Annotated in this window: 55 protein-coding genes, 4 pseudogenes and 1 riboswitch (1 of these 60 only partly in view); of the genes and pseudogenes, 29 read left to right on the top strand and 30 right to left on the bottom strand. The window is 62.8% G+C overall.

What is annotated here, in order from left to right; translation table 11 throughout:
- From FQ377_RS13345 to FQ377_RS13335, 3 genes are all read left to right on the top strand, one after another.
- Positions 1-48, top strand: the final stretch of a protein-coding gene (locus tag FQ377_RS13345; protein ID WP_136455754.1) for a thioredoxin family protein. 246 nt of this gene lie to the left of the window's left edge; only the last 48 of its 294 coding nucleotides appear in the window; the start codon falls outside the window, past its left edge; the stop codon is at positions 46-48.
- 53 nt (positions 49-101) lie between these two features.
- On the top strand, positions 102-1,472 hold the full coding sequence (locus FQ377_RS13340; protein WP_148601716.1) for a dihydrolipoyl dehydrogenase family protein: 1,371 nt from the start codon (positions 102-104) through the stop codon (positions 1,470-1,472).
- Between the two features lie 192 nt (positions 1,473-1,664).
- Positions 1,665-2,078 (top strand): YkvA family protein, encoded by a 414-nt coding sequence (locus FQ377_RS13335; RefSeq protein ID WP_148601715.1) that lies wholly within the window; start codon positions 1,665-1,667, stop codon positions 2,076-2,078.
- A gap of 126 nt (positions 2,079-2,204) precedes the next feature.
- Here the strand turns inward: FQ377_RS13335 and FQ377_RS13330 are convergent, their stop codons facing one another.
- Both FQ377_RS13330 and FQ377_RS13325 read right to left on the bottom strand, forming a co-directional pair.
- On the bottom strand, positions 2,205-3,302 hold the full coding sequence (locus FQ377_RS13330; RefSeq protein WP_246021462.1) for a VIT1/CCC1 transporter family protein: 1,098 nt from the start codon (positions 3,300-3,302) through the stop codon (positions 2,205-2,207).
- Positions 3,303-3,754: 452 nt separating this feature from the next.
- Positions 3,755-4,675, bottom strand: a complete 921-nt coding sequence (locus tag FQ377_RS13325) for an EamA family transporter (protein WP_148601714.1) — start codon at positions 4,673-4,675, stop codon at positions 3,755-3,757.
- A gap of 45 nt (positions 4,676-4,720) precedes the next feature.
- On the opposite strand from FQ377_RS13325, the gene FQ377_RS13320 reads away from it, so the two are divergent.
- Both FQ377_RS13320 and FQ377_RS13315 read left to right on the top strand, forming a co-directional pair.
- Complete coding sequence (locus FQ377_RS13320; RefSeq protein ID WP_136455759.1) at positions 4,721-5,212, top strand: MarR family winged helix-turn-helix transcriptional regulator; 492 nt, start codon at positions 4,721-4,723, stop codon at positions 5,210-5,212.
- 173 nt (positions 5,213-5,385) lie between these two features.
- On the top strand, positions 5,386-5,976 hold the full coding sequence (locus FQ377_RS13315) for a recombinase family protein (RefSeq protein WP_316245931.1): 591 nt from the start codon (positions 5,386-5,388) through the stop codon (positions 5,974-5,976).
- Positions 5,977-6,079: 103 nt separating this feature from the next.
- Here FQ377_RS13315 and FQ377_RS13310 read toward each other — a convergent pair whose 3' ends face one another.
- The 12 genes and pseudogenes from FQ377_RS13310 to FQ377_RS13255 form a co-directional block, all read right to left on the bottom strand.
- Positions 6,080-7,381, bottom strand: a complete 1,302-nt coding sequence (locus FQ377_RS13310) for an ISL3 family transposase (RefSeq protein WP_148601713.1) — start codon at positions 7,379-7,381, stop codon at positions 6,080-6,082.
- Positions 7,382-7,543: 162 nt separating this feature from the next.
- Positions 7,544-7,743: pseudogene (locus tag FQ377_RS13305) on the bottom strand (IS256 family transposase); the annotation flags it as partial.
- Between the two features lie 112 nt (positions 7,744-7,855).
- Positions 7,856-9,160: an APC family permease gene (locus FQ377_RS13300; protein ID WP_187393369.1), complete on the bottom strand. Its 1,305-nt coding sequence runs from the start codon at positions 9,158-9,160 to the stop codon at positions 7,856-7,858.
- Positions 9,161-9,498: 338 nt separating this feature from the next.
- Positions 9,499-9,723, bottom strand: a complete 225-nt coding sequence (locus FQ377_RS13295) for a hypothetical protein (RefSeq protein ID WP_136455668.1) — start codon at positions 9,721-9,723, stop codon at positions 9,499-9,501.
- Positions 9,724-9,728: 5 nt separating this feature from the next.
- Complete coding sequence (locus tag FQ377_RS13290; protein WP_246021423.1) at positions 9,729-10,229, bottom strand: DUF3093 domain-containing protein; 501 nt, start codon at positions 10,227-10,229, stop codon at positions 9,729-9,731.
- A gap of 130 nt (positions 10,230-10,359) precedes the next feature.
- A complete protein-coding gene (gene lgt, locus FQ377_RS13285; RefSeq protein WP_136455670.1) occupies positions 10,360-11,289 on the bottom strand; it encodes a prolipoprotein diacylglyceryl transferase in 930 nt (309 codons plus the stop codon).
- A 141-nt stretch (positions 11,290-11,430) separates the two neighbouring features.
- Entirely contained in the window at positions 11,431-11,685 is a 255-nt protein-coding gene (locus tag FQ377_RS13280) for a hypothetical protein (protein WP_136455671.1), read from the bottom strand.
- Positions 11,675-13,330 (bottom strand): cytochrome c biogenesis protein ResB, encoded by a 1,656-nt coding sequence (gene resB, locus FQ377_RS13275; RefSeq protein ID WP_136455672.1) that lies wholly within the window; start codon positions 13,328-13,330, stop codon positions 11,675-11,677. The genes FQ377_RS13280 and resB overlap by 11 nt, the downstream gene beginning before the upstream one ends.
- 151 nt (positions 13,331-13,481) lie before the next feature.
- A pseudogene (locus tag FQ377_RS13270) lies at positions 13,482-14,045 on the bottom strand (TlpA family protein disulfide reductase); the annotation flags it as partial.
- A 199-nt stretch (positions 14,046-14,244) separates the two neighbouring features.
- Positions 14,245-14,994, bottom strand: a complete 750-nt coding sequence (locus FQ377_RS13265; protein WP_136455674.1) for a cytochrome c biogenesis CcdA family protein — start codon at positions 14,992-14,994, stop codon at positions 14,245-14,247.
- A 126-nt stretch (positions 14,995-15,120) separates the two neighbouring features.
- A complete protein-coding gene (locus tag FQ377_RS13260) occupies positions 15,121-16,011 on the bottom strand; it encodes a F510_1955 family glycosylhydrolase (RefSeq protein WP_342773248.1) in 891 nt (296 codons plus the stop codon).
- Positions 16,012-16,321: 310 nt separating this feature from the next.
- Positions 16,322-17,020 carry a DUF305 domain-containing protein gene (locus FQ377_RS13255; RefSeq protein WP_136455676.1) on the bottom strand — a complete coding sequence of 233 codons (699 nt, stop codon included), beginning with the start codon at positions 17,018-17,020 and terminating at the stop codon, positions 16,322-16,324.
- Between the two features lie 1,018 nt (positions 17,021-18,038).
- On the opposite strand from FQ377_RS13255, the gene FQ377_RS13250 reads away from it, so the two are divergent.
- Genes FQ377_RS13250 through FQ377_RS13215 form a run of 8 tightly spaced genes read left to right on the top strand, consistent with a single transcriptional unit; the run spans position 18,039 to position 26,255 of the window.
- Positions 18,039-18,389 (top strand): NADH-quinone oxidoreductase subunit A, encoded by a 351-nt coding sequence (locus FQ377_RS13250; RefSeq protein WP_246021424.1) that lies wholly within the window; start codon positions 18,039-18,041, stop codon positions 18,387-18,389.
- Positions 18,380-19,582, top strand: a complete 1,203-nt coding sequence (locus FQ377_RS13245) for a hypothetical protein (RefSeq protein WP_136455677.1) — start codon at positions 18,380-18,382, stop codon at positions 19,580-19,582. The genes FQ377_RS13250 and FQ377_RS13245 overlap by 10 nt, the downstream gene beginning before the upstream one ends.
- Positions 19,575-20,510 carry a complex I subunit 1 family protein gene (locus tag FQ377_RS13240; protein ID WP_136455678.1) on the top strand — a complete coding sequence of 312 codons (936 nt, stop codon included), beginning with the start codon at positions 19,575-19,577 and terminating at the stop codon, positions 20,508-20,510. The genes FQ377_RS13245 and FQ377_RS13240 overlap by 8 nt, the downstream gene beginning before the upstream one ends.
- The gene (locus FQ377_RS13235; protein WP_246021430.1) at positions 20,507-21,076 is read left to right on the top strand and encodes an NADH-quinone oxidoreductase subunit J; all 570 of its coding nucleotides are present in this window, start codon (positions 20,507-20,509) and stop codon (positions 21,074-21,076) included. Before FQ377_RS13240 ends, FQ377_RS13235 begins: the two co-directional genes overlap by 4 nt.
- The gene (gene nuoK, locus FQ377_RS13230; RefSeq protein WP_136455679.1) at positions 21,073-21,375 is read left to right on the top strand and encodes an NADH-quinone oxidoreductase subunit NuoK; all 303 of its coding nucleotides are present in this window, start codon (positions 21,073-21,075) and stop codon (positions 21,373-21,375) included. Before FQ377_RS13235 ends, nuoK begins: the two co-directional genes overlap by 4 nt.
- A complete protein-coding gene (locus FQ377_RS13225; RefSeq protein ID WP_136455680.1) occupies positions 21,372-23,303 on the top strand; it encodes a proton-conducting transporter transmembrane domain-containing protein in 1,932 nt (643 codons plus the stop codon). The genes nuoK and FQ377_RS13225 overlap by 4 nt, the downstream gene beginning before the upstream one ends.
- Positions 23,300-24,796, top strand: coding sequence for a complex I subunit 4 family protein (locus FQ377_RS13220; RefSeq protein WP_246021432.1), 1,497 nt, complete (start codon positions 23,300-23,302; stop codon positions 24,794-24,796). Before FQ377_RS13225 ends, FQ377_RS13220 begins: the two co-directional genes overlap by 4 nt.
- Before the next feature lie 13 nt (positions 24,797-24,809).
- The gene (locus tag FQ377_RS13215) at positions 24,810-26,255 is read left to right on the top strand and encodes an NADH-quinone oxidoreductase subunit N (protein ID WP_246021434.1); all 1,446 of its coding nucleotides are present in this window, start codon (positions 24,810-24,812) and stop codon (positions 26,253-26,255) included.
- A 368-nt stretch (positions 26,256-26,623) separates the two neighbouring features.
- Here the strand turns inward: FQ377_RS13215 and FQ377_RS13210 are convergent, their stop codons facing one another.
- From FQ377_RS13210 to FQ377_RS13190, 4 genes are all read right to left on the bottom strand, one after another.
- A complete protein-coding gene (locus tag FQ377_RS13210) occupies positions 26,624-27,499 on the bottom strand; it encodes a potassium channel family protein (protein WP_136455681.1) in 876 nt (291 codons plus the stop codon).
- A 1,063-nt stretch (positions 27,500-28,562) separates the two neighbouring features.
- On the bottom strand, positions 28,563-31,061 hold the full coding sequence (locus FQ377_RS13200; RefSeq protein ID WP_136455685.1) for a heavy metal translocating P-type ATPase: 2,499 nt from the start codon (positions 31,059-31,061) through the stop codon (positions 28,563-28,565).
- A 255-nt stretch (positions 31,062-31,316) separates the two neighbouring features.
- Positions 31,317-31,532 carry a heavy-metal-associated domain-containing protein gene (locus FQ377_RS13195; protein ID WP_136455686.1) on the bottom strand — a complete coding sequence of 72 codons (216 nt, stop codon included), beginning with the start codon at positions 31,530-31,532 and terminating at the stop codon, positions 31,317-31,319.
- Positions 31,533-31,622: 90 nt separating this feature from the next.
- Positions 31,623-31,943, bottom strand: coding sequence for a metal-sensitive transcriptional regulator (locus FQ377_RS13190; RefSeq protein WP_281275812.1), 321 nt, complete (start codon positions 31,941-31,943; stop codon positions 31,623-31,625).
- Between the two features lie 336 nt (positions 31,944-32,279).
- Positions 32,280-32,453, top strand: a riboswitch (cyclic di-AMP (ydaO/yuaA leader).
- Between the two features lie 4 nt (positions 32,454-32,457).
- Between FQ377_RS13190 and FQ377_RS13185 the strand changes: the two genes are divergently transcribed.
- From FQ377_RS13185 to istB (FQ377_RS13160), 6 genes are all read left to right on the top strand, one after another.
- The gene (locus FQ377_RS13185; RefSeq protein WP_136455687.1) at positions 32,458-33,339 is read left to right on the top strand and encodes a LysM peptidoglycan-binding domain-containing protein; all 882 of its coding nucleotides are present in this window, start codon (positions 32,458-32,460) and stop codon (positions 33,337-33,339) included.
- Between the two features lie 357 nt (positions 33,340-33,696).
- Entirely contained in the window at positions 33,697-33,864 is a 168-nt protein-coding gene (locus FQ377_RS13180) for a helix-turn-helix domain-containing protein (protein ID WP_246021436.1), read from the top strand.
- 191 nt (positions 33,865-34,055) lie between these two features.
- Positions 34,056-35,615 carry an IS21 family transposase gene (gene istA / locus FQ377_RS13175; protein ID WP_136455831.1) on the top strand — a complete coding sequence of 520 codons (1,560 nt, stop codon included), beginning with the start codon at positions 34,056-34,058 and terminating at the stop codon, positions 35,613-35,615.
- Positions 35,612-36,391 carry an IS21-like element helper ATPase IstB gene (gene istB / locus FQ377_RS13170; RefSeq protein WP_136455830.1) on the top strand — a complete coding sequence of 260 codons (780 nt, stop codon included), beginning with the start codon at positions 35,612-35,614 and terminating at the stop codon, positions 36,389-36,391. Before istA ends, istB (FQ377_RS13170) begins: the two co-directional genes overlap by 4 nt.
- 313 nt (positions 36,392-36,704) lie before the next feature.
- A complete protein-coding gene (locus FQ377_RS13165) occupies positions 36,705-37,700 on the top strand; it encodes a Mu transposase domain-containing protein (RefSeq protein ID WP_262364462.1) in 996 nt (331 codons plus the stop codon).
- The gene (istB, locus tag FQ377_RS13160; protein WP_136455743.1) at positions 37,697-38,524 is read left to right on the top strand and encodes an IS21-like element helper ATPase IstB; all 828 of its coding nucleotides are present in this window, start codon (positions 37,697-37,699) and stop codon (positions 38,522-38,524) included. The genes FQ377_RS13165 and istB (FQ377_RS13160) overlap by 4 nt, the downstream gene beginning before the upstream one ends.
- Positions 38,525-38,589: 65 nt before the next feature.
- Here the strand turns inward: istB (FQ377_RS13160) and FQ377_RS14910 are convergent, their stop codons facing one another.
- Entirely contained in the window at positions 38,590-38,805 is a 216-nt protein-coding gene (locus FQ377_RS14910; RefSeq protein WP_168796584.1) for a heavy-metal-associated domain-containing protein, read from the bottom strand.
- 603 nt (positions 38,806-39,408) lie between these two features.
- Here FQ377_RS14910 and FQ377_RS13150 point away from each other — a divergent pair.
- On the top strand, positions 39,409-39,627 hold the full coding sequence (locus FQ377_RS13150) for a hypothetical protein (RefSeq protein WP_136455741.1): 219 nt from the start codon (positions 39,409-39,411) through the stop codon (positions 39,625-39,627).
- 268 nt (positions 39,628-39,895) lie between these two features.
- Here the strand turns inward: FQ377_RS13150 and FQ377_RS13145 are convergent, their stop codons facing one another.
- From FQ377_RS13145 to FQ377_RS13130, 4 genes are all read right to left on the bottom strand, one after another.
- The gene (locus FQ377_RS13145) at positions 39,896-40,576 is read right to left on the bottom strand and encodes a recombinase family protein (protein ID WP_136455740.1); all 681 of its coding nucleotides are present in this window, start codon (positions 40,574-40,576) and stop codon (positions 39,896-39,898) included.
- A 316-nt stretch (positions 40,577-40,892) separates the two neighbouring features.
- The gene (locus FQ377_RS13140; protein WP_246021457.1) at positions 40,893-41,327 is read right to left on the bottom strand and encodes a peptidase; all 435 of its coding nucleotides are present in this window, start codon (positions 41,325-41,327) and stop codon (positions 40,893-40,895) included.
- A 102-nt stretch (positions 41,328-41,429) separates the two neighbouring features.
- Entirely contained in the window at positions 41,430-43,349 is a 1,920-nt protein-coding gene (locus FQ377_RS13135; RefSeq protein WP_136455739.1) for a heavy metal translocating P-type ATPase, read from the bottom strand.
- Positions 43,346-43,741 (bottom strand): ArsR/SmtB family transcription factor, encoded by a 396-nt coding sequence (locus tag FQ377_RS13130; RefSeq protein ID WP_136455738.1) that lies wholly within the window; start codon positions 43,739-43,741, stop codon positions 43,346-43,348. The genes FQ377_RS13135 and FQ377_RS13130 overlap by 4 nt, the downstream gene beginning before the upstream one ends.
- A 145-nt stretch (positions 43,742-43,886) precedes the next feature.
- Here FQ377_RS13130 and FQ377_RS13125 point away from each other — a divergent pair, with 145 nt between their 5' ends.
- From FQ377_RS13125 to FQ377_RS13115, 3 genes are all read left to right on the top strand, one after another.
- Positions 43,887-45,167: an MFS transporter gene (locus FQ377_RS13125; RefSeq protein WP_148601718.1), complete on the top strand. Its 1,281-nt coding sequence runs from the start codon at positions 43,887-43,889 to the stop codon at positions 45,165-45,167.
- Between the two features lie 43 nt (positions 45,168-45,210).
- Positions 45,211-45,528, top strand: coding sequence for an ArsR/SmtB family transcription factor (locus tag FQ377_RS13120; protein WP_136455747.1), 318 nt, complete (start codon positions 45,211-45,213; stop codon positions 45,526-45,528).
- A 470-nt stretch (positions 45,529-45,998) separates the two neighbouring features.
- On the top strand, positions 45,999-46,421 hold the full coding sequence (locus tag FQ377_RS13115) for a YkvA family protein (protein WP_136455736.1): 423 nt from the start codon (positions 45,999-46,001) through the stop codon (positions 46,419-46,421).
- A 182-nt stretch (positions 46,422-46,603) separates the two neighbouring features.
- Here FQ377_RS13115 and FQ377_RS13110 read toward each other — a convergent pair whose 3' ends face one another.
- Positions 46,604-46,861 (bottom strand): metal-sensitive transcriptional regulator, encoded by a 258-nt coding sequence (locus tag FQ377_RS13110; RefSeq protein ID WP_026531430.1) that lies wholly within the window; start codon positions 46,859-46,861, stop codon positions 46,604-46,606.
- A 132-nt stretch (positions 46,862-46,993) separates the two neighbouring features.
- On the opposite strand from FQ377_RS13110, the gene FQ377_RS13105 reads away from it, so the two are divergent.
- From FQ377_RS13105 to FQ377_RS13080, 6 genes are all read left to right on the top strand, one after another.
- The gene (locus FQ377_RS13105) at positions 46,994-47,617 is read left to right on the top strand and encodes a rhodanese-like domain-containing protein (RefSeq protein ID WP_136455746.1); all 624 of its coding nucleotides are present in this window, start codon (positions 46,994-46,996) and stop codon (positions 47,615-47,617) included.
- Positions 47,614-48,381: a sulfite exporter TauE/SafE family protein gene (locus tag FQ377_RS13100; protein ID WP_136455735.1), complete on the top strand. Its 768-nt coding sequence runs from the start codon at positions 47,614-47,616 to the stop codon at positions 48,379-48,381. The genes FQ377_RS13105 and FQ377_RS13100 overlap by 4 nt, the downstream gene beginning before the upstream one ends.
- 34 nt (positions 48,382-48,415) lie before the next feature.
- Positions 48,416-48,712, top strand: coding sequence for a rhodanese-like domain-containing protein (locus tag FQ377_RS13095; protein WP_136455734.1), 297 nt, complete (start codon positions 48,416-48,418; stop codon positions 48,710-48,712).
- A gap of 67 nt (positions 48,713-48,779) precedes the next feature.
- Positions 48,780-50,135, top strand: a complete 1,356-nt coding sequence (locus FQ377_RS13090) for an MBL fold metallo-hydrolase (RefSeq protein ID WP_136455733.1) — start codon at positions 48,780-48,782, stop codon at positions 50,133-50,135.
- A gap of 234 nt (positions 50,136-50,369) precedes the next feature.
- Entirely contained in the window at positions 50,370-50,636 is a 267-nt protein-coding gene (locus tag FQ377_RS13085; RefSeq protein ID WP_136455745.1) for an SHOCT domain-containing protein, read from the top strand.
- Complete coding sequence (locus FQ377_RS13080) at positions 50,633-52,126, top strand: multicopper oxidase family protein (RefSeq protein WP_136455732.1); 1,494 nt, start codon at positions 50,633-50,635, stop codon at positions 52,124-52,126. Before FQ377_RS13085 ends, FQ377_RS13080 begins: the two co-directional genes overlap by 4 nt.
- Before the next feature lie 273 nt (positions 52,127-52,399).
- Here FQ377_RS13080 and FQ377_RS13075 read toward each other — a convergent pair.
- The 6 genes and pseudogenes from FQ377_RS13075 to FQ377_RS13050 form a co-directional block, all read right to left on the bottom strand.
- Positions 52,400-52,879: pseudogene (locus tag FQ377_RS13075) on the bottom strand (transposase); the annotation flags it as partial.
- 42 nt (positions 52,880-52,921) lie between these two features.
- On the bottom strand, positions 52,922-53,137 hold the full coding sequence (locus FQ377_RS13070; protein ID WP_168796583.1) for an IS3 family transposase: 216 nt from the start codon (positions 53,135-53,137) through the stop codon (positions 52,922-52,924).
- 13 nt (positions 53,138-53,150) lie between these two features.
- A complete protein-coding gene (locus tag FQ377_RS13065) occupies positions 53,151-54,119 on the bottom strand; it encodes an IS110 family RNA-guided transposase (RefSeq protein WP_246021453.1) in 969 nt (322 codons plus the stop codon).
- A gap of 322 nt (positions 54,120-54,441) precedes the next feature.
- Complete coding sequence (locus FQ377_RS13060; RefSeq protein WP_262364463.1) at positions 54,442-55,224, bottom strand: IS3 family transposase; 783 nt, start codon at positions 55,222-55,224, stop codon at positions 54,442-54,444.
- Positions 55,225-55,241: 17 nt separating this feature from the next.
- Positions 55,242-55,544, bottom strand: a complete 303-nt coding sequence (locus FQ377_RS13055; RefSeq protein WP_136455011.1) for a transposase — start codon at positions 55,542-55,544, stop codon at positions 55,242-55,244.
- A 31-nt stretch (positions 55,545-55,575) separates the two neighbouring features.
- Positions 55,576-56,277: pseudogene (locus tag FQ377_RS13050) on the bottom strand (transposase); the annotation flags it as partial.

Raw genomic sequence — 56,277 nt, 5'->3', positions numbered from 1 at the left:
CCCGCCGGCGCGCCGAGCATGGCACAGATCAGAGACGCTATCGGCTGAGTGAGCACTGCCGGCACTACGTTCCATGACTACTGAAGAAGAGGACCTTTCTCATGACTGATATCTATGACGCGTTGGTCATCGGGGCAGGGATGGCAGGAGTTGCTGCCGCCACGAAGACTGCGTCGAAAGGTTGGCGGGTCGGCATCGTCGATGCCCTGCCGTACGGCGGCACCTGCGCGCTGCGCGGCTGTGACCCGAAGAAGATCCTGCGCCGCGGCGCTGAAGTGGTCGACGCTGCGCGCCTGATGGCCGGCAAAGGCATCGACACTGGAGGGCTGTCCATCAACTGGGAAGATTTGATGAAGCACAAGCACGGCTTCACGGACCCCGTTCCTGAGTCCATGGAGCAAGACCTCAAGGCTCATGGTGTTGAAACCCTGCATGGAGTGGCAACCTTCACCGGACCCACGCAGGTCGACGTCGGCGGAACACCCTATGAGGCGGCAAAGATCCTCATCGCCACGGGAGCTGTCCCGCGGCCCCTGGGCTTCCCCGGTCATGAGCATGTGATCGATAGCAGCGAATTCCTGAACCTGGAAGTACTACCGCCCCGGATCGTGTTCATCGGTGGCGGGTTCATCTCTTTCGAGTTCGCCCACATCGCAGCACGGGCAGGAAGCGCCCCGATCATCCTTGACCGAGGAGAGCGCCCACTGAAATCCTTCGATGCGGACCTTGTCGAATTGCTCATCAACCGCGGCTCCGACGCCGGAGTCGAGGTGCGCCGCCTGACCAGCGTCACAGCGATCACGAAAAGCAGCAGCGGATATACCCTCCACACCGACATCCCGGGGACCAGCGACACCAGCGGTGCGCGGCAAACACTCCAGGCCGACCTCGTCGTCCACGGCGCCGGAAGAGTCGCAGAACTGTCCCGACTGAACCTCGAAGCAGGTCAGATCGATCACGGTCATCATGGCGTCAAGGTATCCGGCCACCTACAAAGCCTCACCAACCCGGCCGTCTACGCGGCAGGCGACGCAGCCGACACCGCCGGGCTACCCCTGACCCCGGTAGCAGTCATCGAAGCGAAAGTCGCAGCCTCGAACATGCTCAAATCCGCCACCAGCGTCCCGGACTACGCCGCCACCCCCACCGCCGTGTTCACTGTCCCCGAACTCGTCCGGGTCGGCATGCTCGAACACGAAGCCAACGACAGCGGCCTGAATATCGACGTCCGCTACACCGACACCAGCCAGTGGTACTCGAACTACCGGCTCGGCGAAACCGCAGGAGCTGCGAAGATCCTGGTCGACAGGGACACCGACCTCATCGTCGGCGCTCACCTCTTCGGACACGGCTACGCCGAACTCGCGAACACCATCAGCCTCGCCATGAAACACCGGCTCACCACCCGGCAGCTCAAATCAACGACCGCCGTCTACCCCTCCACCGGATCCGACCTCAGCTCCATGCTCTGATCCTGGACAAAGCTGGACCACGGCACGACCAGATCAAAGAATCCACACCTATAGCAGTCGGCCGTCCAACCGCCTCCATCGCACCCAGGAGCGACAGAATGTAGGGCACGTGGCGCGGCGGGCTCGTGTCTCTCCAGACGGAAGACTTATCACTGACATAGCGCATTCACGAGGTTTAAGTGAGGAGTTGTCATGCCGGCATGGTGGGATGCGACATGGCCCGTACTGACCGGTGTCCTTGCAGGTCTTCTGGTGCTCTGGGTGGTCCTCCTGATCGCCCTGTGGCGGGCTACTCCGAATCAGACAACGTTGCGGGATGCCCTCAGACTGCTGCCGGACGTGATCCGACTCATTAAGCGCCTGTCCGCCGACCGGACGCTTTCCCGAGGGGTGCGAGTACGGCTGGTGCTTCTCATGGCGTATTTGGCATTACCTTTTGATGTGGTGCCGGATTTCATCCCCATCCTCGGTTACGCCGACGACGCCATCATCATCATCCTCGTGCTGCGCTCAGTAGTACGCACAGCCGGTCCCGAAGCGCTGTCACGACACTGGCTAGGCACTCCTGAAGGGCTGGCGGCAGTACGGAGCCTCATCGGTGGGTGAGTGATCCCTTGTGAGAACTCAGGCACGGGCTGTTCGCCGCCGGTAACATCTTGTTCCCAGTGGAACGGATCTCGTGGGTGCACGACCATGTGTTCCGGTGCGGAGCCTGACCCACCGCTGCGGGGGTCAGGCCACTGATACGCCGAAGACGAGCCCGAGGACGTAGGTAATCGCGGCTGCTCCGAGCCCGATCCCCAGCTGCCGCAGCGCGAGGCGCAGCGGTGAGGCGCCGGAGAGCAGGGCGACGACGGCCCCGGTGGCCAGCAGGGCCACCCCCACCAGGACGCAGGCGACGACGACGGCGGTCACACCGCCGAGGCCCACGAGATAGGGCAGGACCGGGATGATGGCGCCGGAGGCGAAGAAGCAGAAACTCGACGCGGCCGCCCCCACCCCCGTGCCCACCGTCTCGTGCTCGTCGACGGCGTCCTCTTCTTGGGGTTGGAGCGAGAAACTGGGGTCGCAGTCACAGGTATAGATGCCAAGGCGCTCCGCAGCGCGGTGTTCGGCGGCCGCTGGTGTCATCCCGCGTGCCCGGTATACCAGGGCCAGCTCGTTGGCTGCGATGTCGAGTTCCTTCGCGGCGGTCAGGGTGATCTGGGTGGGGCGGGTGGCGGAGAGCAGCTCACGTTGGGACCGCACGGAGACGTACTCCCCGGCGCCCATCGACAGTGCCCCGGCCAACAGTCCGGCCAGTCCGCTGACCAGGATGAAGGCGTTGGAGACACCGGTGGCGCCGATGCCCATGATCAGGGCGAGGTTACTGACCAGGCCGTCGTTCGCGCCGAATACCGCGGCTCGGAAGTTCCCGGAGAGCCTGTTACGACCACGGGTGGCCAGGGCGCGGACCACCTCCTCGTGGATCTGCTCATCGGCGACCATGGCCGGTGTGGCGGAGGGGTCCGTCGCGTAGGGGGAGCGGTTTTCGGCGCGCTGGGCCAAGGCGAGGACGAACACGGAACCGAAGCGCCGTGCAAGGACTCCGAGGATGCGGTTGCGCAGCGACGGCTGCAACGGGCGCCCCACCTCGTTACCGAGGAGGGCGAGCCAGTGTGCCTCGTGCCGGCCCTCGGCGTCGGCGAGCCCGAGCAGGATCTCGCGCTCCTGCCCGCTCCGCCGGCGGGCGAGGTCCCGGTACGTCGCGGCCTCGCCGCGTTCATCGGCGAGGTACTGACGCCAGCGGCGGACGTCGTCGCGGGAAGGAGAGTGCTCAAGGGATGTCACGGGATGCTCCGGTCTCTTCAGTGCATGCGAACACCGACCAAAGCGAGGGGCTCCGGCCGAGTACGCACAAGCGTCTTGTTCGGCCGAAGGTCTCGCTCGCCGGAAGAACCGGTGGAATGCCGGGCGCCGATAGCGCCAGTATGTCGACAGGCCTCACATCCTTTGCGGATGCGGAGCTACTCCCCTTCGACCAGCAATCATACCGCGGATACGCCGACTGGCTGTCGTCCTGTCCGAAGATCGGGAGTGGATCAAGGCTAAGCCTGTCAGTAACCGAGCAGGAACGGTCGACCAGGCCGTGCAGATGATCCTGAGTATTCGTACGAACAACCGCGGGAACCGACAGTTCTGCCACACTCTGGTGATTTTTCGTTAAGGTGGCGGAGTTCTCGACCGGTGGTTGGCGGGGTCGGGAGTCGCTATAGCGTGTGGTTCGTCTCGCTCAGGATCGCTCACCGTGGGTTTTGTGCTTTCGGATTGGTGCGGTGGGCGGCAGGAGATGGGCCCGGCGTCATGCGCTGTAGTGGTCGAATCGTACTCAGGACGAGGGTGCCGAGGATGATGATCGCCCCGATGAGCTGACCGGAGGTCAAAGTTTGGTCGAGGAGCGCCCACCCTGCGAGTGTTGCCACGAGTGGGCTGAGGAGACCTAGAATCGCTGTTGTTGATGCTGGTAGTAGGTGTACCCCGCGGAACCAGAGGGTGTATGCCACGGCGGTGCCGATGATACCGAGGTAGAGGTATCCTGCGATGTTCGGCAGGGTCAGGGCCTGCGGTGGTGGGCCCTCGACGAGGAAAGCGATGGGGGCGAGGAAGAGTCCGCCGGCGACGAGCTGCCAGGACGTGATGGCTAGCAGGGTGTCGGGTCTGCCCCATTTCTTGGTCAGTACTACACCGCTTGCCATGGCGACCGCACCGCTGAGGGCGGCGATGACCCCAACGAGATCGAGCCGGGCTTGGGCTTGGAGGACGAGCATGGCCACACCGATCAGGCCGGTCATCCCTGCGGTGAGCTTCGCCGGCGTCAGTTTCTCTCCGATCCAGCCGGCGGCAAGGACAGCGACCAGGAGCGGTTGCACAGCCCCGATGGTGGCTGCGACGCCACCGGGCAACCGGTATGCGGCGATGAAGAGCAGTGCGAAGAACACCCCGATGTTCAGCATCCCGAGAACACCGGCCCGCCACCACCAACTCCCCGTCGGTAGCCGGCGGACCAGGATGACCAGCAGCGCACCTGCCGGGAGGGACCGTAGGGCTGCGGCCAGCAATGGCCGGTCAGGTGGGAGGAGCTCGGAGGTGACGAGGTACGTCGTTCCCCACACGCAGGGAGCGATGGCTGTGAGGAGCAGGACCATCCACTGTTTGCTAAGCACTACGCAAATATATCTTCGTGCTTAGCTTTTGACTAGGGTGGTGCCATGACAGACACAAACCTTCAGGATCATGTTGCGGTGGTGCTGGAGCAGTGGGGCCGTGAACGCCCTGATGTCGATGTGAGCCCGATGGCCGTGATCGGCAGGCTCTCCCGCGTCGCACGGAGGATCGAGGTGCGCCTCGGTGAGAACTTCGCGGCTCAGGGAATTGATGCGCCGACCTTCGACGTCCTGGCGACACTTCGCCGCTCCGGGGACCCCTACGCCCTGAGCCCGAAAGACTTGGTCGAGACGTCGATGGTGACCTCGAGTGCGATCGCTCAACGCTTGAACAAGCTCGAGGCCGAGGGGCTCATCGAACGAACTTCGAATGAGCGTGACGGCCGTGGGAAGCTGGTCCACCTCACCGACGCAGGCCGCACCATCGTCGACAGTGTTCTTCCGGTTCATGTGGCTGTAGAACACGAGTTCCTTCAAGCCCTCAGCCCAGAGCAGCAGAACACTCTCGCGGAACTCCTCGCAGTCCTCGATCACTGAACTCGTCCACCACTGAGTAAGCGTCCCACCCAAGGATCCTTTGACCAGACCGATAGCAGGGTCAGGCAGGGAGTCAGTCGACCTCAGCATCGGCGGGGGAGTACTCGGCCGCGTTGCGTCCCAGCAATGTGTCTCACGTCGTCTATTCTCAACAAAGTAGAAGGACGCCTTTGATGAGCGTTAGGAGTGTTGGGTTGGGAAGTATCGGGTATGCCAGGGTCAGCACGCTGGAGCAGAACGCGGATCTGCAGCACGCAGCGCTCACTGTTGCTGGCTGCAGCCGAATCTTCACTGACCATGGTGTGAGCGGGACAAGAGCGAGCCGGCCCGAGCTGGACAAGCTCCTTGATCACCTGCGGGCGGGGGACGAGGTGGTGGTGTGGAAACTAGACCGGTTGGGACGCAACACCAGGAACCTGCTTGCACTCATCGACGATCTCGAGCAGCGTGGTGTGCACTTCCGGAGTGTGACCGAGGGAATCAGCACGACCGGTCCGATGGGCAGAGCCATGCTGACGGTGATGTCCGCGTTCGCTCAGCTCGAGCGCGACCAGCTCGCCGAGCGCACCCGGGCAGGTATGGCCATAGCGGCCGAGCACGGGAGGAAGGCCGGTCGGCGGGAAATCACCGCCGAGCACGCCAAGGTGAAACGGGCACGAGAGCTCAAAGCCCAGGGGCTTGCGCCGGCGGATATCGGGAAGATCATCGGGGCGAGTCGGGCGACGGTGTATCGCTACCTCAGCTTGGAGGGAGGAGCCCCGTGAACCGCCCTGGGACGGTCCTATAGATGTCAAATGAGTCCGAGGTCGGTTCCGTCAACACAGTTTTCGGGCGCGTCCAATTACGGACATTGCCGGCTCATCGTAATTAAGAGTGGAGACGGGGTCTGAAGCCGCCTGATTCGAGCAGTGATCGGGCGATGTAGTGGGTGAGATTTCGGAAGCCTAGGGCTGATCCGCGCAGGTGCTCGAGCCGCCCGTTAATCGCCTCCGTGGGTCCGTTGCTGGTGCCGGGTCGGTCGAAGAACGCGAGGACATCGGCGGCCCGTTGTTTCATGGTCCGGCCGAGCCTGCGGATCTCGACCAGAGCGGCCGGCACGCCGGTGATGACCGCGTCGATCACGGCTTTCATCAGCTCTTTCCCCTTCTTCTTATTGGGTTCCCGGTACGCAGCGACGATCCGCTGGTAGATACCCCAGGTCGCCTCCACCTCAACGTGGTCCTCACCCTCGAAGACAGCGAGGAGGCGCGCTTGCTGCTTGTCGGTGAGAAGGTCCGCCCCGGTATGCAAGGTCCGCCGGGCCCGGTAGAGGGGGTCACCGGAACGGCCACGGTGCCCGGTTGTGGTCTGTTGGACGCGTTGCCGGCACCGATCCAACCCGTCGCCTGCTAGGCGCACGACATGGAAGGGATCCATCACTGGAACCGCGTCGGGGAGCTCTTCCGTAGTGGCGGTCTTGAACCCGGTGAACCCGTCCATCGCCACGACTTCCACTCCATCCCGCCAGGCCTGCGGACGGCCAGCGAGCCACTGCTTGAACACGGACTTGGAGCGGCCTTCGACCATGTCCAACAGTCGTGCCGGCCCCGTTTTCTCGCGGATCGGTGTCAGGTCGATGATGACCGTGACGAACCGATCCCCCTTACGGGTATGCCGCCAGACGTGCTCGTCCACGCCGATCGCGGTGACACCATCGAACCGGCCCGGGGCATCAATCAGAACGCGTTTGCCTTCAGCGAGGACCGCGCTGTTCGCGGTATGCCACGACACTCCCAGACCGGCTGCGACGCGGGACATAGTGAGGTGATCGACCACAATTGCGAACAGCGCCCACGTCAGTCCGCGGCGTGAGATCTTCGCCCTCCGATCGGCGGCCTTCGAGGTGTCTTGCCGCCAGGTCTGTCTGCAGTGCTCGCACCGGTAGCGGCGCACCCGCACCAGCAATGTCGTGGGTCGGTGACCGAAGGGCTCATGAGCGAGCCGACGCGTCACCGTGTCTTTCGGTGCTCCTTCGGCACCACACGTACGGCACCACCGATCGGGTTCAAGGACACGACATTCGAGCACCGCACGATCTGGGTTGAGATGCTGCCCGACGGCTTCGAGGCCGAGCTCGTCGAGCTGGCAGAACGTGGTCAGGTCAGGGCGAACGAAGGTAGCTTTGAGCACGTCGAGGTCTTTCAGATGGTTCGTGTGAGAACTTCCATCATCGGAAGGCCTCGACCTCTATGTCGAGCACGACGCACCCATCCCGCTCACACCGCCGGAACCTCACCTCCACTCTTAATTACGAAGAGCCACATTGCCCGACGTGCGGTCACGGTCAGGGCGATGCTCCTCGTGCCCGAGGTGCCCGGTGAGCTCCTCGTTCAGGGCTGTCTCGAGCACATTCTTCGTGAACAGCTTTAGGAGGCCGTCAGCGCCAGGCCCTGTTCCTTGGCCAAGCGCACGAGCTCCGCCGCAGCATCAGCCTCAGCAGACCGATCCTCGTTCGATTCTTTCTTCGGACTCACAACATCCAGTGTCGTCATGACGGCACTTTCCCCGCCACACTCACGCGCGACGCGTCAGGCCAGAAACACCGCTAAATCCACTGTCCCCTGGTTCAGGGGTCGGGCGAGGCGGATTATTTTCAAGTATTGGCTATGAATCTTGTGGTTTCCGGTGTTTTACGGTGATCCACTGTGTGAGGAAAATTACTCCGCCGAGGCTTACTGAGACGACCAGGGTAAGGGGGTCGCTGCGCAGTTTGCTGATGACGAAGGCGAGGATCACTATGACGTCTAGAGCGATCGCCATGCCCGGGACCCACCGCTTGGCGCTGACCTCCTCCTTGAGGTGTCGAATGATGCCCCAGTGGATCGCAATATCCATCGTTAGGTATAGCAGTGCTCCCATCGACGCGATTTGGCTCAGATCGAAGAAAATGGTGATGATGATCGCGAGACCGGCTGTGATGACAAGGGACTGGTGTTTTATGCCGCTAGGGAGTTTTGGTGCCTGGCCCATACCGCTGAGCATGTCGTAGAGTCGCGAGACAGAATAGATGCTCGCCAGCAGACCCGACAGGGTTGCCACGATTGCTAAGGCGATGGTTAGGTTTGTTCCCCATACACCGAATAGGGGTTCCGCTGCTGCGGCGAGAGCGTAATCGCGGGATTCGATGATCTCCGAAACGCTGAGGCTTCCTGCTACGGCGACTGTCAGCAGGAAATACAGGACCGCGCACAACAGAATTGATATGGTGATCGACCGCCCAATGTTCTTGTTGGGCTCACGAACGTCATCACCCTGGTTGGTGATTGTGGTGAAACCTTTATACGCGAGGATGCACAGTGTGGTCCCAGCGAGGAATCCCAGGAGCCCTTGCCCATCGGGGCCGCTATCGCCTCCCTGTCCTTGGAGGCTGTTCACCAAGGACGACCAGCCCGCGGCAATGATTCCGGCGATGGCAAGAGCAGCTATACCGAAAATCTTCAAGGCTGCTGTGACGGTGGCTGATCGTTCGACGAGCCGGTTGCCGAACAAGTTGACCAGAGCCGCGGCGACGATGGCGAGTACTCCCAGAACAGGAACAAGGACAACTGATCCCTGCAGCCCGAAGGGGCGCAGGGCATACGTTCCGAAGGTTCTCGCCAAAAGGCTTTCGGCGACGACCATGGACACGTACATGAACAGCGAAAAAGAACCAGCAACGACTCCCGGTCCGTAGGCACTCTTGAGGAGCATCGCGATTCCACCCGAGGAATGGTGGGTGCTGGAGTACCGCACGTAGGAGTAGGCGCTGAAGCCGATGACGATAGCACCGGCCAAAAACGCAGCAGGCATCCATCGTCCAGCGATCTCAGAGACCTGGCCCACCAAGGCAAAAATACCTGCCCCGATCATCACCCCCGTACCAAGGGAGACAGATCCAACCAGAGAGAGTTTCTTCGTATCAGCCGGCATCAGAGTAGTTTACCCGCCCCCGCTCCACGACCCCTGTCGAACCCCGTCACGTAAAGGCGCAGGGGGAACTACCACTGCAAGGCCCCGTCAATTCCCACCCGTACCCACGGCCCCGCCGCCCACATCGGGATGCTGAAGGGATGCCTCGGACAGCTAGACCAAACGCCGCCGATACGGACAAGCCGATCACCACTGATACTTTTACCGTCGTCTTTGTCGTGACTTATAGGTACACCGACGTGACAGCTATTCACACGCACGACTCGCATCTATACCACCTCCGGTGATCGAAATCGTCGCAGCAGCCCAGTTTCTCGGGCTGCTCATTTCATTGAGCGTCAGGTGACGAAGAGGAAAGTTGTCAGGGCGGTGGCGGCGGCAAGGGTTAGAAGAATTACGCCAAGGATGAGTGCCCTGCGTTGTTGCTTTCGTCGTTTCTGTCGTTCGGCTTCTGCCTGTTGTACAGCCGCGTGGCGCTGCTGCGCCCCTCGTGTGCGAGCTGATTTGTTCTTGTTTGATGCCATGTCCTGTTTACCTTCCCGCTCGGTTGAGACGTTTCCCACGGGTTTTACTTTTGGGGTGTACGGCTGGTGAGTAGATTGGCAAGTTGGTCGGGGTGCCTGGAGGAAACGAGCCAGTACGGTGCCGGGTCTTCCTGGTCGGTGATTTCGACTTTCACGACGGCGTCAATCCATCCCCTGATACACAGGTAGGTCAATCCGTGCAGGGCTGTGCCACGTTGCGTGGTGGCTTCATCTTTGATGAAGGCCTCGGCTGTGCCGACATACGTCCGGTCGATCCGGGCGCGGCCCACCTGTAGCACGGTGCGGGTAACCAGGATCGTGGGGGTCGATGTGATCATCATGATCACGAGAATGATCAGGGTGATCACCGATGCCACGACCCCGATGGTCATGTCGATCGGGGCGAAGATGACCGCCGGTGCGAAAGCCAAGCCGACAACGATCACCCACACACCGAAGTTTGGGTACAGGCGTTCTTTCCAGAGGACCGGCTCATCTGTTGGTAGCAGCCCGTCCGCGGTAAGGATGGTTTCCGGGGTAGCCACCGGGGGAGAGGCGCTTTCGCTAGTGGAAGTGTTTTCGGAAGGCCGGGCAGTCGGAGGGCCGGATGGGGGGATGTTGGCCCTTGGCTCGTGCGGGTGTTGCATGAGGTGAGTCCTGTCGGTTGATGAGGTGTCAGCGGCCGTGAGGACCGGTAGTGTCGGTCTGCTGTGGCGACAATGCTCGGGCGTCTTGTGGTGAATTTTTGAGTTCCGTGCGGTGCGTGGTGGATCGGGGCCGATTTTTGCGCCGGAGGAAGAGGGTGGTTGCGGCGAGGAAAAGGATCGCAGAGACCCAGGTGTTGATGCGCAGTCCGAGGATGAGGTTGGCGTAGTCGGAGCGCATGAGTTCGAAGAAGAACCTGCCTGCGGTGTACAGGGCGACGTACAGTGCCAGCACAGAACCGGCGCCGAGGGTGGTTTTCTTGTCCAGGATGAGGATCAGTGTTGCTGCAGCCAGGCACCACAGTGACTCATACAAAAAGGTCGGTTCGAAGTATCCGAGGACGACCGGGGCGCCGTCCGCTCCGAGTTTGGCCCGATTGGTGGCCGGGTCTATGGTGTGAATTTGCAGGGCCCAGGGTGCGGTGGAGGGGTCTCCGTAGAGCTCGTTGTTGAACCAGTTGCCCCACCGGCCCAAGGCTTGGGCAATGAGGATTGCCGGTGCTGCGGAGTCGGCGAATGCGAGGAAGTTTACGTTGTTCCGGCGGCAGCCGATGTACGCACCGAGTGCCCCGAGCGCAATTGCCCCCCAGATACCGAGTCCGCCCTCCCAGATCTTGAGGGCGTCCAGTGGGTTCTTTCCGGGCCCGAAGTAGAGCTGGTAGTCGGTGATGACGTGGTAGAGCCTGCCGCCGATGATGCCGAAGGGAACAGCCCATGTGACGACGTCTAGCACCTGGCCGGGTTGGCCTCCGCGGGCGTCGAGGCGGCGTCCGGTGAGCCACACCGCGACGATGATGCCGGCCAGGATGCACAGAGCGTAGAAGTTGATGGTTACCGGGCCAAGAGATAGGGCGCTGATAGTGGGGGAGGGGAAGTACGAATCAGGCTCTATGACCTTCATGGGCGATCCAATGTTGGGAGGTTGTACGGGAGGGAGCTTGAGTGGAGGGGCGTGGATGGGCGGAGGAAAGGGCTGATGGCCGGGGGAGCCGGTGACGTGTCGTGCGAGGGTCTAAGCAGTGCCGGATAGCTGGCTGTGGTGCTAAGGGTTTTTCTTTTGGCCTGCGAGGGTGGCTCCGATGACGAATATCAGGGCTGCTGCGGGGTATCCCACGGCGATGTCCAGTGCCAGACCGGGCTGCTGTTCCGGTGGTGCCAGGTGGGCGATCATGTGGATGAGGGCGAGGAGTGCGCCGAGGATCATGAGGATCTGCCCGAACCGCAGTTGGCGGTGAAGACGCCGGTAACGGGCGCCCGGGTCGTCAGGGGTTGAATCGGAGGCTGAGTTAGGGGACATGGTGGGCCTTTCCGGTGGGGTGTGCTGTGGCTGGTAGCGAAGCTGCGGCCGGCCAGCGGCTGATGAGCCGGGCACGGATCTTGGCGGCTTCGGCTTTGAGCCCGTGGTCTTCGCCGCGGGCGAGGAAACCGTATTCGAGCTCGGTGGTCCCATCAGGGTTCGTGTGTGCTGTGATCCAGGCCCTTCTGCGGGCGGTGACGAGGGAGAGGATCAGCCCGGTGAGGGCCAGCGTGGAGAAGACCAGGGCGCCGATCTTCCCGGGGTCATAGGTGATGTCCAGGGCGATGAAGCGTTTGAGTCCGTCGAAGGTGATGGATCCCTTGCCGTCGGGCAAGTCGTAGGTTTGTTCGGCGCCCAGGACGATACCGCCGGCGGGGTTGTCCCGCCCATTGAGCTGGGTCAGGTCGGTGGTGTCGAGCTGGTACACGGAGACCGGGGTGCCGTCGTCCAAGCCCAGGTCTCCGTAGTAGGAGTTCAGGTTCAGTTGGGGGTTGAACGGGTCCGGGTCGGATCCGAAGGCAAGCCCGGTGCTGTCCACGACGGCGGTGGGCAGGAAGAAGCCCACGAACCCCAGTTGCTCGGGCTGGGCATCGGGGGCTTTGATCACGACCGTCGAGGTGTAGGCGGTGTCTGTTGGCTGTGACGGGACGGGACCTGAGAAGGCGATGTTCCCCTCGCCGTCACGGACCGTAATGAGGGGCGCGTACCCGTTGCCGACCAGGTAGATGTTCGCTCCACCGATGCCGATAGGGGAGTTGACCTTCAGGGTCTGGTCAACCGGGGCTGCTGCCGGGTTCTCCTGCACTGTCATGGCGGCGGTGAAGTCCAGGGGCTGGCCGTAGGTGGCGGGTTCGTCGCGGTTGAAGACCACGTCGAAGTCTTTGAGGGTCAGGGCGAACGGGGTCAGGGAGTTCTCATCGAAGTTGGTTCCTGGTGCGAAGGAGTCGTAGCCGATAAGGGAGTTGGTGAATCCCTCCCCTTCGACGATCAGTTTCTGGCCCCGGTAGCCGAACATGCCGCCGACCGCGACGGACACCAGGACACCGATGAGCGCGGTGTGAAACAGGAGATTTCCTGCTTCCTTGGTAAAACCGCGCTCGGCACCAACAGAGGGCTGACTGGTGTCCATGTCACGGGTGTTCACCCGGTACCCGGATTTCTTGAGCAGGAGGGCCGCATCCGCGATCGCGTCACCCGGTGTGGGCGCCTCCGACGTTTTCTCGGACGGGTTGCTGTGCAGGGTGAGGTACCCGTGCTGGGGGAGGCGGGACAGGTTCCGGGGGGTTCGCGGTGGTGGGGCTTTGAGTGACTTGAGGTGGGCGCGGGTGCGCGGGATGACGCATCCGACGAGGGAGGTGAAGAGCAGTAGGTAGATGGCCGAGAACCAGACCGAGGAGAACACATCGAAGAGCTGGAAGCGGTCCAGCCATGGCCCGGTGTCAGGATTGTCCTTAAGGTATTGGGTGACGACGGCGGGGTTCGCGGGGCGCTGCGGGAACAACGATCCGGGGACGGCGGCGACGGCGAGCAGCAGGAGCAGCTGCAGGGCGGTGCGCATGCTGGTCAGTTGCCGCCATACCCACCGCAGCATCCCCAGGGGACCGAGCGTAGGAAGGGTCGTTTCGGTCCCGGCCTTAGACGCCATCGCCTATCCCTCCACCCGGATCCCCAGAATCCCCGGGTTTCCTGGAATCAGTGGGAGTGCCCGCAGTGGGAGGCTCGGTGGCTTCCACTTGGCTGGGTGAGGGCTGGTCGGGTACAGGCTGACCCTGGGCGGGCTGGTCCGGTGAGGGTTGGGCGAGAGCGTCGGTGATGAGGGTGCGCAGGGTGCTTTCTTCGGCGAGGCCGAGGATCCGCGCTGCGACACGGCCGTCCCGGTCCAGGACGAGGGTTGTCGGTACAGCCTGCGGGGGCACGTACTGGGTAAGGCTGAGCAGTAGCTTGCCGTCGCGGTCCTCGAAGCTGGGGTAGGTGATACCGAAGGTCCGCTCGAAAGCGTCGGCGGTCGGTTTCTCGTCGCGGACATTGATGCCGTAGAACCGCACTCCGTCGGGGGTGAAGCGTGTGCTCAGGGCTGCCAGGGTTGGTGCTTCAGCGCGGCAGGGTGCGCAGGCGGCGTACCAGACGTTGAGGACCACCACGTCCCCGGCCCAGTCGGTGGAATTGACGGTGCTGCCATCGAAAAGGGTGCCTTGGACATCGACCGGTTCACCCCGGGCCTCGGGAGCATATTCGGCGACGGAACCGTCCCCTGCGATGTAGTTCTTGTTGTCACCGGCACGGGCCTGCGCGGCAAGGGGATCCTCAGCGGCACACCCGGTGAGAACAATCGAGGCCAGGACCGCTGCTACGGCCAGCATCCTGCCCCATCGGCGAGAACCCGCGGCTACCTGTCGGGCCGGTTCCCGTCGGGCTGGTTTCGGTGAGGCCGGTGCGGGCGGCCTTGTGTCTGATAGATGCGCTTTTATAAGGGGATCTTTCACGTCTCGTCCTTTCCTAGAAAATGTCGTGCCGACGGGGCGGTGGGGGACACGCGGAGTCCGCTGTATGAAGTGGGCTTTAGACGGGGGTGAGGAAGGTGCCTGCGAGGTTTTGCAGCTGGTAGATCCAGAGCATCCAGATGCCGCTGACCATGAGGACGCCGACGAGGATGAGCAGGAAACCGCCAATGAGGTTGAAGGCGCGGATGTGCCGGCGGACGAACGCAAGGGTGGTGCTCACCCATTGCACTCCGAGGGCGACGAGCAGAAAGGGAATGCCTAATCCGAGGCAGTAAACAAAGCCAAGGATCGCGCCCCGCCATGCGGTTCCGGTGGTGGTACTCAGTGCTAGGACGGCGCTGAGGGTGGGGCCCATGCAGGGGGTCCACCCCAGCCCGAATACGATGCCCAACACAGGTGCGCCGGCGATGCCGGTGCGTGGTCGCCAGTTGAGTTTCAGGTTCTGCTGGAAGAAGGACAGGCGTCCGACGAGGACGAGCCCCATGATGATGACGAACACACCCAACACCCTGATGAGGGGGTCCTGCCAGCGCAGAAGCCATGAACCCATGACGCCGAACGCGGCCCCGTAGAGGGTGAAAACGAGGGCAAAGCCGAGGATGAACAGGCCTACCCCGGTCAGGACCCGTCGTCGGTTGTCCGGACGCCCGGGCTCGGTAAGGCCGGAGACGTATCCCAAGTACCCGGGAACGAGGGGAAGGATGCACGGTGAGAGGAACGAGACGATGCCGGCGACCATGGCCAGCGGGATCGCCGCCAGAAGAGCACCTGACTGGACGGTATCAGCGAAGAACTCTCCGATCGTCACGGTTGTGAACCTCCACGCAACCCCATCACCGGAGCCTCGCCGAAGCATTCCACGGGGCGGCTACGGTTTGAACCGCCCCGATACGACCGTTGTCCTGATGCCGTGACCTAGACATGTTTTCCTTGCTCATGTGGTAGCCGGAACGGTGGTGGCGAAGGTCTGCCCGCCGTCGGTGGATTGCTCGAGCCCGTTCTCCGTCGTCACCCAGATATCCATACCCTCAGGTGTTTCGGCCGCTGCCACAGCTGAAGGTTGCCCGGAGACTTTCCCCATCTCAGCCCAGGTGAGGCCTTCATCGGAGCTTTTCATGACCTCACCGGTAGGAAGGACACCAATGATGGTGGATTCAGAGGTGACCGCGGCGACAAGGACGATAGGTGCGCCTGCGTCCTTCGTCCAGGTCCGTCCCGCATCGAGGGAGCGGTAGATCCCGTCCTCGGTCGTTGCGATGGCGACCTCGCTGGCAGGGTTGCCGGCAAGGTTGTACGGGCTGATCTGGGTGGTGGTATCCGTCCATTGGCCGCCGTCCGGGCTGACCTTCAATGCGCCGTCGAACCCGATGATGCCATCCTTGACGGCGGTCAGCGTGTGGAAATCCGACTCACCTCCCAGAGCTACCTGTTCCCAGATCTGTCCGTCGGAGGAGCGAATCAGTCCTACCGGGTTCGGCAGATCCACGCCGGAACCGGGATGGCCGGAGGCAAGGTATTTACCCCCGCCGGTGATGGTGAAGCCCATCAGGTCGATGTTCGCGCCAACAGACTGCACGTCCGCGCCGTGCACTTCGAAGAGCCCTTCGTGGGAGGCAATCAGCACCTCTTGTGTGCCTGGCTTTACGACCAGACCGTGTACGTGAGTTGGGTACGCCGGGGCGGGCGTGGAGGATCCAGCGGATTCCGAAGCTGGCTGGGCTGCGCACGAGACCGTGGTGAGCAGCAGAGCCAGGGACAGGCTGATCCTTCCCGGGGTAAGGACACGGGTGCGGGAAGAGGTGAGGGATGAGGCAAGGAAAGGCACGGGGTGTTCTTCCGATCAGTAACTGCGGCCAACGCTGCAACGGATCCGGTGCTTCCAATCACCTGGATGGGTAGGCCCATGTGAAGAGCAGTGGGGGAAGCAGCGGAATCCGGGGCAGCGGTACAGGCAGGGATGAGAAGCTGACTAGCACCCGTGCTGGACGGGTGAGGTTCGCGCATGTTGGCTATGCCAGCAGATGCAGGGTGCGACACCGAAGGTGGTAGGCAAGGAGCTGCCAAGGAACCCACGAGGAGCCACCGGCAAACCCAGGGTGTCGGGAGCGGGTCCCCGCACCCTGGGTTAGGGGGTGTTACTTCTGCTCGAGGAGAGTCGACATCTCGTCGATTTCGGCCTGCTGGGTCTCGACGATGGTTTCGGCCATCTCCACGGCGTCGGGGAACATGCCGTCCTCGATTTCGGTTTGCGCCATTTCAATGGCGCCACGGTGGTGGGCGGTCATGGACTCCAGGAACATGGTTTCGGCTTCGGTTCCCTCGGCAGCGTCAAGGGACGTCATGTCCTCGTCGCTCATCATGCCGTCCATCGAACCCATCTCGGAGTCCATGCCTTCCATACTCTGCATGCTTTCCATGCCTTCTTCGGTCATTTCCATCGGCTCGCCCCATGCCTCAAGCCAGCCGGTCAGCTCTTCGATTTCCGGGTCTTGGGCTTCCTTGATTTGTGTAGCGAGGTCCGTCACTGCCGGGTCGATGTTCTCCTTGTCCAGGAGCATGTCGCTCATCTCGACAGCCTGCCGGTGGTGCGGCAGCATCATCTGAGCGAACATCACATCGGCATCGTTGTGTTCGGCCATGGCCTCGGCAGAAGCGCTTGAGGTCGCCTCCATGCTCGACTCTGCGGAAGCCGAGGAGCTTGGGACGGCCGCGGCGGGGCTTTCCGTACCCATGTCGATTCCCTCCGTGTCGCCGCCGGAGGAGGAACCACAAGCGGACAAGGTGAGGACAGCGACGGCGGAGAGGGCAGTCAGGGTCGCAAAACGGTGCTTCATGAAAGATCAGTCCTTAAAACGTGAGACACGTATGGTTCGGGGGAAGTGCTGTTTCAGTCGTCATTCTGATCCCGCAATGTAGCGGGGCAGGACGGCGGGAGATCGCGGGGATCACCCGTTTTATGTCCGACTGATGGACAGCTGAACCAAGGAGACTGTTCGGGGTCTGAAGGTCGGTAGGGCGGTGAGTACAGGAGGGCCCCGTAGTAAGGTCCATCGGGAAATAAGAGAAGAGCGCAACCAGTAGAGGCCAGCAGCGCCGACCGCCAAAAGCGCGGCCATGCATATCGCGGCCATCATGACATGGCTGTTAGGGCAGATACTGGCGCATGAAGAGCTGTCAAATGAACCGTGGTCGGTTGCCGTGCTGGCCGCCGCCAGCACCTGACCATCCGCACCTACACCTACACCTGCACTGGAGCCCGTGTGGGGTCCGTCGAGGTGACTAGCTAGTGAGTTGGTCAGTGCAGCAGGTACCACCGATGACACGGGTGAGACAGCGGAGGCAGGTGAGGCGGTGGTGTAAGCGGGGACGCTAAGAGTGGCGGGCCCCGGTCCCACCCAGAGGTGCATGGCTAGAACCCCGGCCAGGAGGGCCAGCAAGCGCAGCGCCCATCCGATTGCGAGGCGGGACCCGGCAAGTCGTGGACTCTGAGGAAGGAGCAGGTGATTCATTGGCCCCTTCCTCGGTCCGTTGTCAGGCAAGCTCTACTCTCAGTTTCATTGTCTACGTCTGACTTATAACGTACACACTGACGAATTATACCCCCATGGGGTAATCTCGTTTTCTCCCCACGTTTGCGTACGAACGAAGGAGTGACGGGTAGCGTCCCGAGGGGTAGCGTCCTGAGTTGCGTGATCTGCCGGTGGCCGTCTGGCGCCCCGGCCCCGTCGGAACCTGACCAACGCTTCACTTTCTGCGCAGCGAAAGGCTGTCGGTTTGCAGATGACCTACCGACGTATGACGGTTGAAACGAGTGCGACGGTGGTTCTCGAAACTTGCCCCTAGGAGGTCAATGTGTCTGCCTATCTCAACGTGATCGTCATGCTTCTGGTTGCTTTAGCCGTTGTTGGTGGGCTGTACGTCACATCTCGATCTACTGCTGTTTCCGCTGTTCCGATCGAAAGCGCGCCGTTCCTGTCAGGTTGGACACCCAGCGAACACGCACTGTCTCGATACCACGCTCGGTATTACCCGCTGACCATGCTCTTCCTCGCCTTCGACGTCGAAATGCTGTTCATGTATCCCTGGGCTGTCATCGTCATGGCCTCCGGATTCGAAGCTGTGGCCGAGATGTTCATTTTTCTGGGTGTCCTGATGGCAGGAGTCGTATGGGCTTGGCGAGAAGGAGCCCTCCGGTGGACCTGACAAAGGCTTTGTCCGAGACGGCTGCACGACGACCTCACGTACTCCTCGTCGAAGTTCCCGGATGGAGTCACACCCGAATCTTTACGGAGCGTGAGCTTCTTCGACGGGGCTGGATTGAATCGAGCTCGCCCGCCGACTCGGACATTTTGTTGACCTGCGGTACTCCCTCAGACGACTTGAGCGAAGTGCTGGACCGGGTGTGGGATCAATTTCCCGGGCCGCGAGTTCGAGTGAAGGTTCATGACCCAACTGAGGTGGTTGACGTACTTGACCAAGCAAGGAAAGCGCTCGTCAACTGTTCAGCCCAACAGAAGGAGGCGTTCACCCGTACTGCGGCCAAAGTTTCCCCCGCGGTAGCCGCACAATCGTCCAGTTCCGATAATTCGGCCAACCCTGGTGCCGATGATGGCGGGATGGACCATGCCCAGATGGCCCACGGGGAGACGGCGCCCGGCGCCGACGACGGTGAGGTGGACCACAGCGGGATGGACCACAGCCAGATGGACATGCCGATGCCTGGTGGTATTGGTTTAGCTGAGGCGGGGGCGGACCGTGATGGTCTTGATCTTGATGTGTTACATGTTTCGTTGGGTCCTGTGCTGCGTTATTGGCCTGCTGGGCTTGTGGTTCGTTGTGCTTTACAGGGCGATGTCATCACGGAAGCGTCGGTGGATCTGATGACTGGTTCACCGACGGTCAACGCTCCGGGTGTGGGGGAAAGGTCGGGCAGCTTGCCGGAAGCAGGGGGAGATAGAGCTCGTCTATTGTCCGTGCGTTACTGCGATCAGGTGGTAAGCCTGTTGGCGTTGATGGGGTGGGATCGGTTTGCCTTAAGGTGCTCCCGTGTCCGTGATGGGCTGTTGGGAGGGATGCCTTTAGAGGATGCCGTGTCAGAGTTGAACGCTTTGGGGCGGGGGATCAGCCGTTCAAAGACATTCCGGTGGTCCTTCAAGGACTTACCGGAAATTCTGGAACGCTTGGATGTCCTGGTCGGCCGTGCTCGTTGGGTGCTCGAGGCTGACACTCCCTTCGGGAAACCTGCCCTGTGGCACACCGCACACGAGGAGAGTGCACGCCTGCAGCAGGTGCCGGGCATGATCGTTGGCCTTGACCTGTTTGCTGCTCGCCTGATCATCGCATCTTTGGGCTTGGACACTGTTGTCGCTGCAAGGGTGGGAGGAGTGGATGCCTGACGGGGTTGTGCAGGTAGGCCTGCTGGGACCGGTTGTAGCAGCTGTACTCCTCGGGTGTGTGGCTTTTTTCGCGGCGGCGCTTGATGGGGTGTTTGTTGCTCGCCTGGAGCGTCGGCCTGTTCGTTCTGGTGTGGCTAGCCCGGTGTGGGAAGTGGCTCGGTTGTTGCGTCAGAGGCGTCGGTCTGTCGTGGCCGCGGATTCGTTGTTGTGGCGTGTTGGGGTATCGGGTCTGCTGGTCGTGGCGTTGTTGAAGGTAGCAGTGGTTCCGCTTGGGTCATGGGTGGTAGCTGACCTTTCGGTGGGCGTGGTGTGGTTCAACGCCATGGACGTGATGGTGTGGGCACTGGTGTGGATGGCGGGTTGGGGGGCCAATAGTGCGTTTTCCCTCGTGGGCGGGTACCGGTTCCTCGGGCAGGCCCTGTCCTATGAGTTGCCCTTGATGTTTGCCTTAACGGCGCCCGTGGTTGCTGCGGGTAGCTTGCGCGTAGGAGACATCGTGACGGCCCAGGAGGGGCTGTGGTTTGTGGTGTGGATGCCGGTGGCATTCCTGGTTTTCTGCGCAGGGGTGATTGCCTTTTCGGTGTGGGGCCCTTTCAGCTCGGCATTGGGCCGGGACATCGGCGGAGGAGTGTTGGTGGAGCTGTCCGGGGTTGACCGGTTACTGCTGCTGGCTGGGCGGTATGCGCTACTAAGTGCCGGTGCCGGGTTGGCTGTGGCGTTGTTCTTGGGTGGCGGGTCTGGGCCTTTTGCTCCGCCGTGGGTGTGGACGTTGATGAAGACGTTGGTCGTGCTGCTTGTGTTCGTCGGGGCACGTCGGGTGTTTGCTGTCGTACGACCGGACCGGTTGGTTGAAGCGGCCTGGATGGTCTTCCTGCCCGTGGTGCTCCTCCAGGTTCTTTTCGTCAGTCTGGTGGTGGTGGGGCGGTGAGTGTCGTTCTCGGGGGGTTCTTTTGGTTCCTGGCTGTTGTCGCGGTCGCTGCGGGTGTTGCAGTGTTCCGGGTGGATTCCATGGCGCGGGCCACGTACGCCCTGGCTTTGTCTTTCGTCTCGGTCGGGGTGATGTTGCTGTTGTTCGATCTCGAGTACATCGGCGTGATCACAATCCTAATGATGGTGATGGAGATGGCCATCATGGCAATTTTTATGATCATGTTCATGGGAATGAATCCGGCCTTGATGCCGATGAGCATGGTTCATAGCAAGCGCGGCTCGATGGTTTTGGCGGGTGGGGCGTTCGTTGTCCTGGCTGGTGGTGCCTTGTTGGTGCCCTGGCCAGCACGGCGGGGGGTACCGGCGACGGATCTGACCCAGTCCCTTGGGGAGGCCATCATGGGTTCGAAGATGCTGGTGATGCTCACGGTGAGCCCGGTGCTGTTCGCCACGCTCGTCGCCGCCTTGGTGCTGGCCAGTCCACGGGGGCGGTACGACCGTTTTGGTGATGACTTGCGCATCTCGCCGCCACGCGGGCCTGAGCAAAAGGACGGCCAGTTATGACACTTGATGCGGTGTTGGTTGTGTCTGCGGCCCTGTTCTGTGTGGGGTTGTACGGTGCGTTATCCCAACAAGTCGTCGTGATGGTGATGATGGGCCTGGAACTGATGCTTAACGGGGTCATCCTCGCGGTTGCGGGTTTGTGGTGGTTCCTCGCACCTGCCCCAGATGGGCAGGTGCTGTTACTGGTGGTAATCGCCGCGATGACCGTGGAAATGGCGATGGGCTTCGCTGTCGCTACCTTGCTTCACCGTTCACGGGAATCGGATATGACCGACACTGCAACGGACCTGTCCGGATGAGCGCGCTCCTCTGGATCGTAATCGGGCTGCCTGCGGTCGCCGGAACAGTACTGTGTCTGGGCGGAAACCGCCTGTCCAGGGCTGCGGTTCCCGTATCGCTGGGTGTCGCTGTGGTTGTCACCGTGCTCACTGCTGTCGTTGCTGTGGTTCGCCCCGGGATAACTGTGCCTTTCATTCAGGGTGCCGGTTTCGGCTTGGCCGTGGACTCCCTCTCGGCGGTCGTTCTTCCCTCGGTTGCGGTGGTTGCTCTGCTGGTACTGGTGTTTGCTGCAGCGAAAGACATCACACCTGAGGTGGCGCCGCGGGCAAGGTTCAACGGTTTGATGCTCATCTTCGTTGCGTCCGTGATTGTGACTGTCACGGCGACAACGCTGCCGGCCCTGTTGTTCTCCTGGGAACTGATGGGCGCAATGTCTTATGCCCTGATCGGGTTTCAGTGGCAGGACAGTGACCGGGTTTCGGCCGGTCTGACCGCTTTCCTGACCACCCGCGGCGCTGACCTGGGTTTGTATGCTGCTGCCGGTGCGGCCCTGGCTGCAGGCACTGGCCTGTCCCTGACGGACCTGGCCAGCGCCCCGGAGGGGTGGCGGCACATCATCGCGGCTGGGATTCTCGTGGCGGCATTGGGTAAGGCCGCGCAATTACCGTTTAGCTTCTGGCTCTCCCGCGCCATGGAAGGGCCGAGCCCGGTCAGCGCGCTCCTGCACTCGGCGGCGATGGTGGCGATGGGTGGGTATTTGCTGCTGCGCTTGGCGCCACTGCTGGAAGTCACAGGATGGGCCGCGAGTACAGCTGCCTGGGTCGGGGCCCTGACGGCCATGGCACTGGGGGCGGTCGCTGTGGCGCAGAAGGACCTCAAGCAGCTGTTGGCCGCGTCGACGGCTGCGCAGCTCGGCTTCGTGGTGCTCGGCGCCGGGCTCGGCGCGACAGCGGGGGGGACCGCACACCTGATATCTCATGCCGCGACGAAAGCCCTGCTGTTCCTTGTCGCCGGGGCTTGGCTGTCCGCGTTGGGGACCAAGAAACTCGCGGCTCTGCGGGGGGCGGGACGACAGTGGCCGCTGATCGGGGTAGCTTTCACTGTTGGGACGCTAAGCCTTGCAGGGGTTGCTCCACTCTCGCTGTGGGCGACCAAGGACGAGGTTCTTGCAGCAGCCCTAGAGGAATCCCCTGCCCTTTACATGGTGGGTTTGGCCGCATCCCTGCTGTCGGCAGCCTATGCAGGTAAGGCCCTGATCATCGTGTGGCGCCGGCCCGTTACAACGACCGCTTCCGGTTATGACACCGAGGAACACGGCACCCGGCACATCGGGGTGTGGGAACGGGTTCCTTTAATCATCCTCGCCGGGGGTGCCGCGACGCTCGGCGTGCTCGCTCTACCCCCGGTCGGTAAGGTCCTGCGCATTGCCCTCGGTGACCAGGACTCGCCTACCGCGCAGTGGTGGGAACTGGCGCTTTCGGCGGTCCTGGCCATCGTTGTTCTCGCCCTGATCGCCCGCTTCGGCGTGAGAGAGCCCTCGTGGGCAGCAGGGTGGCTTGGCCTCGAGCGGGCGGCACACGCGCTTACCGTTCGTCCTGTGCTGGCCCTCGCCGGCGCCCTGGCTCGTTTCGATGATCGGGTGGTGGATCGTGGTGTGTGGTCCGGCGCAGCATATGTCGCCGGTACCGCCCGCGGTGCAGCACGTTTCGATGACGAACGCATTGATGGCACTGTTGGTGCCATATCCCGCGGTGGACTGTCCCTGGCCGCTACAGGAGCACGGGCAGACGCCAAGGGCGTTGATGCAGCGGTAGAGGCCACCGGCCGGGGCGCACGCAGGCTCGGTGCGCTGGCCCGTCGCCCACAAACAGGCCAGGTTCACCACTACTATGCCCAGGCCGCTGTAGTTCTCGCAGCGGCACTCGTCGTCCTACTCCTTGTGAGGTGACCGTGCTCAGTCTCGTCATTTTCCTGCCCCTTGCTGCCGCCCTCGTACTGGCTGTGTTTCCCGGGATCAAGGACAGGGCAGCCCGATGGGTCTGGGTGGTGGTCGCCGCCGCTGATACCGCTCTTGTAGCTGGTATGTGGGCGGCATACGAGCAGCCTCCGGATGGTGGGTTGGCGTTCGAGGAGCAGGTCACGTGGATTCCGTCGGTGGGCAGCAGCTATCACATCGGCGCCGATGGCCTGTCCTTACCGTTGCTGGCATTGACTGTCGTTGTGTTCCTTGCTTGTTCTATTTACGCGTTGAGGGAACAGAACCGTCCCCGCGCACAGGCGGCCCTGTTCCTATTCCTGCAGACCTCATGCCTGGGTGTCTTCGCGGCACAGGACCTTATTTTGTTCTTTCTGTTTTTCGATTTGTCGATTGTGGGAATGTACTTCGTCATCGCAGGGTGGGGTCACGGCAACGCGGCCCGGTCTGCGTTGAAATTCTTCCTGTACACGTTCCTGGGGTCATTGGCCCTGCTGCTGGGTTTCATCGGGCTGTATCTGTACTCCGAGCCGCGGACCTTCGACATGGTCGAGCTCGCCCGATTGGCTCCATTGAATGAAAGTCCCGTAGCAGGAGCAGTGATCCTCGGCGCAGTCCTCCTGGGGCTGGCCATCAAGACCCCCACCTTTCCCTTTCACACGTGGCTGCCGCCTGCACATACGGACGCACCGGCGATCGGGTCTGCGGTCCTTGCCGGGATCCTCCTGAAAATGGGCACCTACGGGTTCGTGCGCATCGCAATGCCAATGCTCCCAGCCGCATGGCGAGACTGGGCATGGGTGATCATCGTCGTCGGCGTCATCTCGGTGCTGTACGGGGCGCTGGTCGCGCTGGCCCAGACCGACTTGAAACGGATGATCGCCTACACCTCGGTCAACCATATGGGCTACGTCGTGCTTGCTGTCGGTGCAGCTGGGGTGGCAGGAGGAAGTGACGCGGCAGCGCGGGAAGTCGCCGTGACCGGGGCTCTCACCCAGATGGTCAGTCACGGTCTGATCACCGCTGCACTGTTCCTTCTCGCGGGTGTGCTCAAGGACCGGGCTGGCACCTACGACATGGACTCCTACGGGGGGCTGGCCCGTCCGGCACCGAGGTTCGCACTCCTGTTTGCCGTTGGAGCCTTTGCGTCCCTCGGGCTGCCCGGATTCAGCGGTTTTATCGCCGAGTTCCAGATCTTCGCGGGATCTATCGGTACTGTTCCGTGGGTAGCCGTAGCCCTCCCCGGGATCCTGATCACCGCTGCGTTGTTCCTTCTGGCCGTTCAGCGTCTCCTTACCGGAGAGGTGCGAGGACAGTCCGCTCAGGTCTCCGACCTGCGTACAACCGAGTTACTGTCCATCGGTACACTGTTGTGCTTGTCGATACTGATCGGTGTCGCTCCACGGGTACTCCTTGACCTGATCGAACCTGCCTCCGCCGCAGTCGTCGTCCTGGTTGGACGATAACCCTATGGACGGCATGAGTATGGACATGGACTTTTCCGTCCTAGCGCCGGAAATCGTCGTCCTCACCGGTGCTGTCACTGCTCTGCTGGCTGGCTCCTTCTCACCCCGGAACAAGCAGTGGATCAGCAGACTGATTGCAGCTCTGGCAGTGACCGTGGGTGCAGGTTTCGCGGTGGCGGGAACACTGGGCAAACCCGAAACGGTGTTCGCGGGGACGTTCGCAGTGGATACGGCAACAGGTGTTGCTCGGGCGATCATCTGTGTAGCGACACTTCTAGTGATTGCCTTGGGTGGAAAAGAACTTACGGGGACATCGCGGGAGAGCGAAACCTACTCGCTGATACTGCTCTCAGCGCTCGGTGCGATGGTCATGTCCGGAACGAGTGACCTGCTGGTCCTCGCTGTGGGGTACCTGCTGGCCAGCATTCCGCTTTACGCCCTAATCGGAATGGGCCGCTCACCGCACGCGGCGGAAGCAGCTCTCAAAACCTACCTGCTCGGCGCTTTCTTCGGCATCGCCCTGATGCTGGGAGTTGCTGTCCTATATGCGTTGGCGGGCGGGAGCACCTATGACGCGTTGAACACCGAACTTACCGGAGCTCCTGCTGCGGCTACCGCCGTCGGCCTGGTCGGGGTCCTAGCCGGATTGGCTTTCAAAGCTGGGGCTGTTCCGGGTCATTTCTGGATACCGGACGCCGCCCAGGGAGCAGGAATTACTGCTGCTACGTTCCTCACCACGGTTCCCAAGGTAGGAGCAATCATCGCAGCGTACCGGCTTCTGAGCTCCATTCCGGACACCGTGGACTGGCCGTTGTTGATCGGGCTCCTGTCTGTGGCGAGCATGACACTCGGGAACTTCGCGGCCTACTTCCAGACGGATGTACGCCGGCTCCTCGGCTGGTCGACCGTCAGTCAGGCCGGCTACCTTCTAGTACCGGTTGCCGTCGCCGGTCACAGCACACTGGCACTACCGTCATTGTTGTTCTATCTGGCTGCCTACGCTGTGTCGAACGTGGGAGCTTTCGCCGTCATCGCAGCCACCGGCAGATACGAGGTGGAGGACTACCGGGGACTGATCCGCACAGCGCCATGGCTTGCCGGCGCGTTGCTGATTAGTCTCCTGAGCCTGGTCGGAACCCCTCCTACTGCCGTTTTCGTGGGGAAACTAACGACATTCACGGCAGGATGGGACGGAGGGCTCCCCTGGCTTGTCGTTCTGGCCGCCCTGAACACCGTGGTTAGCCTCTTCTACTATCTTCGCTGGATCGCCCCGGCTTTTGCACGCAGTCCCGCAACACCCAAGACCCGCGCAGCGTCCGATCAAGCCTCCTCCGCCCGAGCCTCCTCCACCCGAGGGGGGGCGGCTTCCACCGCCGCGATTGCTGGCATGGCTGTCCTTGCCCTCGGACTGTCCGCCGGTCTTTTATGGCCATGGTTACAAGGCCCACTCGCCCGCTGATACCCCCACTACGCAGACAGAAATGAACGCCAGGAGAGAACCCTTCGCTTGTGTCCAGAGCAAGCTTGCAGCCTCCACCAAGACCAAAGAAACTTGATATCCACCCGAGTGAGCTGCTGCGGAGATCGGCTGCGTTGGATCCCCGTTAGCCGTCCAGTGGCTGTGCGATACCTGATTGATTGTCTGCGGCCAGTGGTTCCAGTGTTCGTGCGGTGCGATACCGTTCGGGAGTGCCTTCTGGCCCGCAGCCCGAGATCCCTGTGTCAACTCACACAGTGATCAGAGGGTGTGCAGCAGGGCAATTTGTGCTTCCGCTGGCGGAGGCGCAGGCTGCTCTGCTTTGAGGTTGGAGGCTATCACCATGTCCATCACGACTCGTAGTCGTACCCGTGGTCTGAGGCATAGGACCGGAACTTATCTTCGACCGATGACCCCGTAAGCCCAAAAGTCTCGGCCATCAGGTTACTCAGGTCCTGCAGGGCCTTCTGGAGGGCTACACCGGACGCCCGCACTCCGGCATCGGGGTGTGCCTGCGCTTGTTCGCTGAGTGCAACTGCGTAGGAAAGTGACGCAGCAAGCGATGTTGTGGCGGTTGATTCGCGGAAGTAGTAGGACTCGCCCGTCTGTGTAAGGTCTACCCTGACCTGAACGAGGTCGTTCGTGACGTTCTCCAATACACGACTGGCCGTATCAGGACTGAACTGGCTGAAGTCCTGAACATAGTTTGCGCCTCGGAGGATGGTCAGGTGGATCCCTATGGCACGTCGGCGCGCAAGAGCGGGATAGAGCTGCATGAACCATGACACCGCCGCTGTCAGTAGGGCGAAGCCCGCCAGTGCCTCCACGGGAGAGAATGCCCGTATCCACGGATCGACCGCAATGACATCACCAAAGCCAAGCGTCGAAAGCGCAACCATCGAAACGTAAATCGCTTCGATGAAATCGGGATACCGAGAAGGGTCAACGCCGTCAGCATAGACGAATCCCTGTGGGATGTGCGGGTAGTAAATTAGAGTCCACCCCAGCACCTGCAACACTGTCCACAACAAAATGACGATCACGATGCCCAAGGGGCCAGCCACAGCTACGGCTTTGGAACCCATCCGCTTCGATACCTGCCAGCTTGTCCGCATGCACCACTTCGTCAATTCCCCCTCACCGCTCGGGTGCAACAGCGTGTGGAAGACGTCTCTGAGTCCCACCCCTATGACGATGATGCCCAGCACCGCGAAAATCCACTCCATCAGCAATCCTTTCCATCGACCGTTCCTGCCACTTCAAGGACGGCTTAGTAACCAGTGCCTGCTCACCGTAAACACGACAACCGCTACCACCTTTCTACTCACCCTCAAGAAGCGAATACTGTGGAACGGTACTGTGGTTCATCCCGTTGAAGATTGTGTGAAGAGCAACGCAGATGTCCTCGTGGTGATGGACGGAGGGTATGAGGAAGGTGCAAAGCAGCGGCTGATCGCGGAACTTAGAATCGTTCGAGCCTCGATGGTCAGCACCGTACTGGAGATCCGCGCAGCCTGCGCCACGGTGCACGACGCCAGTGGGCCGCCATCGGGTGCGGGGAGCACCCAAGTAGAGCAACAGCTCCTGTGTGCGGAGGGTCTGTCTCAGAAACACCGTTACTGAGACAGACCCTCCGTGAGTGATCCAAGTATCATAAGCGGGCGAGGAATTGAATGAATAGTATATCTTTTCCTGCGCCGGTAGCGTCGTCCGCTAGGCGCTTTTGCCGTTACCGATAAAGGGGCGGCGACCTCGAGGCCGCACTGTCTGCTGATACCTAACCCGATACAGGACTGTTGGAGCTAGAAGGCTTGCTGGGCATCGATGTGGTGACGTGTTCCAGCCGTGGGGGAGTACTTGTCGGGCGCGCTTGCGGTCTCCTGCCGTGTCATAGGTGCGGGAGAGCCGGTACCGGGTGCGCCAATCATCCGATGTTTGTTCCACGGCGGCCTTGACCTGGTGGAAGTGTTCGTCGGTAGCCTTATGATCGACCTGGCCGGCAGCCGAGCGCGGCAGGTCATCGGTAGGTAAGCCGCTCTCACGTTCAAGGATGTAAGCCATCGCTTGCGCCCGAGACCCGAACCGGAGCTCGTGGGTCAGCGCCCACCTTCCGATCAGCGGTAGCAGCAGATGGGCGGCACCCACTGACTTCGCCGCGAGGCCCCGGGTCACCCAGTAGGGTGAAGCTGCGTTGGAAGGCGACGACGAGTCAAAATACGCCCAGCGCACTTACTAGCAGCACACCGATTTCCGTCCGTACCATCGCTGAGAGACGAGTCAGCGCCTCGATCACTCGACGCTACCGGTGCTCTCCCTGGTACCTGGTGCGGTGCTTGGCCCGGCGTCTGTCGCAGTGTCATGGGTGGTGTTGCTCGTGGTGTGGTGAGTGGCGCCAAAGGCGCGCAAGCGTAGGGAGTTTGCGACGACGAGTACAGAACTGGCGGCCATGGCTGCGCCGGCCAGCATGGGGTTGAGCAGGCCCAGGGCGGCGATAGGGATGCCAACGGCATTGTAGAAGAACGCCCAGAACAGGTTGGTCTTGATCGTCGACAGGGTCTTGCGGGATAGCTCGATGGCCTGGGCGACTTGTTCCAGGCTGCTTCCCATGACCGTCAGGTCAGCTGCCTCGATTGCCACGTCGGTGCCGGAGCCCATCGCGATGCCCAGGTCAGCCTGTGCGAGGGCGGCTGCGTCATTGACGCCGTCCCCTGCCATGGCCACCGTCGCTCCGGCGTCCTGCAACTTTTTTACTGCCTCGACTTTCTGGTGAGGCAGCACCTCGGCCATGACATGCTCGGCGGCGATGCCTACCTCGGCGGCAACCTTTTCGGCCACGGCACGGTTGTCGCCCGTGAGCAGCATAGGCGTCAAGCCCAGCTCCTTGAAGCGGGTGATGGCTGATACTGAACCGGCCTTGACGGTGTCGAAGAGGCTGATCAGTCCTTCGGGCGTCCCGTTGACCGCGACCCAGATCACGGTCGCTCCCTTTTGCTGCAGGGAGGTCAGGGAAGCGCGGTGATCGGCGGTGATCGTGATGTTGTTCTCAGCTAGCCAAGTCGCGGTGCCCGCCACGACAGTGCGGCCGGTGACGGCGCCGGTCACACCTCCACCTGCAGCGCTGGTGAAGTTCGCAACACTGTCTAGTTGGCCCTGACGGGCTGCCGCCGCGGCGATGGCTTCAGCGATCGGGTGCTCGCTGGCTGCTTCCACAGCTCCGGCGACGGCCAGAACCTCGTCCTCACTTAACGATCCCAGGGTGGTGATGGCGGTGACGGAAAGGTTGCCGGTGGTGACCGTTCCGGTCTTGTCGAGCACGATCGTATCCACTGTGCGCGTGTCCTCAAGAACCTGGGGTCCCTTGATAAGGATGCCCAGCTGCGCGCCCCGGCCGGTCCCGGTGAGCAGGCCGACTGGTGTAGCTAGGCCCAGAGCACACGGGCAGGCGATCACGAGGACGGCAACGGCCGCAGTGAACGCCGATGCCGTGTCCCCTGTGAGGACCATCCACAGCACAAAGGTCAGCACCGCGATAAGTAGAACGATGGGCACGAAGACCGCGCTGATGCGGTCAGCGAGCCTGGCAATGGGCGCTTTGCCGCTTTGAGCGGCGCTGACGAGGCGTCCCATTTGCGCCAGGGTTGTTTCGCTGCCGACCCTGGTGGCTTTGACCAGCAGGCGTCCGCTGGTGTTCATCGTCGCGCCGATCACGGTGTCGTCCGGACCGATCTCGGTGGGAACAGATTCACCGGTGATAAGGGAGGTATCGATCGCGCTGCGGCCCTCGACGACGAAGCCATCGGTGGCTACCTTTTCGCCTGGCCGTACGACGAACACATCTCCTGGGATCAGAGATACTGTGGGAACTTTCACTTCCGCACCGTCGCGCAGTAGGGTCGCTTCCTTCGCGCCAAGGTTCAGCAAGGCTTTCAGTGCGTTTCCGGCGCGTTGCTTTGCGTTGGCTTCGAGGAATCGGCCTAGTAGCAGGAAGGTCGTGACGACGGCTGCCACTTCGAAGTAGAGGCTGTGAGCGCCCATGCCCATGCCCGTGTGCGCGGTGAGCATCGGATCAGCGATGAGCTGCCAGGTGGAGTAGAGGAACGCTGCAGCGATACCGATGGACACCAAGGTGTCCATGGTGGAGGAGAGGTGCCGGGCGTTAATTGCAGCCGCCCGGTGGAACGGCCAGGCCGCCCACGTTACAACCGGCAACGAAAGGATGAGCGCGGCCCACCCCCAGTGTGGGAACTGAGCTGCTGGCAACATGGAGATGATCGTCACCGGGATGGTGAAGACCGCGGCGATGATGAGTCGCCGCTTGAGGGACGCGGACTTCCGCTCCGCTGCTGAGGCTTTGGCCTTATCCCGTGAGGTCGCGGCGTCGACGGTCTCCCTCGATTCGGCGAACCCGCCCAATGCCGATGCCGTGCGTCCCTTCGCGTCCGAACCAGTCCGGTCGCCGGACTCGCCCGCATCGTCGGTTACATCGATATGCCCGGCGGCGGGGGCAGGTGAGGTGCCTGTAGCTCCGGGTGCAGTTAACTGTCCGGTGCTGCGCAAAGTTGCTTTGTAACCGATGGCGTTGACGGTATCGATGATCTGCGAGACGCTCACACCCTCGGGCATCGCCACGGTTGCGGTTTCGAGAGGAAGATTCACTGACGCCTGGACGCCCTGAATCTTGCCGAGCTTACGTTCCACCCGGCCTACGCAGGATGCGCAGGTCATGCCCTCAATATCGAGATCAATGACTTGCCCGGCGGTTGTGCCCACGCCCGTGTCGGTACTCATGCGTCTAGTTCCTTGCCCTGACTCTGGTTAATCGCGCTGGTGAACTGCTGCCGCGAATGACGTCGCGCGATGATGCTGATGAGTGCTGCGCCAGCCGTAATCCTGTGAAGTTTCCTGGTGAGCGCGAGACGATAACCCGACCCGTGTGGGTGCGCTCCTCGGAGCTATGGTGCTGACACAGCGGAAATAGCCGGTGCCCTACGAATTAACCGATAGGGGCATCCACTCTGCGTATCGGCGGTGGTGGTTGAGGACTCAGGTGCCGACGACGGTGTACCCGGCGGTCTCGACGGCTTTTCGCAGCGCACCCGGCTCAGGTTCCACGTCGGCTGTGACTGCTGCTGTAGAGACCCCACCCACGTTGAGCTGCACATCGACTTCTTCGACCCCGGGCACGTCAGAGAGTTCCTCCATGACCGACGAAACGCAGTGGCCGCAGGTCATGCCGGTGATGTTGATGGTCGTTTGCATGGGATCTTCTCTCTCTGGACGAAGCATGATGTGAGACGAACTTTATGATCTACAAGCTGTAGTGCTGCTCACGAGCCTGGTGATCGACTATTAGCGAAGCAGTCGGCTGATCGCGTCGGTCGCTTCCTTGACCTTTGCGTTGACGGCGACGGAATCCCCTGACGCGGTTGATTCATGGGCCGCTCCGACGACACAGTGCGCGATGTGCTCTTCGAGCAGACCGATGCTCACCGCGTGAAGGGCCTTATTGATGGCCGCGACCTGGGTGAGGATGTCAATGCAGTACTTGTCCTCATCGACCATGCGGGCAATGCCGCGCACCTGGCCCTCAATGCGCTTGAGCCTGCGGAGGTAGGCGTCCTTATCAGCGGTGTATCCCCACTCAACAGAAGCCTCAATTTCGGTGATCACGTCGTTCCTTTCAACAGTAAAAATATATACCCCACAGGGGTATCTAAACAAGGGGCGAAGTGAGATCTTCTCCACGTGTTAATCATCCCCTGTTCCGTTCGGAAGAACCGCCTTGCGCCCCCGGATGACCGGGTCACCGGAACGCCCTAGGTGTCGCAGGCCACGGCGAATCTGCTTCCACGCACTGTCCTACCCAGTGCGGCGTGTCGTCTCCGACATACCCCACGCTTCGTTACCTCCGCGTGACATTTGATACCAGCGGGGGGTATTCTCATCCAGTGTTCTTAGCACCAGCTGGAACACTCCCGAGCAGAATGCCGAGTCCTGCCGCTGCCTGGGATACGTCCGCTCATATCCGTATGGCAGGAACGGGGGACCCAAGATGTACGGGCCACAACCAGTGGCCCTTGGGGTTAAGTCGCTTTCATTTCCGTCCCTAGGACTGAAGCGGCCGGGTGAACTCCCATCCGAACCCGACAGCTCACCCCGCAGGCATGGGAGAGGCAACCAACGCATGTCACGTGTCATTTCTGCGCGCCACCGCGCCACCGTCAACCACTCAATCGCCCTTGAAGGACTGTCCTTCTCCGCGAAGACCGGCGCTGTTGCGCTGGGCAAGCCGGCCATCATCGCTGCTGCGACCGGCGGCATCGTCCTCGCAGTAGGAGTTCCCGCCCAGGCTGGCACCTACACCCAGGAAGCAGCCGGCACCGCTATCCAGGCGCCCGCCGCTGCAGCAGCCGGTGTTCACACCGTCGTTGCAGGTGACACCCTCGGCGGTATCGCTGCCCTGTATGACGTCAACCTGAACACACTCCTGGCGCAGAACGGTCTGTCCTATGCCTCGGTCCTCTACCCGGGCCAGCAGATCACCCTCACGGGCGCTTCAGCTGCATTGACGTGGGCACCGGCCGCCGTGAGCCCCGCCGCAGCACCGACAACCGAAGTCTCCTACATCATCCCGGCAGCCCCGGCCCCTGCAGCAGCCGTTGCTCCCGTAGCAGCTCAGTCCGGTTACTCCTTGACTTCGTCTGCTATTGCCCCTATCCAGCAGTCGGGGCCCGTCAGTGACGCCGCAGCAGGTGGTGTCGGTGCAGCTCTGGTCGCCTCGGCCTACAGCCAGCTAGGCTCCATCCAGGACTGCACGATCCTCGTCGAACAGGCCCTGCGTTCAATCGGCAAGGACGTAGGAGATCTGGGACCGACGCAGTTCTACCAGTACGGCACTGTCGTCTCCACGCCAGCCCCCGGTGACCTGGTCATCCGCCCCGGCCACATCGGCATCTACGTCGGCAACGGCGAAGTCATCAGCAGCGGCATGAACGGTGCGAACCTCACCATCAAGCACCCACTGTCGGACCTGGCCGGTTCGTCCTTCGTGCGGGTCAACGGCTAATACTGATCGATGTGGATGTCGTCTCCATAGACTGAGAGAGCGGCAGGCGCCCTGAACGGGGGTGCCTGCCGCTTTTATTCTGCCCAGATACAACGAGCACGCCTTGCGTGCTCCTTATAAATGTTGATTCGCCTGAACTGAACCGCTCTGGTTCTTGCCAATAGTGACTCTTCCTCTGGTCTCATCCAAGGGGAGGGGGGACCGGTGCCTGCGTCTAGGCTCTGACGGTGCTCACTGAAATTCCCCAGTTCTGCTTGTTGAAGTTCCTCACTCCGGGTCGCTCCGCTGCATGAGGCGGGCCTCCCTCGATGCTGGTGGTCTCTGACCACTCACCAGCTCGAGGGAGGCCCTCTTCTCATGCTTTCAGAGGAGGACGACGTGGACATCCACGCGCTCAAACGGCAGGGCATGACGATCAGCGAGATCGCCCGCCGCACCCACCATGACCGCAAGACGATCCGGGCGTATCTGTCCGGGAAACGGGCACCCGGCGTCCGCCAGCGGGCGACCCCGGACTCGTGTTAGCGGCCATGAAAAACTGCCCATAGGCGGCCACGGAAGTGCCCACTGACGGCCAGGAGCACTGCCCGTTGGTGGCCATGAGATCTGCCCACTTCTTGTTTGGAACCCCGACCGCTTATGCGGCGGGAGCCTCTTCCCGGGGTTTGATTGCGGTGTCTAAGACGCACCAAAGTCGCCCGGGAAGAGGCCCTGTTATGAAGTTTGACGGAGAAATCATGGAAATTCTTGCTGCCTACGATCTGACCGGGTCGTTGCGCGCTGCAGCCGAGCTCACCGGCTGCTCGCACCACACTGTTGCCCGGCATGTTGCTGCCCGCGACGCGGGGAAGCCGATCGCCGAACCTGCCTACCGGGGCCGGGTGACGGACCCATTTATGCCCAAGATCGAGGAATGGGTCGAGGCGTCCAGGGGACGGATCCGCGCCGATAAAGCGCACGAGAAGCTCATCGCGCTGGGCTATGAGGGATCGGACCGGTCGACACGGCGGGCGGTCGCGCAGGTCCGCGCCGCGTACCGGCTTGGTCATGTCCGAGTGCACCGGCCGTGGGTGACGGAGCCTGGCATGTGGTTGCAGTATGACTTCGGCGACGGACCGGTCATCGAGGGTCGCAAGACGGTGTTGTTCGTGGCCTGGTTGGCGTGGTCGAGGTTCCGGGTCGTGATCGCGTTGCGGGACCGGACGGCGCCGAGCGTGTTCGCGGCACTGGATCGCACGTTCCGGAGAATCGAGGGCGCCCCGACGTATGTGCTGACCGATAACGAGAAGACCGTGACGGTGTCCCACGTCGCGGGGGTGCCGGTGCGCAACCAGCAGACCGTGGACTTTGCCCGCCATTACGGTGTCACGGTGCTGACTTGCCAGCCGGCGGATCCGGCGTCCAAGGGCGGGGTGGAGGCCGCGGTGAAGCTGGCGAAGGCCGACCTCGTGCCCAAGGACACGAACCTGCGGGCCGAGTACGCCTCGTTCACCGAGCTGGAGGCGGCGTGCGAGGCGTTCATGGACGAGGTCAACACCCGGGAGCACCGGGTGACCCGCCGGAAGCCAGCACTCATGCTGGTGGAGGAGGCGCCCCGGTTGCATCGGGTTCCGGACACCGCGCATACGGTGGCGTTCGGGCTGTCGCGGGCCGTTCCGGAGAACACCCCGATGGTCACCTTCGAGAACGGCCAGTACTCGGTTCCCGCGCACCTTTTGGGCGCCCGGGTGTTCGTGCGCAGCCACGGAATCGGTACGGACGAGCAGGTCGTCGTCGTCCACGTCGGCACCAATGGTCCCCTCGAAGTCGCCCGGCACCCCCGGGCCAGGCCGGGAAGCCCCGCGATCGATGACACCCATTTCCCTGATCATCACCAGAAGGTCCCAGGTGAGTACACGATCAAGGCGCGCAGCGCCGCGGAGGCCGAGTTCCTGGGCATCGGCGCCGGAGCCCACGCCTGGCTGCTGGAAGCCGCCGCAGCCGGCACCGCACGGATGAACCAAAAGATGGCCGAAGCCGTCGCGCTGGCCAAGATCAGCGGCACCGCCGAGGTCGATCAGGCCTTGGGTGAAGCGGCCACCTATAGCCGCTTCGCGACGGGAGACCTGGCATCGATCCTGGCCGCGGGCGGCGCCCGGACCGGGTCCCGAACAGCGGACGAGAAGACCTCGCTGGCGCAAGGCACCGCCGGGTGGGCCTCGATCGGGCAGACCATCACACCCGTGGTCCACATCGTCGAGGTCGCCGCCGCCGATGATCTGGAGGAAAGCGCATGAGTGTCACCCAGGCCCCCGCTCCCGCCCTGCCGGCGGACCTTGAGGCGTTAATGCGGCAACTGAAAATGCCCTACGCCCGCGCGTTGGCACCGGAACTCATCGCGACCGCCAAGTCACAGCGGTGGGAACCCGTCGAGGTCATCAAGGCCCTCTTCGTCGAGGAAGTCGCCGGCCGGTCCCGGTCCATGCTCGTCACCAGGCGCAAAGCCGCGGGGTTCCCGACCGGGAAGACGTTCGATACCTGGGACCCGGCTGCTTCCTCGATCCCGGCGCCGACGCAGCAGGCACTGCGGACCCTGGAATGGATCGGCCGGAAGGAAAACGTCGTGGTCTGCGGGCCCTCCGGGACGGGAAAGACGTTCTTCCTCGAGGCCCTCGGCCAGCACGCCGTGGAGGCCGGGATGCGGGTCGCCTGGTTCCGGCTCGAGGACCTCGGCGCGCTGGTACGCGCGCACCGCTCAGATGACTCCGTTCACCGTGTCGTCGCCCGCATCCTTCGCGCCGATCTCATCGTCGTTGATGACATAGGTCTCCTCGAAGTCGGTGCAGACGCCGCCGAAGGGCTCTATCGTCTCGTTGACGCCGCGTACGAAAAACGCTCCATCGCGGTCTCCTCGAACCTGCACCCCGCCGGATTCGACCAACTCATGCCTAAAACCCTCGCGACAGCGACCGTCGACCGGCTCCTGCACCACGCCCACGTCTGCCAAACGACGGGCGAGTCCATCCGGCTCACCCAAGCCCTCGCTGGGAAAGGAGTCACTGCGATGAACTAACCCACCACAACCCCGCATGGCCAACGCCACCAACCCCCTGGTGGGCAGATCTGTTGACCATGACCGGGCAGTTCCCGTGGCCACCAGCGGGCATTTCTGCTGGCCGCCCACGGGCAGTTCCTAGTGGCCATTGACAGACTCGTTCGACCCGTACGCCGACTACGTGAAAGCCAGGCTCGGCGAGGACCCGCATCTGTGGGCGATGACGTTGCTGGACGAGCTTGTCGCACTCGGGTTCACGGGGTCGTATCCGACCCTGACCCGGCAGATCCGGGAGCGGGATCTACGACCGTTCTGCGGGAGCTGCGCTCATGTGACAAAGCGCCCAAACGCGGTCATCGATCATCCGCCCGGGGAGGAAACCCAGTTCGACTGGCTCGAACTGCCCGACGCCCCGGCGGGGTGGGGGTTCCCGACGAAGCGGGCGTTCCTACTGGTCGGGTCGCTTCCGCACTCCGGTGTCTGGCGGGCGGTGATCTCCCCATCGATGGATCTCCCGCACCTGCTCGCCGCGATGACGACACAGCTGGCCCTGCTCGGCGGAGTCACGAGGGATTGGCGGTTTGATCGGATGACCACCGTCGTGAAGGCCGGCAGCAGCGATCTGAACCCCCAGTTCGCCGCGTTCGCGAAGCATCACGCCGTCAGCGTGATCGCGTGCCGACCCCGGTCCGGGAACCGGAAAGGGGTGGTCGAGAAGAACAACCACACCGCGGCGCAACGGTGGTGGCGGAACCTTCCCGAGGACCTCACCCTCGAACAGGCGCAGGCCAGCGTCGAAGCGTTCGCTGTTCGTCAAGACCTACGCGTTCGGGAGAGCGAAACCGGTTCGACGACCGCGCAGGTCATGTTCACCGCGGAACGGCTGAGGCCGTTACCGCCGGTACCGTTCCCGGTCGTGATCGCCGAGGAACGCACCGCGACCCGGCAAGCGTTGATCGACTGGCGCGGAAACCGGTACTCCGTCCCGCCGGAACTAGCTTCAGCGAAGGTGGTCGTCCACCAGCGCCTCGGCGCCGTGGTGATCGACATCGCCACCGTCTCGGGAGTCGTGATCGCCCGCCACCGGGTCGCTGAACCCGGCCTCGGGGTCACTGTCCGCGATACCGGGCATGTCACGGCCCTGGACACCATCGCGATGGCATCGGCTCCTCCAGGGCGTCCGCACCGACGCAAAGAACGCATCCCGCCAGGAGCTGCCGCTCAACGCGCTGCAGCCGTCCTCACCGGGGCTATCGAGCCCACCGCAACCGTGATCGATCTAGCCGCTTACGAGCAGGCCGCGAAGAACAGGAACACCCTCCGATGACCACCAACCCGACCACTGCAACGACCACGACGAAGACCGCGGCAAGTGTCTACCAGCAACTGCGCGGCCATCTCACCGAGCTGAAACTCGCCGACGCAGCCGAGGCTCTGCCCGCCGTGCTGGACCAGGCGACCGCGCAGGGCTGGTCCCTTACCCACGCCCTCGAACGGCTCCTGCAGATCGAGGTGACCGCCACTGAGGCGCGCCGCCTCACCGGCCGGTTCCGGTTCGCGAACCTCCCCACCAGCACGACCCTGGACGACTTCGACCTCGACGCCGCATCAGGGATCGATAAGAACCTACTCAGCGAGCTGGGCACCTGCCGTTACCTCGAGACCGCGACGAACGTGCTCCTCATCGGCCCGCCCGGGGTCGGGAAGACCCACATCGCGACCGGCCTCGGACACGCCGCCGTCCAGGCCGGCTACCGCGTCTACTTCACCTCCGCAGCGGACCTAGCCGCCCGCTGCCACCGCGCCGCGATCGAGGGGAAATGGGCGACCATGATGCGGTTCTTCGCTGGCCCGACTCTGCTCATCATCGACGAGCTCGGCTACCTCCCGCTTCCCGGCGAGGCCGCGTCTGCCCTGTTCCAGGTCATCAACCAGCGCTACCTGAAAACCTCGATCGTGCTCACCACGAACCGGCCCGTCGGAGCCTGGGCAGAGATCCTCGGCGACACTACCGTCGCCGCCGCGATGCTCGACCGGCTCCTCCACAGGTCCGTCGTCATCACCCTCGACGGAGCGTCCTACCGACTGCGAAACCACCACGCCGCAGCCGAGCAACTCCGCCGCGTTACCACCGGCACGAACCTGCGCTAACCTGACCCCGCGACCTGAGGACATTCCGCGAGCACCACCGAGGAAAATCGATGAGCGCCGTCAGCTCAGGCCGTCGCGAGCTGGTAGCCTGCCTTTTCGACGGCGTCCTGCACAGACGATGCCTCAAGGGGCCGGCCGCTGGTGACACTGACAGTCGATATGCCGCCAGGAACAACAGCGATGCGGACGTTCTCCACGCCGTCCAGTTCGCCGATGGCACTGCTGACACGGCCTGCACAGGAACCACAGGTCAAGCCGGTCACTGAGTAGTCGGCAAACACAGTGCCTTCGTTCGTTGGCTGCGCTGCAGCCGATTGCTGGGGTGCGCAGCAACCGCAAGAGCCTCCCGAGGATGCATTTGCGTCAGAGCTGGCGGTAGCGCTGATATCAGTGAGGTCCATCGGGGTCCTGACAGTGTCAGTCATAGTGTCTCCTGCAGTCGGTGAGCAGCGAATCGTTGAGGTAGCCGCAGCGAAAGAGGGAGACCTTCAGCGAGGCCCCGATCTCATCGAGCGGTATAGGTAGACCTTTACGGCGTATGTCCCGGCGAAGGGAAGACAACCTTCTGAGGTGACACCGAGCATATACCCCAGGGGGGTATATATGAAAGTATCCTTCCTCACAGCTCAACTGCTCGCCAAGAAGCGTTTCAGGTGCACACGAGAAGGATTCTGCAGCTCAGGATGACCCCCCGTCAGAAGTGGTAGCCGCAGCTTTCTTCACACGCCAGCTTGTCTACAGGAGCTTCTTCCTCGGCCGTCGCCATCAGACGCTGACGCGACCTCACCCACCAGCACCCCACCAGAACTGACGAAACGACAGGGCAGGCACGCACAGTAACCCGCACGAGACAGCAGCGAGACGAGAGATGAGGAACAGATCCCATGGGAACCATGGATCACATCGCGCACCCCGCACAGCGCATCACCCTGATGAATTCCTTCAGCCAGAGCGTGAGTGTCCACCTTCCGCCCCTGGAACGCCCGACGCTCGAGGACGTCCTCGAGGACCGGATTAGTGCCGGCACCCCCGTGTTCTCCACCCAAGCGGCGTCGACGTCGCCTGGACCACAGACCCCCTCGACTAGACACACCACCAGGTGACCCACCAGATCGGCATACACGCAGGTAGCCGACGAACACCCTTGAACTCCTGTCACCTATACGACCGGCTACGTAACCGCATGTAATCCTTACTGTCCGTCCACGTCGGCTGGAATTACTTCCCGGTCAAGTCCCTAACGGTGGCGGCCAAAGCTCTACGCGTCAGTATTACGCCCGATAGCGAAGCCTGAACAGCTTTCGCCGCACTTTTCGGATGTTGCTACGACGCTATGACACCAAGCACCCTAGGGTTGCAGGACGGCATGTTTCAGCTGGCTGGTGGGGGAGTAAGCGGCATTGATGGCCCTGCGGTGGTGGTGTCGTTGAGCGGCAGTGGTACGGGAGCGGGGTGCGTGGTGAGCCACTGCTGGGCGTCGAGGGCATTGATACGCCGGTACAGGGTGGCCCGGGACATGCCCAGGTCCCGGGCGACGTGGGAGGCGGGTTGGCCCTGGTAGATAAGGCGGCGGGCGTTGCTGATCTGACTGTCGGAGAACGTTTCCCGGCGGCCGCCGAGGTCCATGCCTGCGGCACGACGTTTAGTATTGGAGTCGTTGACACGTTCGCGTTTGATCTCGAGTTCCATCTGGGCCAGGGCCGCCATGACGGTGAACACCATGGACCCCATCGGGGTCTCGGTATCGACGTTCCCGCCACCGAGGTTCAACACCTGCAGATTAATCGCCTGCGCCCGGAGAGTGTCGGCAAGAAGAAGCATGTTCGCCGTCGACCGACCCAAACGATCCAGAGTCGTGACGACCAGGGTGTCACCCTCATGCAGTGCATCAAGAGCCTGATCGAATTGCGGCCGGCGCGCCTGGGCGCCACTGACGCCATGATCCACGTACAGGTCGTCGCGGCGCACCCCGGCCGCGAGGAGATCCCGGATCTGCCGATCCGTGTCCTGCACCCGGGTCGACACCCGCGCGTACCCGATCAACCTACCCATACACGTTCCACCCTCACCATCACTCCACGAGCCGCACATCAAGTACATCAGGCACTAAAAGGGGTGGCTTGTGAATTCGTGAAATATCCGACGCTAGCGTTCCAAGGGCCTGGTATTCCGGGTGGAGCCCTGGTGCCACCTATGCCGTGTGAGGTACGTGCGTCCTGAGGTTGAGTGTTTCAAATTGATGTTGGCCCGGTATGACGGTGGTGAGGGCGCCCTCTCGGAGCCTGAAGTAGGCATCGGCGTCCCCGTCTGGGGTTCCGCTTCCAACGGCTCCGCGAGGCTGGAGGTCATGGCAGCGGCCCCGCCGTGGTCAGAGGTCGGTGATGCCGATGCCAGCATCATCCAGGCAGGGTGAGCGTTTGCCCGCGGGTTTACCCATGGACCGCAGGCACGTGCATTGGGGGCCCTTGACCGCGGGAAGGGCGGTCCAGACGAATCGTTGCATCCGGTTGTAGTTTCCGAAGTCCAGGACCGCTCCCTCGAGTCGGTTGGCCAGTTCATGGCTGACGGAAATTGTGAGCGCATCATGTGTCTCGGCTGGGGAGTCGAGTGTGCAAGCGGTGTACTTTTTTGGCCGTGTCCGGGAGAAGTAGAGTCCCTGGCTGCGGCAGCCGCCGGGCCCTTGGTAGCAGTGCAGGGAGCCGCCGAACACGGCGATCATCTCGAGTGCTTCGTTGGTGGCGTGGAAGTGGCCGTGTCCGGGCACTGTCACCAACGTCCGCTCATTTGCGGCTCCGGTATTCATTCGTTGTCCTTCGGTTTCGCATTGCTTATGGTGTGGGCGCCGGTTGGGAGCCAGTACCCGCTAGTCAGAGACGTTGTGGCGGGCGGGGTGGCGGTGGGTGGGTTAGTTTTTCCAGGCCTGACTGCGTAGCAGGCGCAGGCCGTTGAGGGCGACGATGACGGTGGAGCCCTCGTGTCCGGCAACGGCCAGCGGTAGTGGCAGGATGGAGATCAGGTCCCAGGTGACGAGGACCGTGATGAAGGTGGCCGCGATGGCGAGGTTCGCGATGATGTACCTGTGTGCGCGTTTCGACATTGCGATCAGTGAGGGCAGGGCTTCGAGTTCGTCGCGGACGATGATGGCGTCGGCTGTGTCCAGAGCGAGGTCGGAGCCGTGGCGTCCCATCGCTATGCCGGTGGTCGCTGCCGCGAGGGCGGGGGCGTCGTTGACGCCGTCGCCGATCAGTAGGACCCGGTGACCGCCCTGTTCCATCTGACGCACTGCTGTCGCCTTGTCAGCGGGCAGTAGGCGGGAGCGGACCTCGTCAATGCCGGTTTCGGCGGCGATCTGTGCTGCCGCCCGGTGGTTGTCTCCGGTGAGCAGATGAACCGGGTTGCCTGTGATCTGGTGCAGCCGGTCGACCGTGGCTGCCGCGGTCGGGCGGAGCCGGTCCGCCAGGGTGATCCGCCCTACCGTGGCCCCGTCGATGATGACGTAGACGACGGTTCCGGCCACGTCGTCATCGGCCTCCGCTTCGGGCCGCTCCACCCGGACCTGCCGGCCGTGGACGATGCCGGATACTCCCTGGCCGGGAACGGCCTGGAAGTTGGTTGCCGGCTCGACGGTAAGGCTTTTTTCCCGTGCATCCCGGAGGATTGCCCGGCCCAGCGGGTGCTCGCTGTACTGTTCCACGGCAGCTGCCAGCCCCAGGATTTCCGCGGGGGTGAAGGCGGCCTCTAGGGAATCCACCGCGGTAACTTTCGGGGTTCCCTCCGTGAGGGTTCCGGTTTTATCGAAGGCGACGACAGTGGTGCGGCCGACCTGCTCCATGACGGTGGCGGATTTGACCAGAACGCCGTGGCGTCCGGCGTTGGCGATGGCGGCCAGCAGTGGCGGCATGGTCGACAGGACCACAGCACAAGGCGAGGCAACGATCATGAAAGTGATGGCCCGCAGCAGGGCTGCCTCCAAGCTCTCGCCAAGAGACAGGGGCAGGAAGAACACCAACAGCGTCGCTACGATCACACCGAGGGAGTAGCGCTGTTCGACCTTTTCGATGAACAGCTGGGTCTTCGCCTTCGTGGCCGAGGCCTCCTCCACGAGGGTCACGATGCGGCTGACGACCGAGTCCTTGGCGGCCTTGGCTACCCGGACCGAGAGGACACCGCTGCCGTTGACGGTCCCGGAGAGCACCTCATCGCCTTCGCGCCGGACGACGGGAACCGACTCCCCGGTCATGGCTGCCTGATCGACCTCGCTGACTCCCCGGATGACGGTGCCGTCGGCGCCGATCCGTTCACCCGGGCGCACCAGAATCACATCCCCGACCTGCAGGTCCGCGGTGTCGACCTCCTCCTCGGTGCCAGTCCCATTACTCGGCACACGGGTGGCGCGTTCCGGGGCAAGGTCCAGCAGGGAACTGACGGAGTCAGCTGTCCGCTGCGTGACCAGGGCTTCCATGGCGCCCGATGTTGCGAAGATAACGATCAGCAGGGCTCCTTCGAAGACCTGCCCGATGGCCGCTGCCGCGATCGCCGCGACGATCATCAGCAGGTCCACGTCCAGGATCTTTTCGCGCAGCGCCCGCAATCCCGACAGTGCGGGGTCCCAGCCGCCAGCCGCATAGCACGTTAAGTAGAGGGACCACCACACGGCCGCCGGTGCCCCGGCAAGCTGTGCGATTCCGCCGAGTAAAAAAAGAACCAACGCGACCGTGGCCCACCGGACTTCGGGCAGCCGGGCCCCGGTACGGAAAATTGACGGGGGCTTAGGCAGGGACCGGCCCGTGGACGCCCCGGGCAGGGACGTCAGTATTTGGCTCATGCTTGCACCGCCGCGTCCACAGCCGGAGCCTGCGGGCGGGTCATATTGATGCGGTGATGCGCCGGCTCACCACCGAGGGAATGCTCGGCCTGGAACACGGCGTCCGCGACCAGTTTGCGCGCATGCTCGTTGGCCAGCCGATAAAAGACCCGGGTCCCGTCCTGCCTGGCAGCCACGATCCTGCCCAGGCGCAGCTTCGCCAGATGCTGCGACACGGCCGTCGGGGACTTGTCCACGATATCCGCGAGATGGTTTACGGACAGTTCCCCGTCCCGCAGGGCCAGAATGATCCGCACACGCGTCGCGTCCGCGAGCATCGCGAACACCTCGACCGCGAGCTCCACGTACTGACTGTCAGCATCAAGCCTGCAAGCATTCTTATCTTCACTCATATGAAGATTGTTCCATGAATAGACCTGATCCGATCCCGGTCAGGATTCAGAGGGACGGGCGCCGGCTCTGAACGAGACAACGTGGGGCGAACCTGTCTACAATTAGTGCACATACGTGCACGTATGCACTGAAGGGATTGGACGAATGCTAGCGGTTCTGCGGAATGTGACCTACCGGCGGCTGTTCGCCGCCCAGATCGTGGCCCTGATCGGCACCGGCCTGCTCACGGTGGCCCTCGGGCTGCTGGCCTACGACCTGGCCGGCCGGAACGCGGGCGCGGTGCTGGGAACGGCCCTGACGATCAAGATGCTCGCCTACGTGGGTCTGGCCCCGGTGATCAACGCGCTGGTGGCGCGGTTGCCCAAAAAGCCGGTACTGATCGGGGCTGACCTGATCCGGGCGGCGATGGCATTGGCTCTGCCATTCATTACAGAGACCTGGCAGATCTACGTGGTGATCTTCCTGCTGCAGTCCGCCTCCGCGACCTTCACCCCGGCCTTCCAATCGTTGATCCCGACCATCCTGAAGGATGAACGGGATTACACGCGCGCGTTGTCCCTTTCCAGGCTGGCCTATGACATGGAAGCTCTGGTCAGTCCGGCCCTTGCGGCCTTGCTGCTGACGCTGATCAGCTACAACAACCTGTTCATCGGCACAGTCGCTGGTTTTTTGTTCTCGGCCTTCATGGTCACGATCACGGTCCTGCCGCAGCTTTTCGTGCCGACCGGGCCGCAGACGTCCCTGTGGCACCGGACCACCCTGGGTACACGGATCTTCTGGCGCAACCGGCGGCTGCGTTCCCTGCTGGCGCTGAACCTCGTGGTCGCAGCCCCGACGGCTCTGGTGCTCGTCAACACCGTGGTCTACGTCCGCGACGTCCTACGGCGCCCAGACACCGACCTGGCCCTCGCACTGGCCTGCTTCGGTGTCGGGTCTATGATCGTCGCTTTGTCAGCACCCCGGGTCCTGGACCGGTTCGGCGACCGCCCCGTGATGCTCACCGGTGCCGCCGTGATCCCTGCCGTGCTGGCCGGCGCCACACTCATGACCTTCCTGGGCGTCGGCGGCGCGGGCTGGTGGCTGCTGCTGGGGCTGTGGTTCCTGCTCGGGGCGGCGAACTCCACGATCCTCACGCCCTCGTCCCGGCTGCTGCGCGATGCCTCCACCGAGGAAACCCGGCCGTACGTCTTCACCGCGCAATTCTCCCTCTCCCACGCCTGCTACATCCTAACCTACCCGCTGGCTGGCTGGATCGGGGCTGCCGCGGGACTGGGCTGGGCCGGGCTGACTTTGACAATTGTTGCGATGATAGGAAGTGCAGGTGCATTCCTGTCCTGGCCACGGCACGCCACCGCCACAGCCCAGGAACCAGCCACTGAGGAGCAAACCGTTGATCAGCCGGCCCAGCAGCGCGTTGAGCCCTAGCAGCGCGCTGAGCCCGCCCCTGGCGGAGCCGTCCCTGACTCACATGGTCACCCCGGGCCCGGAGCTGCTCGACACCGCTGCCGGGACGCTGCGGATGCTGGCCGAACCCACTCGCCTGCACCTGCTCTGGCAACTCTCCAGCGGCCCCAAGACCGTCACCGAACTGACGGACGCGTCCGGAGCGCCACGGACCGTAGTCAGCCAGCATCTGGCCAAACTCCGGCTCAGCGGCCTCGTGGACACCCGCAAAGACGGCCGGCACGTCATCTATAACCTCCACGACGGGCACCTGGTCCGACTCATCCGCGAAACCATCAACCACGCCGACCACCTGATGACCGGCGAACCAATCCACGGCTGAGGCCCCAACCGATGTCCCGGGGCTACAAAGCCGCCGTTCGAACACCGCCACCCGGCTAACAAAATGACGGAGCTGGACGCGCGTGCTTCGATCCGAAACCCGCATACGGAGGCTAAGTGTGCCAAACCATTCCACTGCGGTGACACTCTGGTGCTGTTGAAGCTGCGACCACTCCAGTTGGGGCGTGCGCTCTTGGTCCACATCATTCAAAACCTGCCCCAGCCGGGGCACCAGTCTCTGAATTTCCGGTCTAGGCATGGAGCTGATCGACACCCCATCGATTCAGGCTTGGCTGCCGACCGGTCTCGCGGCCTCCTGAGGTGTTCCCAACGGGATGGCCCAGCACAATTGGGGTGGCTTGTAACTTAGTGAAATAGCTAACGCTAACGTTCTACAGGGGCCTATAGTCCTAAAGAACTCAGTGCCACCTACGCTGTATTTATACTCAACAGCGGACAAGAGGGGCAGGCATGAACTGGTGGGACGCGCTGATCGCGGTCCTCGGCGGGATGGTCCTGATCTACGCCGTGTTGCTGATCTTATTGGCCGTCTATGCCCGAAAGCACCCGGAGACGGTGGGCATGAAGGAAGCGCTGCGGCTGTTACCGGATCTGCTGACCCTGCTGCGTCGGCTGACTGCGGACCGGAGCCTGCCGCGCGGAATCCGTGTCCGCCTGGTCCTGCTCGTGGTCTATCTCGCCTCACCTATTGATCTGGTCCCGGACTTCCTTCCAGTGATCGGATACGCCGATGACGCCATCATCGTGGCGCTGGTCCTGCGCTCGGTCATTCGCAAGGCGGGCAACGCACCGTTGGAACGGCACTGGCCCGGAACACCTGCCGGCCTTGCCCTGATTCGACGGCTGGCCGGTACGGCCGCAACGGCAGCATGAGCAGCCTAGAACTCACCGCCACCCTGACATGTCCGGCCAGCGGCAGCCAGGAAATAGGGTTGGGACCATCTCGCGGAACCTGATGCCATGCCGGTCGCCGGTCGGTAACGATGGTTTCCGGTTCTCGGCCCAAACAAGCCATCGAACAAGACAGCGGACCCTGACTTTGCCGGGTTTGCTGCTCAGGCCAGGGAGAGGAAGAGTTTTTCGAGCTCTTTTTTATCCATGGTGGTGTCTTCGCGGGCGATGCATTGCTCAAGTCCTGTGGCAATGATGGCGAACCCTGCCCGGTCCAGTGCCTTGGAGACAGCGGCGAGTTGAGTGACGATGTCCTTGCAGTCGCGCCCTTCCTCGAGCATGCGGGTCACGGCTGCCAGCTGTCCCTGCGCCCGCTTGAGACGATTGATCACGGGGGTCAGTTCTGTTGAATCGAGCTTCATGCCAAGTCTCCCAGTAGATAAATATTAACCCAATGATACCCCCTGGGGTGTGCTTGTGTACCCCCGGGGGTATGTGGAAGACTTGTTTCTTGTTGTTGGAGTTCCCGCATCCGTCTTGAAAGGACACCCATGATGTCCCCCCTTCCGTCTCCACCCGTCGTGACTTCCCTTGATCCGCAGGAACTGCGGTCCTGGATCATCCACCATGAGGACCTGACGGTTCTCGATGTGCGCTCCGCTGCGGAATTCCAGACTCTGCATGTCCGTGGTTCCTACAACGTGCCGCTGCCACTGCTCTCGGAGCACACCAATGAACTCGCCGCCCGTCTGGGCAGCCGCGTTGTCCTGGTCTGCCAGTCCGGCGTGCGTGCCGAACAGGCCCGCCAGCGTCTGGCAGGAGCCGGCATCGATACGGCCTATGTCCTCACCGGAGGGGTACCCGGTTTCGCTGAGATCGGCGGTGATGTTATTCGCGGACGGGTCCGCTGGGATCTTGAACGCCAGGTCCGCCTCGTGGCGGGATCCGCCGTCATCCTCGGTCTGGCTGGCGGCAGGTTCGTTTCCCCCCGACTCCGCCTGCTGGCCGGCGCTATCGGTACCGGTTTGACCTTCTCCGCGGCGACCAACACGTGCGCCATGGGGAAGGCACTCTCGGGTATGCCATGGAATAAAGCGGCCCAGGAACCCACCCGAGAAGCGGCCATCCTGCAGCTACCGACCAAAAATGCTGTCTCCGAAAGACTACGGGCGTCGTGATTCCGGCACTGATCCTGGGGCTCGTCGTCGGGATCGTGCTGGGCCTGGTCGGGGGTGGAGGATCAATTATTGCCGTCCCCGCACTGGTTTACGGGGTGGGCCTGAGCACCGCGGAGGCTATCCCCACCTCGTTGCTGGTGGTCGGCGCTTCCTCGCTGGCGGCGCTCGTCCCCCGACTGCGGGGCAGCATCAACTGGCCGGTCGCGTTGATCGTCGGAGCTGCCGGTATTCCCGCCGCGTGGGCCGGTGCGGCCGTTGGGCGGTTCCTCAATCCTGAGGTGTTGATGCTCGCCTTCGCGGTCATCATGGTGTTCGCTGGGATCCGCATGCTGGGCAGCACCAGCGAAACGGATGGGTCCTGCACCACCGGAAACACGGTATGGCGTGCGTGCGCTCCCAAGGCGGTCGTCATCGGGCTGGCCGTCGGTTTCCTGACCGGGCTCCTTGGCGTCGGCGGCGGATTCCTCATCACTCCCGCCCTGACCCTGTTCCTCGGGCTCCGCATGAAGCAGGCCGTCGGCACATCCCTGGCCATCATCGTCATCAATTCCGCAGCAGGATTCAGTGCCCACCTGAGTGGGTTCACCATCGACTGGCCGATCGTCCTGTCCTTCGCCACCCCAGCCATTCTCGGATCCCTTGTGGCCGGGCGACTCGCTGGGAACCTCAAAGACCATCATGTGCGCAAGGCGTTCGCCGTTCTCATCTTCCTCGTCGCCGCATGGATCCTACTCACCACCATCCCCAGCATGCTCACCACCTGACACGTTCCGATAACCCACCGTGAAGGAGAACCCGATGCCTGAAGTCACCGTTCCAGAAACCAACACGCGCCGCGGCGTCGAACAGATACTCGACGTCCGCGAGAACTCCGAGGTGGCAGAGGGCATGATTCCCGGTGCCGTGCACATCCCCATAGGGGAGCTGCACGGACGTCTGAATGAATTAGACCCCGCCGTCCCTGTGATCGCGGTCTGCCGCAGCGGTAACCGTAGTGCCACCGCCGCGGACGCACTCAACCAGGCGGGATTCACCGCCGCCACCATGACAGGAGGCATGATCGCCTGGCAGCGCGCCGACCTGCCAACCACCTGAACAACCGCAAGAGAATCTGATCTGCCAAACACTGCATTTGATCGATAATTCCACCAAGGAGAAAACCATGGACGTCATCATCATCGAGACTCCTCAGCTCGGGGACCGCAGCTACCTGATCCACGACAGCGAGGTGGCGCTGGTTATCGACCCGCAACGCGACACCGACAGGGTCGAGAAGACCGCGGCCGAAGCCGGGGTGCGGATCACGCACATCGCCGAAACCCATATCCATAACGATTACGTGACCGGCGGCCTGGCCTTCGCCAATCAACTCGGGGCAGTTTATCTGGTCAACGCCGCTGATCCCGTGGCCTATAAGCGCACCCCGATCAGCGACGGCGAAACCATCCAAATCGGAGGTTTCCTGCTCAAGGCGGTGGCGACCCCCGGCCACACCCACACCCACCTGTCGTACATCGTCACCTCCGAAAGCGGCGAGCAGGCTGTCTTCTCAGGCGGCAGCCTTCTCTACGGGTCCGTGGGCCGCACCGACCTGGTCAGCGCCGATGACACCGTTGCGCTGACGCACGACCAGTATGGTTCCGTCCGCCGCCTGGTCGAGGAAGCCGCCCATGAAGCGGCCCTGTATCCCACCCACGGCTTCGGATCGTTCTGCTCCTCCGGCCCGGCCAGCGGCGCTGGGGAGTCCACGGTCGGAGAACAGCTCTCCACCAACCACGCACTCACCGATCCAGATGAAGAGCACTTCGTGCACGAACTCATCGCGAATCTCACCGCGTACCCCTCGTACTACGCCCATATGCAACCCGCGAACACGCGGGGTCCAGGTCCTGCGGACCTATCCGTTCCCGATTCGCTGGAACCCGCGGAGCTCTCGCGCCGCCTTGAGGACGGCGAGTGGGTTGTAGACCTCCGTAACCGGGTGGCTTACGCCAGTAACCACCTGCAGGGATCGGTAAGCTTTGAATACGGGGACGGTTCCAGTTTCACCACCTTTCTGGGTTGGGTTCTGCCCTGGGACAAAAAGCTCACCCTCGTCGGAGACCGCGACGACGTCCAAAACGCTATTCGCGACCTTTCCCGCATCGGCATCGATTCCCCCGACGCCGCCTTGGGTACGGACCCGCGCAAACTCGCTGCGGACACCGCCGTGGTCTCCTACCCTCGACTCGGCTGGGAAGAAATGCTCACCGATAGGCCAGAGAACGAGACCATCCTGGATGTCCGGCGCACCGATGAATACGCCTCAGCCCACATTCCGGGAGCCGTGAACATTCCCCTGCACGAACTGCTCACCCGCATGGATGAAGTCCCCGCCGGCAAACTCTGGATTCACTGCGGATCGGGCTACCGCTCCGGCGTCGGCGCAAGCCTGCTGCAACGCGCAGGCAAGGACGTCGTCCACATCGACGCCATGTTCGGCGAAGCCGAAAAAGCAGGCGTTCCACTGGAGTCCTGACCCGCTTCCGCCCCACCATTGCGGCATTCGCTGACCTGGGATCAGGGCATTGAGATGCAGAACTCTGTCACAGTCAGTTGCGTAGAGGGCTTCGAAAAGGCGACAAGACAAGCACGACCACCAAACTGACTAGGCCCAGGATCTGCGTCCTCCACCAGGTTGTGCCGCGGCGCACCGTGGGATGAGTCAGCACCTGGCATGACTACAGGCGAACAAGAGATGAGGAGCACGATCATGATGAACGGCGGCGGTATGGGCGGCATGGGCTTGATGTGGATCTTCGGGTTACTGATGCTCGTGGGAGTGATCGTGCTGATAGTCGTGCTGGTGAAGGCTCTCTCCGGCAGATCCCCGAACACGGTCGGCCACGACAACAACCGTGGCCCGGTCACGGGTCCTGGCCGCGCGCGGCAGATCCTCGAAGAACGCTACGCCCGCGGGGAGCTCAGTACCGAAGAGTACCGGGAGCGGTTGCGGATTCTGGAGGGGGACAGCCGGTGAGCCCACTGACACGCCGTCAGCTGCTGGCGCTGGGTGCGGCAGGGGCCGGTGCCACAGCGGTCGGTGGGGCAGGTCTGTGGTGGACCACCAGCAACAGTCGCGAATACACCACAGGCGGGGACCTGACCGAACCCCAGGTGCTGTCCAGCAGCGACGGTGTGCTGGAACTGGACTTGGAGACCGCCTCGACCCGGATTCAGGTCGGCGGGCGTGAAGCCTCAGTGCAGACTTTCAACGGGTCCCTTCCGGGCCCTACGCTGCGCGTAGCACCCGGGGACACGATCCGGGTGACGATGACCAACCGGCTGGAGGCCCCGACGAACCTGCACGTGCACGGGCTGCACGTCTCCCCGGAGGGCAACGGCGACAACCCGTTCCTGAGCATCGGACCGGGAAAGTCCTTCGACTACGAGTTCATCCTGCCCGAAGACCACCCGCCGGGCACGTACTGGTACCACCCACACCGCCACGGGTACGTCGCCGACCAAGTCGCCGCCGGTCTTTACGGGGCGATCCTCGTCGAGGATCTCGAGCCTGTACCGGCCGCCCGGGAGCGGGTCATGGTGGTCTCCGACCTGTCCCTGGATGGGTCCGGGAATCTGGCCGAGGTGAACCAGATGCAGCAGATGATGGGCAGGGAAGGCGAGGTCGTGCTCGTCAACGGCCAAGTCCGCCCGCGACTGACCGCCGCACCCGGGGAACGCGAACGTTGGCGGATTGTCAACGCCTGCCCCTCCCGCTATCTACGGTTGCAGCTGGAGGGCCAACGGGTCCAGTTGCTCAGCCGGGACCTCGGGCGACTGCCGGTTCCCGAGGAGACCACCGAAGTGCTCCTGACTCCCGGCAATCGCGTCGAGTTGCTCGTCGAAACCACCGAAGGCTCCGCAAAGCTTGTGACAGCACCGGTGAGCCGCGGCGGAATGGACGCCATGATGGGCGGAGCCATGATGGGTGATAACAGTGCCGGCGGAGACGAGGCAATTGAACTGCTCACCCTCGAGGTGTCAGGTGACCGGGCGCAGACACCAAACCCTGTACCCGCCGGCCCCGCGCTGCGGGACCTACGCCAGGAACCGGTCGCCGCCCGCCACACCCTGGACTTCGCCATGGGAATGGGCGGTGGCAGCGCCATGATGGACGGCGCGGGCAGCGGCGAGAACACCATGATGGCCTTCACCATCAACGGCCGGGAATTTGACGCTGCGCGGACTGACACCGCAGTGGCGGTCGGGACCGTCCAGGAATGGACCCTGACCAATTCCAGCCCCATGGACCACCCCGTGCACCTGCACGTGTGGCCCATGCAGGTCATCGAAGACGATGGCCGCGACGTCCCCGAACCGAGGTGGCAGGACGTCGTTAACGTCCCGGCCCGCAGGCAGGTGAAAGTCCTCATCGCCTTCGACGACTTCCCGGGACGCACCGTCTACCACTGCCACATCCTCGACCACGAGGACCAAGGCATGATGGGCACCGTCGAAGCCCGCTAAGACAAGGGCTACCGGAGGGCGATGCCGCTGCCCGGCCCTCAGTTCCCGGCTGCTGTGCCCGGCGGAAATCGGACCTCAAACAACGATTGCGTCCCATGGGGACGCATCAGGCCTTCCGCTTAGCCTTGATCCACCGATCCGCGTTGAGGGCTGGATCGCTGGTCGAAGTTTTGGGTGATTGTGTTTTGGGTGTTGTTCAGGGCCCGGCCTCGCTGTCGGTGGTGTTCCACGGTGATCCTTGGTGATGCCGTTGCCCGGCTGGTGAGTTGTTTGTCAGGCTCGCTGCGGTGGTGAGTGAACGGCGGCGAAGAGTTTCTCCCAGGCTTTTTGCCAGGGCCATGCCTCGGGCAGGTGCAAACAGATCCTGCGGGCGCTGGAGGCGATGCGGGCCGGGATGTTGACCAGTTTCGCCCTAATCGTTGCGGTCCTGGCTTTGGCGAATGTCCCGCTGGCGATTACCCCGGCGGCCCGGGTGAGGTTGTAGGCCATGACCGCAGCGACCAGCCAGGCACTGTTGGCCCCGAAGTGCCCCGACGGCAAGTGTGCCAGGGCACTGTTTTTCAGGTCGGCGTTGACCTGCTCGATGATCGCGTGTTTCCGGTGGGTGGCATCGGCGGCGACGGTGTCCAGGGTGCCGGGATCGACGGTGGTGAAGAACGCATGGAACCGGTACGTATCGAACAGGGTTGACTGCCCGTCGGTGGCATTTGGGTTCAGTTCCCGGATCCTGCGCACCACCAACCGGCCAGGGACTGCGCTCGTCAAGTTTGTGAGACCGTTCTTTGTTGTTTCTGGTTACGCGGCCAAGGGTTCCTGGTCGCGGGTCTGGTGGTCGGCTAGGGCCGATAGGGCTGCTGCCGGTGCTTTTCCACCGGCTCTGCGGTTCGGTCTGCGGCGGTTGTACCAGCCCTCGATGTAGTCCATGACGGCGGTCCTGGCGGCGAGTCGGCTGGTGAAGCGTTCGTGGTGGTAGAACTCGGTCTTCAGATGCGAGAAGAAGTTCTCGGCCACGGCGTTGATGCTCCTATGGTTGTCGAGCTGGGAGTTCGCCGGTTTTCGGGTTGGCTGTGATGAGGTGGTAGACCTCTCGGATGACGTAGCGCTTGAGGCAGCGGATGATGTCGCGCTTTGATTTGCCTTCTGCTGTGCGGCGGGTCACGTAGGCGACTGTGGGCTCGTGGAAGCGCATGCGGCCAATCACGACGCGGTAGATTGCTGCGTTGAGTTGTCGGTGGCCGCCGTGGTTGATGCGGTGTTTGCCGGAGGTCATGCCTGAGCCGGTGGGGATTGGGCTGATGCCAGCCAGTTTCGCGAAGGCTGCTTCGGACCGGATGCGTTCGGGGTTGTCTCCGGCGACGATGAGGATCTCCGCTGCGGTGTCAGCGCCGATGCCGAAGGGTTCGATGAGCTGGGGTGCGGTCTGGGTAACGAGGTCCTTGATCATCGTGGCGAGTTCTTTGGCTTCGGTGTCGAGGTGTTGCCAACGGCGCGCCAGGGAGCGAAGGGTATGGCGGATACTGTCTTCTGGTGTTCTAAGCTCTCGCGGACGGAGGGCAGCGAAGTGGCGTGCGAGCATCATTTGGGTCTTCCGGGCGGTCTCCTTGCGCATCGACTCGGGTGCATGCACGAGCATCGCCTTGAGCGTCACCATCGCCGCTGACCGGTCCTTCACGGCGGTGTCGTGGGCGACTTTCAGTTGCCGGATCATTTCCACGGTGCCATCGGCGGTTTTCGGTTCCGCGGTGGCGAATCCGGCGAGGACGGCGCGCGCTGCATTCTCTGCGTCAAGAGTGTCGGATTTGCCGACGAGGCGGCGCATCCGCCGGTCGGGGCGGTTGACCTCGATGACGCGATAGCCGTTGCGGCGGACGAAGGAGGTGAGTCCGGCTCCGTAGGAGCCGGTGCCTTCAATGCCGAACGCGATGATTTGCCCGAACGATGCGGCCCAGTCGAGCAACTGGCGGAATCCGCCGCTGTCGGTCGCGATCGTCAAGGGTGGCGAGGATCCCACCGATAGAGTCCATCGCCGCCGCGACGTGGACGTGTTTGTGCGTGTCGACGCCGACAACGACGTGTCCGGAGCGAGTGAGCGGGATAGGGGGCGCTGCTGCCATGACCATCAGTTTCTCCTGCCGTTTAGTGTGGATTTGACGCTGACGCTGGCGGGTGGACAGGACTGTCATGGGGACGCTCTTAAAAGTTGCTCCAGGCTCCTATTAGGTCACGCTCGACCGGCGCAGTGTTTTTTTGCTTTGCCCGGCCGCGAGGCTGACAGATCAACGCAAAGGCACCCGAAGGGCCGTTCCCAACATGGGTCAAGCCGCCGCGGTCAGGACTTCCGAATTCAGTCTGAATCCGACATCAATAGCCTGACAATCCCAGCAGACCCCGACTGCTCCCATCGACTGGGTGAGCGAGTTCCCGCCGCACCAGGCCTGGAATTCCTGCGAGGTGTATTGAGCGCCGCGATCCGAGTGAAACACCACGCCGGGCTTCTCGCTGCCTGGCTCTTCAATGTCCGCCTTCTGGCGGTCGGCGAGGTATCCGTGGTCCCGGGCCATGGTCAGGGCGCTGGTGCACAGGCTCGCGCGCATGTGCTCGGCCATGGCCCAGCCGATCACCATGCCCGTGCAGAGGTCGATCACGGTTGCCAGATACAGCCATCCTTCCCCGGTGCGCAGGTAGGTGATGTCCCCGACGAGCCGGGTCCCGGGCACCTTCGAGGTGAAGTCCCGGGCACCGTGGTCGTCGAGCATGTGGTTGCTGATATGCGCTGTCTTGGCCTGCGGGTCCTGCACGGTGGTCTTCTTCCACGCGGTGATGCGCACCGCGCGCAGCCCTTGTTGGCGCATGATCGCGCCCACCGTCGGGGCCGACACGGAGATGCCGGCAGTGTTGAGCATCAGCGTCAGCTGATCCCGGCCGGCACGGCCCTTCTCCTTGGTGTAGAGCTCGTTGATAGCGGTCGTGAGTTTGTCGTGGCGCACCATCCGCGGTGAAGGGCCGGCAGGGTTCCGCCACCGGTAGAACGAGGCCCGCGACACTTTCAGGACCCGGCACAGCCACGCGATCGGGTAGGTCGCCTTCTCTACTTCGATGAACGCGTAGAACTCTTCTATCGTTGCTTCGCTGCAAAGAAGGCGCTGACTTTTCCCAGGAACTCGACCTCAGCCTTGAGCTTCGCGTTCTCCGCCAACGCCTTCTGGTGCTCCTGCCACGACACCGGGTCACGGGCCCCGGCCGGGTCCGGTACGGCAGGATGCTTCGCCCGGTAGGTGCGCAACCAGTTCCCCAGGGTGCTTTCCTTCACCCCGATTTCCACCGCGATCTGCTTCACGGGTCGTCCTGAGGTCAGGACAAGCTGCACGGAATCTTCACGGAACGCGGGGGCGTACGTCTTCTTACTACGAGTAGTCATCTGAAACGGAGGCTCCAATCAAGCTGTCTCACAAAACCATACGGCCGCAGACGTGCTCGTTCTTCTTCCGGGAGGAGAACGCGGTGAACGGTGTTTCGGCGACCTCGGCCTTCGAGATCCAGGTGTCAGTAGTTTCGTCGAAGACCGCGTCGGTGTAGTCGATGGTCCTCCATTGTGTTTCCTCGATGCCAGCGATGGCGCGTTTGACTGCCGGGTTCATGCGCACCGTCACCGAGACCTCCGCCCCGCCAGCAAGAGCCGCGCTCACCGGGGCGTGACCGTAGTAGGCCGAATCGAACCGGCACAATACCGGCGAACCGGCATGAACCCGTCCCAGGGTTGCTAGGGAATCGGCGACCAGGCGTGTGGCGCCGCGCGCCGAGTTCGCCGCTCCCTTGCGTAGGCGTTGGGCAAGGATCACCGGAGCGGTGTCCTTCGTGGAAGCGATGGCCAGCAGGGCGTTGAGCCCACGGACCCCCGAATACCCGTACCCGGAGCCCTGCTTCTGATACCCATGGACCTCGATGATCGTGTCGTCGATATCCACGAACACGAACCCCTCCGCCCCGGGGCCACGCAGCAGGGGTGCCTGCTTGGCGAGGTTTCCTAAGAAGCGGGACGCGACGGCGTCGAGTTGGCGGACATGCCCGAAAGTGAAGGCTCGCAGGAACGACCCCAAGGTGGAGGGGGCGTAGCAGGAGGAGAAGAGCCGCTTCATCCCGCCGTGGCGCAA

Source organism: Arthrobacter echini, assembly GCF_008107445.1.
GTDB classification, from domain to species: Bacteria; Actinomycetota; Actinomycetes; order Actinomycetales; family Micrococcaceae; genus Arthrobacter_D; species Arthrobacter_D echini_A.
The sequence above is the reverse complement of the archived record's forward strand: the minus strand, read 5'-3'. Positions and strand labels throughout refer to the sequence as shown.

Coding starts and splice junctions, on each gene's coding strand:
- FQ377_RS13340 (WP_148601716.1), top strand. CDS start 102: ATGACTGATATCTATGACGCGTTGGTCATCGGGGCAGGGATGGCAGGA.
- FQ377_RS13335 (WP_148601715.1), top strand. CDS start 1,665: ATGCCGGCATGGTGGGATGCGACATGGCCCGTACTGACCGGTGTCCTT.
- FQ377_RS13320 (WP_136455759.1), top strand. CDS start 4,721: ATGACAGACACAAACCTTCAGGATCATGTTGCGGTGGTGCTGGAGCAG.
- FQ377_RS13315 (WP_316245931.1), top strand. CDS start 5,386: ATGAGCGTTAGGAGTGTTGGGTTGGGAAGTATCGGGTATGCCAGGGTC.
- FQ377_RS13300 (WP_187393369.1), bottom strand. CDS start 9,160: ATGCCGGCTGATACGAAGAAACTCTCTCTGGTTGGATCTGTCTCCCTT.
- lgt (WP_136455670.1), bottom strand. CDS start 11,289: ATGAAGGTCATAGAGCCTGATTCGTACTTCCCCTCCCCCACTATCAGC.
- FQ377_RS13280 (WP_136455671.1), bottom strand. CDS start 11,685: ATGTCCCCTAACTCAGCCTCCGATTCAACCCCTGACGACCCGGGCGCC.
- resB (WP_136455672.1), bottom strand. CDS start 13,330: ATGGCGTCTAAGGCCGGGACCGAAACGACCCTTCCTACGCTCGGTCCC.
- FQ377_RS13255 (WP_136455676.1), bottom strand. CDS start 17,020: ATGAAGCACCGTTTTGCGACCCTGACTGCCCTCTCCGCCGTCGCTGTC.
- FQ377_RS13240 (WP_136455678.1), top strand. CDS start 19,575: ATGCCTGACGGGGTTGTGCAGGTAGGCCTGCTGGGACCGGTTGTAGCA.
- nuoK (WP_136455679.1), top strand. CDS start 21,073: ATGACACTTGATGCGGTGTTGGTTGTGTCTGCGGCCCTGTTCTGTGTG.
- FQ377_RS13225 (WP_136455680.1), top strand. CDS start 21,372: ATGAGCGCGCTCCTCTGGATCGTAATCGGGCTGCCTGCGGTCGCCGGA.
- FQ377_RS13215 (WP_246021434.1), top strand. CDS start 24,810: ATGAGTATGGACATGGACTTTTCCGTCCTAGCGCCGGAAATCGTCGTC.
- FQ377_RS13210 (WP_136455681.1), bottom strand. CDS start 27,499: ATGGAGTGGATTTTCGCGGTGCTGGGCATCATCGTCATAGGGGTGGGA.
- FQ377_RS13200 (WP_136455685.1), bottom strand. CDS start 31,061: ATGAGTACCGACACGGGCGTGGGCACAACCGCCGGGCAAGTCATTGAT.
- FQ377_RS13195 (WP_136455686.1), bottom strand. CDS start 31,532: ATGCAAACGACCATCAACATCACCGGCATGACCTGCGGCCACTGCGTT.
- FQ377_RS13185 (WP_136455687.1), top strand. CDS start 32,458: ATGTCACGTGTCATTTCTGCGCGCCACCGCGCCACCGTCAACCACTCA.
- FQ377_RS13180 (WP_246021436.1), top strand. CDS start 33,697: ATGCTTTCAGAGGAGGACGACGTGGACATCCACGCGCTCAAACGGCAG.
- istA (WP_136455831.1), top strand. CDS start 34,056: ATGAAGTTTGACGGAGAAATCATGGAAATTCTTGCTGCCTACGATCTG.
- istB (WP_136455830.1), top strand. CDS start 35,612: ATGAGTGTCACCCAGGCCCCCGCTCCCGCCCTGCCGGCGGACCTTGAG.
- istB (WP_136455743.1), top strand. CDS start 37,697: ATGACCACCAACCCGACCACTGCAACGACCACGACGAAGACCGCGGCA.
- FQ377_RS13150 (WP_136455741.1), top strand. CDS start 39,409: ATGGGAACCATGGATCACATCGCGCACCCCGCACAGCGCATCACCCTG.
- FQ377_RS13145 (WP_136455740.1), bottom strand. CDS start 40,576: ATGGGTAGGTTGATCGGGTACGCGCGGGTGTCGACCCGGGTGCAGGAC.
- FQ377_RS13140 (WP_246021457.1), bottom strand. CDS start 41,327: ATGAATACCGGAGCCGCAAATGAGCGGACGTTGGTGACAGTGCCCGGA.
- FQ377_RS13135 (WP_136455739.1), bottom strand. CDS start 43,349: ATGAGCCAAATACTGACGTCCCTGCCCGGGGCGTCCACGGGCCGGTCC.
- FQ377_RS13130 (WP_136455738.1), bottom strand. CDS start 43,741: ATGAGTGAAGATAAGAATGCTTGCAGGCTTGATGCTGACAGTCAGTAC.
- FQ377_RS13125 (WP_148601718.1), top strand. CDS start 43,887: ATGCTAGCGGTTCTGCGGAATGTGACCTACCGGCGGCTGTTCGCCGCC.
- FQ377_RS13120 (WP_136455747.1), top strand. CDS start 45,211: ATGGTCACCCCGGGCCCGGAGCTGCTCGACACCGCTGCCGGGACGCTG.
- FQ377_RS13115 (WP_136455736.1), top strand. CDS start 45,999: ATGAACTGGTGGGACGCGCTGATCGCGGTCCTCGGCGGGATGGTCCTG.
- FQ377_RS13110 (WP_026531430.1), bottom strand. CDS start 46,861: ATGAAGCTCGATTCAACAGAACTGACCCCCGTGATCAATCGTCTCAAG.
- FQ377_RS13105 (WP_136455746.1), top strand. CDS start 46,994: ATGTCCCCCCTTCCGTCTCCACCCGTCGTGACTTCCCTTGATCCGCAG.
- FQ377_RS13095 (WP_136455734.1), top strand. CDS start 48,416: ATGCCTGAAGTCACCGTTCCAGAAACCAACACGCGCCGCGGCGTCGAA.
- FQ377_RS13090 (WP_136455733.1), top strand. CDS start 48,780: ATGGACGTCATCATCATCGAGACTCCTCAGCTCGGGGACCGCAGCTAC.
- FQ377_RS13085 (WP_136455745.1), top strand. CDS start 50,370: ATGATGAACGGCGGCGGTATGGGCGGCATGGGCTTGATGTGGATCTTC.
- FQ377_RS13055 (WP_136455011.1), bottom strand. CDS start 55,544: ATGACTACTCGTAGTAAGAAGACGTACGCCCCCGCGTTCCGTGAAGAT.